The following is a 54,275-nucleotide window of genomic DNA, read 5'->3' on the forward strand; positions in this document are numbered from 1 at the left end:
GAAGTTGTCGACCTCCACGATGTCCACGTCGACGTCGTCCACGCTGCGCACCACCAGCACGGTGGGGATGCCCCGGCGGCGGACCTCCGCGACGATGGGCGAATCCAGGGTGGCGGTCGCGAAGATCAGGCCGTCCAGGTAACTGTCGATCAGCGGGCGCAGGGCGAGCAGCGGCTCGGGCTCGGTCATGGGGTCGATCAGCAGCACCACCTGGTAGCCCGCGCCCTGCAGGGCGTCATGCAGGTGCTGCAGCAGCAGGGTCATGAAGGTGTTCTGCAGCGCGCCCACCACCACGCCCACCAGGCGCGTGCCGCCGACCCGCCCGCGCGACTGCGTCGGGAAGCGGTAGCCCACGAGCGTGGCCGCCGCGATGACCGACTCCCGGGTGCGCACGCTGATGGCGGGGTGGCCGGACAGCGCGCGCGACACGGTGGAGACCGACAGGCCCAGCCGCCCGGCGATCTCGCGCAGCGTCCCCGGGCCGCCGCGCGACGCGTTGCCCGGCTCGCTGCGGTTCACGGCTGCGAGTCGAAGACCACCACCTGGCGGATGGCCCGGCCTTCGTTCAGCGCGTCGAAGGCCTCGTTGATGTCGTCCAGCTTCACGGTGCCGCTCAGCAAACGGTCCACCGGCAGCCGGCCCTGGCGGTACAGGCTCAGGTAGCGCGGCACATCGCGCACCGGCACGCAGGTGCCGATGTAGCTGCCCTTGAGCGTGCGCTCCTCGGCGACCAGGCTGACCGCCGGGACCGGCAGCACGGCGCTGGCCGGGGGCAGGCCCGCGGTGACCGTGGTGCCGCCGCGCGCCGTGATGCCATAGGCCAGTTCCAGCGCGCGCACCGAGCCCGCGAACTCGAAGGCGTACTCGACGCCGCCGCCGGTGAGCTCGCGAATCTGTTCCCGCGCATCGGGCTGGCTGGCCAGCACGGTGTGGGTCGCGCCGAGCGCTTGCGCATGGGCGAGCTTGTCCGGCGAGAGGTCGATGGCCACGATCTGCCGCGCGCCCGCGGCATGGGCGCCGAGCAGGGCGGCCAGGCCCACGCCGCCCAGCCCGACGATCGCCACCGAGGCGCCCGCCGGCACCTGCGCCGTGTTGATCACCGCGCCCACGCCGGTCAGCACGGCGCAGCCGAAGAGGGCGGCCTCGACCAGCGGGATGTCGCGGTCGATGCGCACCAGCGAGTGGCGGGAGACCACCGCATGCTCGGCGAACACCGAGCAGCCCAGGTGGTGGTTGACCGGGTGGCCCACGTGGGAGATGCGGCGGGCGCCGGACAGCAGGGTGCCGGCGCCGTTGGCGGCTGCCCCGGGTTCGCACAGGGCCGGTCGGCCCGAGGCGCAGGGCAGGCAGTGGCCGCAACTGGGCATGAAGACCACGACCACGTGGTCGCCGGGCTGCAGGTCGGCGACGCCCGGGCCGGCCTCGACGACGACGCCCGAGGCCTCATGGCCCAGGGCCATCGGCATCGGCCGCGGCCGGTCGCCGTTGATGACGGACAGGTCCGAGTGGCACAGGCCGGCGGCGGCGATGCGAATCAGCACCTCGCCCGGTCCGGGCGGGGCCAGCTCCACCTCCTCGATGCGAAGGGGGCGGCTCGTGGCGTAGGGCGCGGCGGCGCCCATGGCGGTCAGGATGGCGGCGCGTGTCTTCATGCGTGTCATGGCTCAGCGAGCCCAGCGTTTCTCGAATTCCCAGACTTCCTCGAAGCCGATCAGCTTACAGAACTCGCCGAAGTCGAACATGTCGATGCCGGGCTTCTGGCTCAGGCCCTCGTCCTTCAGCGTGCGCAGCGCCTTCTCCATGGCGGCGGCCGCCACCAGGCTGGTCATCGAGGGATAGATCGCGAGGGCGTAGCCGATTTCCTGGAGCACCTTGGCCGGCAGGATCGGCGTCTTGCCGCCGTCCGCCATGTTGGCCAGCATGGGCTTGTCGAAGGCCTCGCAGGCGCGGCGCATTTCCTCCTCGGACTGCGGCGCCTCGAAGAACAGGATGTCGGCGCCGGCCTTGGCATAGGCCTCCATCCGGCGCATCGCCTCGTCGACGCCCAGCCCGGCGCGGGCATCGGTGCGGGCGATGATCAGGAAATTCTCCTTGTCCTCGCGCGCCTCGGCGGCGACCTTGATCTTCTCGACCATGTCCTCGGTCGGCACGCAGCGCTTGTAGGGCGTGTGGCCGCACTTCTTGGGGAACTCCTGGTCCTCGATCTGGATGGCGGTGACGCCGGCCTCCTCGTAGCCGCGAACGGTGTGGTGCACATTGAGCAGGCCGCCGTAGCCGGTGTCGGCGTCCGCGATCACGGCGCTGCCGCTGGTGCGCACCACCGTGCGCATGCGGTCCACCATTTGCGTGTAGGTGGCGATGCCGGCATCGGGCAGCCCCAGGCAGGAGGCGGTGAGCCAGTAGCCGGTGCCGTAGACGATGTCGAAGCCGACCTTGCGGGTCATGGCGCTGGCGATCATGTCCTGCACGCCGGGGATGACGAGGAATTCGCCGGCGGCGAGCTTCTCGCGGAGGATGGGATTGGCCATCTGGAGGGTCCTGTGGTTCGAATGAAAAAGCGGGGCGAGGGCGGTCAGGCCAGCGATGCCAGCCAGGGCTGGCGCTGGCGGACCTGGTCCTCGTAGGCGCGCAGGGCGGCGTCGTGGCGCAGCGTGCGATCGACCTCGTCTTCCGACGAGAGCAGCTCCTGCGCATGGCCCTCGGCGAGGCGCACGGGCAGCAGCGCGCCGTCGGGCAGGCGCAGCTGGCTGGCCGCCACGTCCAGGCACAGCTCGCCGTCGGGCGAGCGCGCCAGGGCCTGCAGCAGGGCCGCATGGTCCGCCGGGGTCACCGCGGCGGCCACCAGCCCGTTCTTCGCGCAGTTGTTGCGGAAGATGTCGCCGAACGACAGGGCCACGACGGCCTGCACGCCGTGGTCGGCGAGGGCCCAGACCGCGTGCTCGCGCGAGGAGCCGCAGCCGAAGTTGTTGGCGCCGACCAGCAGCCGCACGGGCTCGGGCCGCTGCATGAAGGCGACCTCGGGCCGGCCCTCGGCGCGCCAGTCGGCGAACAGGTGCGCGCCCATGCCGTCACGCTGCGTGAGCCGCAGGAAGCGGCCGGGGAAGATGGCGTCGGTATCGATGTCGTCGCGCTGCATCACGGCGGCGCGGCCCGACACGCTGGCGGTGACGGCCTTCATGCGAGGAACTCCCGGGGGTCGGTCAGGGCGCCGCGCACGGCGGAGGCGGCCACGGCGGCCGGGCTCATGAGGTGGGTCCGTCCTCCCTGGCCCTGGCGGTTCTCGAAGTTGCGGTTGGAGGTCGAGGCGCAGCGCTGGCCGGGCGAGAGGCTGTCGCCATTCATGCCGATGCACATGGAGCAGCCGGGCTCGCGCCATTCGAAGCCGGCCTCCACGAAGATCGCGGCCAGGCCCTCGGCCTCCGCCGCGCGCTTGACGCTGCCGGAGCCCGGCACCACCAGGGCGCGCACGCCGGGGGCGACCCGGCGGCCGCGCGCGACTTCGGCGGCGGCGCGCAGGTCCTCGAGCCGGCCATTGGTGCAGGAGCCGATGAAGGCCACGTCGATGGCCACCGAGGACAGCGCCTGCCCGTGCCGCAGGCCCATGTAATCCAGGCCCTTCTCGATGCGGCTGCGTTCCGCCGGGTCGGCCGGCGTGACGCCGTCGCCGACCTGGCCATCGAACGCCGCGCTCTCGGCCGGGGTGGTGCCCCAGGTGACGCGCGGGCTCACGCCGGCGGCGTCGAACCGGACCAGGCGGTCGAAGTCGGCCGCGTCGTCCGTGCGCAGCGAGGCCCAGGCCTGGACGGCCTGCTCGAAGTGCGCGCGCGCCGCCCCCTGCACGCGCTCGCGCAGGTAGGCCACGGTCGTGGCGTCGGGCGCCACCAGGCCGAAGCGGGAGCCGGCCTCGATGGTCATGTTGCACAGCGTCAGGCGGCCTTCCATCGACAGCGCCGAGATTGCGGGACCGAAGTACTCGATGCCGTGGCCGACGCCGCCGCGGGTGCCGATGTGGTGGATCAGGGCCAGGGCCAGGTCCTTGGCATGGACGCCCCGGCCCAGCGCCCCGCAGACCTCGAGGCCCAGGGTGCGCGGCTTGCGCATCCACAGGCTCTGGGTGCTCATCACGTGGGCCACCTCCGAGGTCCCGACCCCCCAGGCGAGCGCCCCCAGGGCGCCCAGCGTGGCCGTGTGGGAATCACCGCAGACCACGGTGCTGCCGGGCAGGACGAAGCCCAGTTCGGGCGCGATCACGTGCACGATCCCCTGCAGCGGGTCGTCCAGGTCCAGCAGGCGCATGCCGGTGGCCTGCGCGTTGCGCCTCAGGGTGGCGATCTGCTCGGCGCTCTGGGCGTCGGGGATGTTCGTCAGCCGGTCGGCGCTGGTGGGCACGTTGTGGTCCTGCACCGCGATGTGGCGGGCGGGCGAGCGCAGGCGGTGGCCGGAGGCCTTCATGCTGGCGAAGGCCTGCGGGCTCGACACCTCCTGCACCAGGTGCCGGTCGATGTAGACCAGGTCGTCGCCGGCCTCGTTGCGGGCCACCGCGTGGGCGGCCCAGATCTTGTCGAAGAGGGTGGTCATCTCGCCGCGCCGCGCCTCATTCGATCCTGATGTCGGCGGCCTTCACGATCGCCCGGTTCTTGGCCAGGTCGCGCGCGATCTCCTCGGCGAAGGCCGCCGGCGTGCCAGGCTGGGCCACGATGCCCAGCTTGGCCAGGCGCTCGCGCATCTCCGGCGTAGCGAGGACCTTGTTCAGGGCCTGGTTGAGCCTCGCCACCACGGCGGGCGGCGTGCGGGCCGGCGCGGCCAGGCCGACCCAGGAGTTGATCTCGAAATCCTTCAGGCCCGACTCGATGAAGGTGGGCACGTCCGGCAGCGAGGCCACGCGCTGGCGCGAGGCCACCGCGATCGGGGTCAGCTGCTTGCTCTGGATGAAGGGCATGGCGCCCGCAACCGCCGTGAAGTTCATCGGCAGGACCCCGCTCACCACGTCGCCCATGGCCTGGCCGCCGCCCTTGTACGGCACGTGGACGAGGGTCATGCCGGTGCGCTGCTTCAGCATCTCCCCTGCGAGATGGGTGGTGCTGCCGGTGCCGGCATTGCCGTACGACAACCCGCCGGGCGTCGCGCTGGCCACCGCCTGCAGCTCGGACAGCTTGCTGGCCGGGACCTTGGGGTTGACCACCACGATCAGCACGGCGTCGCCGATCTTGCCGATGGGGGCGAAGTCCTTGAGGGTGTCGAACGGCACCTTGGGATACACGCTGGGGTTGATGACGAGCGTGCCGTCATAGGCGAGCAGCAGCGTGTAGCCGTCCGGCTCGGCGTTGGCCACGATCTGGGTGCCGATGTTGCCGGCGGCGCCGGGCTTGTTGTCCACGATGACCTGCTGGCCCAGTTCCTGGCCGAGTTTCTCGGCCACGATGCGCGCGCTGGTGTCGGTCACGCCGGCCGTGGCGAAGGGCACGACCAGGCGGATCGGCTTAGAGGGGTAGTTGCCCTGGGCGTGGGCGGCGGGCAGGGCGGCGGCGGCCAGGGCGAGGGCGGCGGCCAGCAGACTGCGGCGGGAGGAGAGGCGTTGGAAGTTCACGGTCGGTGGTGGGTGGTTCGTGGTTGTGTCTTTGGGGCGCGCGGCTCACTCGGGCTTGATGCCGCCGCGCTGGGCGACGGCGGCCCACTTCGCGGCCTCGCTGCGCACGAAGCGATCGAGGTCCGCGGGGCTGCTCAGCACCATCTGGGCGCCCTGCTCGCGCAGGCGCGTCGCCACGGCCGGGTCGGCGCTGACGGCGCGCAGGTCACGGCCGATCTGCTCCACCAGCGCCGGCGGCATGCCGGCCGGCCCGAACATGCCGTACCAGCTCAGGGATTCGACGCCCTGCACGCCGGCTTCCGCGAAGGTCATCGCGTCCGGGAACACGGCCAGGCGCTCCTTCGCGGCCACACCGACCACCCGCAGGGTGCCCGCCTGCACATGGGGCAGGGCGGTCAGCACGCTGGTGAAGCCCATGGGCAGGTGTCCGCCGATGATCTCGACCATCATCGGCGCGCCGCCCTTGTAGAAGACCTCCACCGTCTTCAGGCCGGCGGCCTGGCGCAGCAGTTCGCCCGTGAGCCGGGTCTGGCCTTCCGAGTTGCCGATCCCCAGCTCCTGGCTGCGCGCGGCCTTCAGCAGGTCGTTGAGGTTCTTGTAGGGGCCGTTGGCGGCGACGACCAGGACCATCGGCGAGGTCGCCACGTTCGTGATCGGGGTGAAGGCCGTCACGGTGTCGTAGGGCAGCTTCTTCATCAGCACCGGGTTGACCGCGTGCGAACCCACCACCAGCAGCAGGGTGTAGCCGTCCGGCGGCGCCTTGGAGACCAGGCTGGAGCCGATCACGCCGTTGGCGCCGGTGCGGTTGTCCACCACCACGCTCTGGCCCCAGCGGTCGCTGAGCTTCTGGGCCAGCTGCCGGCCCACGATGTCGGTGCCGCCGCCGGGCGCGTAGGGCACGACCAGGGTCACCGGCTTGGCCGGAAAGCTGTTGGCCAGGCCGGGCCGCGAGAGCGTGAGGGCGGCCAGTCCGCCGAGGGCGGTGCGTCGGTTGAATGCGCCGGGCGTGGCGCGCAGGGGGCGTTGCAAGCGTGTCTCCTCGGGTTGGCGGGTCCGGTCGCCGTCGATGCGGCAATCCACCGGCCTGGTTTGCAGAAGCCGTGCCAGCCAGTCCGTTCGCGCAAGTGCTTGATTCCTATGGCGGCCGGTGTCGCATCGCGGCGGTCATGTCGCACGGCCGTGCAACAATCGCGTCTCACCATGAGACATCGCTGAAACATGACGCCGGATCTCCTCGGCCCGGGCGCCCGGTTGCCTCGCCTGTGCTTCCTCGGCTACCGGCACCTGCGGGAGTTTTCCGCGCCGGTGATCGAGCAGTACCGCGACCGCGCCGAGATCGAGCTGGTCGATTGCACGGTGAGCCAGGCCGTGGCGCTGGCCCGCCAGCGGGTCGACCAGGGCCGGGTGGATGCCTTCATCAGCGCCGGCGCCAATGGCGGCCTGCTGCGGCGGCAGGTCCGGGCGCCCGTGGCCACGATCCAGCTGGCCGGGCTCGACATCCTCCAGGCCCTGATCACCGCGCGCCGCAGCTCACGGCGGGTCGGCGTGGTGGTGTACGGCCAGACCCTGCCCGACCTCGAGGCCGTGAAGGACCTGCTGCGCATCGAGATCGCGCAGTTCGCCTACCAGACGCCCGACGACGCGCGCCGCAGCGTCGAGGCGCTGCGCTCGGCCGGGTTCTCCGTGATCGTGGGCTCCAGCATCGTGGTGGAGCTGGCGGAGGCGGCGGGGCTGTGCGGGCTGCTGGCCTACTCCCCGGCCAGCATCCGCCAGGGCTTCGAGGACGCCATCGAGCTGGCCCGCGTGGCCCGCATGGAGGCCGAGCGCCATGCGCAGCTCGGCGCCGTGCTGCACACGCTGGACGACGCGGTCCTGGCGGTGGACCGGACCCACCAGGTGATCGCGGCCAATCCGCCGATGCAGCGCATCCTCGGCGCCGACGCCGCCAGCCTGCTGGGGCGCGACCTGGCCAGCCTGCAGCCGGAGCTGTCCCTGCGCGAGACCCTGAGCAGCGGCGCGTCCGACGGGACCCAGGTCCTGCGCCTGGGGCGGCGCAACTGGGTCGCCAAGCGGGCGCCGGTGCGGGTGCGCGGCGAGGTCGTGGGCGCCGCGCTGACGCTGTACGACGCCCGCTCCATCCACGAGGCCGACACCCGCCTGCGCATCCAGCAGCGCCGCCAGCAGGCGGCCGCGCGGCACAGCTTCGAGGACCTCGAGGGCCAGAGCCCCGCCCTGCTGCGGGCCGTCGCCAGCGCGCGGCGCTTCGCCCGCACCGACCTGACCATCCTCATCGCCGGCGAGAGCGGCACCGGCAAGGAGCTGTTCGCCCAGGCGATCCACAACGAGAGCGGCCGCGCGGACAAGCCCTTCATCGCCGTCAACTGCGCGGCCTTCCCCGAGAGCCTGCTGGAGAGCGAGCTGTTCGGCTACGAGGACGGGGCCTTCACCGGCGCGCGGCGCGGCGGCAAGCGGGGCCTGTTCGAGGCGGCGCACACCGGCACCCTGTTCCTCGACGAGATCGGCGACATGCCGACCTCGCTGCAGACCCGCCTGCTGCGGGTGCTGCAGGAGCGGGAGGTGCTGCGCGTGGGCAGCGCCGTGCCGGTGCCGGTCGACGTGCGCGTCATCGCGGCCACGCACCAGCCCCTGGCCGAGATGGTGACGCAGCGCCGTTTCCGGCAGGACCTCTACTTCCGCATCAACACCCTGCTGCTGTCACTGCCGCCGCTGCGCGAGCGCGCCGGCGACATCGCCCTGATGGCGACGCGCCGCGTGCAGCGCTGCCTCGCCCGGCTCGGGTCCACCCGGCCCGTCGAGCCGGCGCTCCAGCCCCTGATGCCTCGCCTGCTGGCGCATGACTGGCCGGGCAATGTGCGTGAGCTGGAGAACCTCTGCGAGCGGCTGGCGGTGTTCCTGCTGCAGTTCGATCCCGGCGAGCCGGTGGACTGGAGCGGCCTGCCGCAGGACTGTCCCGAGCTGTTCCCGGGGATCGCGCAGGCCGGCGTGCCTGCGGCGCCGGCGGAGATGCCTGCCCGGACACGGGCCCGGATGGCAGCCGAGATGGCGGCCGGGATGACGGCCGGGATCCCGGCCGAGATGCCTGCCCCCGCGGTCGACATGCGGCCGTCCCTGGTGCGGCAGGCGCTGCAGCAGCATGGCGGCAACCGGCAGGCGGCCGCGCGCGCCCTGGGGGTCAGCCGTAGCACGCTGTGGCGCTGGCTGCGGCAGGACCCGGCGGGCTGAACGGGGCCGGCCTCAGCCGGGCGGGTCGGCCTGGCGCCGGGCCGCGAAGGCCATCAGGCGCTCGTCGCGCCAGGCGCGGCGGGCCTCGAGGTCCGCGTGGGCCAGGTGTTCCCGGCGCTGCGCCTCCACCTGCCGGATCAGCCCCTCGTCCCAGGGCGCCTCGTGGCGGCGTGAGTCGGCGATGCGCTGGTACAGCGGGCCCAGGCGTTGCGCGTAGTCGGCCACGCCGCCGGGGGCGTTCAGGTCGATGGTCTCGAACGGGCCCATGAACGACCAGCGCCAGCCCAGGCCGTCACGGAGGGTCTTGTCGATGTCCTCGCAGCTGGCCACGCCGTCCTCGACCAGCGCCCAGGCCTCCCGCAGCAGCGCCGCCTGCAGGCGGTTCAGCACGAATCCCTCGACCTCCTTGCGCACGTGCACCACGGTCTGGCCGACCGCCTGCATCAGCGCGTCGGCGAAGGCGACGGTCTCCGGCGCCGTCGCGGGCGAGGGCACCAGCTCCACCACCGGCACCAGGTAGGGCGGGTTGACCGGGTGCACGATCAGCACGCGGGGCGAGAGGTCCAGGCCGAGCGCGAAGGCCGAGCCCGGGATGCCGGAGGTGGAGCTGCCGACGATCAGGTCCGGGCCGGCCAGGGCCTCCAGCTCGAGCATCAGCTGCCGCTTCACGTCCACCCGCTCCAGGACGGATTCCTGCGCGTAGCAGGCGCCGTCGACCGCCTCGGCCAGCGTGGCCACCGGCGTGATGCGCGCCAGGATGGCCGCCGGCTCCTCGGCGACGAGGCCGTGCCGGTGCAGCCCGGCCAGCTGGCTGGCGATCAGGGGCAGGGCGGCGCGGGTGACGTCCGGGTTCCGGTCGAACAGCCTCACCGGCAGGCCGGCGCGGGCATAGACGATGGCCCAGCCTGAGCCCACCAGCCCGGCGCCGACGATGGCGACGGGACGGCGCCCCGTGAGTTCCGCGAGTGCGGTCATGCGTTTGTCTCCTTGTGTTGTACGGTCCCGCGCTCCACCAGCCGGCAGGGGACGGTCACGCAGCGCGCGGTGACCTCGCCCTGGATCTGGTCGAACAGCAGGTCGCAGGTGGCTTCCACCATCCGGTCCACGTCCTGCTGCACCGTGGTGAGGTCGTAGGACGGCCAGCCGGCCTGGGGGACGTTGTCGAAGCCGACCACCGAGACGTCCTGCGGCACGCGCAGGCCCAGGTCCGTGCGCAGCGCCTCGAGGGCGGCGATGGCCATGTGGTCGTTGGCCGCGAAGAGGGCGTCGGGCCGGCGGGCCGGGTCGCTGAACAGGTCCAGCGTCGCCTGGCGCGCGGCGGCGAAGTCGTAGTGGCCGACCGCCCGGCCCTGCAGCCTGAGGCCGGCGGCGGCCAGCGCCTCGCACAGCCCGGCCTCCCGCTCGAGGCTGGTCGATGCGTTGGCCAGGCCCGCCAGCCAGGCGATGCGCCGGTGCCCCGTGCGCACCAGCATCTCCCCGACGAGCCGGCCGCCCTCGCGGTTCTGCGAGGTGACCGAGCTGGTCGCGAAGCGCCCGAGCGCGCCGAGCTGCGCGACCCGGTTGAACAGCACCACCGGGATGCCGGCCTCGGCGCAGTCGTGCGCGAGCCCGGACGACAAGGTGGTGGACGCCATCACGATGCCATCGACCTGGTAGGGCAGGATGTCGGCCAGGATGGCGTCGGCATCGACGGTCTCGCTGATGAACAGCAGCACGTGCCAGCCCTTGCGCTGCAGCGCTTGCGACAAGCGCTCGATCACCATCGGGTAGAACTGGTTGTCCAGGTGGCTCATCACCAGGCCCACCATGCCGCTGCGCCGCGTGATGAGCGTGCGGGCGATGGCATTGGGCCGGTAGCCCAGCTCGGCGGCGGCCGCCAGGATGCGCTGGCGGGTGTCGGGGGCCACGCTGGCGCCCGGGGTGAAGGCGCGGCTCACCGCCGACTGCGAGACGCCCGCCAGCCGGGCCACGTCATGCGCGGTGGGCTTGGGCTTCATGCGGCGGTCCAGCCCCCGTCCAGCATCAGGGCGCTGCCCGTCATGAGGCTGGAGGCCTCGCTGGCCAGGAACACGATGGGGCCCATCACTTCCTCGACCCGGCCGATGCGGCCCAGCGCGATCCGGTCGACCACGAAGTCGCGGAAGGCCGGGTCGGCGAACATCGGCGCGGTGAAGGCGGTCTCGATGAAGGTCGGGCAGATCGTGTTGACGCGGATGCCCGCCGGCCCCAGCTCCCAGGACAGCGCCTGGGTCAGGCCCTCGACCGCGTGCTTGCTCGCGCAGTACACGGTGCGGCGCGGGCTGCCCACATGGCCCATCTGCGAGCTGACGTTGATGATCGAGCCCTGCTCGCCCGCCTCGACCATGCGCCGGGCGACGGCGCGGGTGACGTAGAAGGTGGCCTTCACGTTCAGGTCGAAGATGGCGTCGATGTCCTCGTCGGTCGTGTCGGCCAGCAGCTTGGGGCGGTTCATGCCGGCGTTGTTGACCAGGATGTGGAAGGCTGGCCGCTCGGCCAGGGCCGCGGCCACCGCCTCCGAGTCGGTCACGTCCAGCGCGACCCAGTCGGCGCGTCCCCCGTGGGCCCGGATCGCCTCGCAGGCTGCCTCGAGCTCCCCGGCGGAGCGGGCCGCCAGCGTGACCGCGGCGCCGGCCTGGGCCAGCGCGTGGGCCGCCGCGAGCCCGATCCCGCGGCTGGCGCCGGTGACCAGGGCCCGCTTGCCGTCCACCCGGAAGCCGGGGAAGGCGGGCAGCTGCGTGCTCACCGGGCGCCCCCGTGCGCGCGGGCGCGTCGCAGTCGCGCGGCGCTCATGCGTCCAGCGCCGGCACCGGCTGGTACCACGGCACCTCCTCGCGGGTGCCGTAGCGGCGCACGCGGATGTTGGCCTGCTCGCCGTGCCCGGCGAAGTTCTCCATGTGGCACAGGCGGGAGCAGTACTCGCCGATGAGGGCGCTGGCCTCGTCGGTCTCGACCCGCTGGAAGGTGCAGGTCTTGAGGAATTTGCCGACCCACAGGCCGCCGGTGTAGCGCGCCGCCTTGTTGGTCGGCAGGGTGTGGTTGGTGCCGATCACCTTGTCGCCGAACGCGACGTTGGTGCGGGGGCCGATGAACAGGGCGCCGTAGTTGGTCATGTGGTCCAGGAAGAACCCCGGGTCGCGGGTCATCACCTGCACGTGCTCGGAGGCCAGCTCGTCTGCCTTGCGCAGCATCTCCTCGCGCGTGTCGCAGACGATGACCTCGCCGAACTCGGCCCAGCTCTGCGCGGCGATGGCCGCGGTGGGCAGGACCTTCAGCTGGCGCTCGATCTCGGCCAGGGTGTCGCGCGCCAGGGCCTCGCTGTCCGTCAGCAGCACCGAGGGGGAGGTGGGGCCGTGCTCGGCCTGGCCCAGCAGGTCGACCGCCACCAGCTCGCCGTCGACCGAGTCGTCGGCGATGACCAGGGTTTCGGTGGGGCCGGCGAACAGGTCGATGCCGACGCGGCCGAACAGCTGCCGCTTGGCCTCGGCGACGAACATGTTGCCCGGGCCGACCAGCATGTCCACCGGCTTCAGGCTGGGCGTGCCGACGGCCATGGCGACCACGGCCTGCACGCCGCCCAGCACCAGGATCTCGTCGGCGCCGGCCAGGTGCATGGCGGTGACGATGGCCGGGTGCGGCGCGCCCTGGTACGGGGGGGCGGTGGAGACGATGCGCTTGACGCCGGCCACCTTGGCGGTGAGCACGCTCATGTGGGCCGAGGCGATCATGGGGTACTTGCCGCCGGGCACGTAGCAGCCGACCGCGTTGACCGGGATGTGGCGGTGTCCGAGGAAGACGCCGGGCCGGGTCTCCACTTCCACGTCACGCATGGAGTCGCGCTGGACCTGCGCGAAATGGCGGATTTGCGCCTGCGCGAAGCGGATGTCCTCCAGCTCGCGCGCCGACAGGCTCTTCATCGCCTGCTCGATCTGCGCCTGGGTCAGGCGGAAGTCCTGCGGGTCCCAGTTGTCGAACTTGCGGCTGTACTCGCGCACCGCTTCGTCGCCGCGCTGTTCGATGTCCTGGATGATGCCTTCGACGGTGGCGCGCACCTTGGCGTCGTCCGCGTTCCGGGCCTGGGCGTCCCGGCCGCGCTTGAGGTATCTGATCATGGGGTTCTTCCTGGTTGAGGCTTTGCATTCGTATGCAGCGCCCGCAGTCTTTGGGGCTTGCATTCGTATGCAATTAGGTGTTTTCCCTGGGGTGTGCGGCAGCGCCCGGCCGCCGGGGCGGATCCGGGCGCTCGCCGCGGGGGCGTTCAGGCCGGGACGGGTTCCTGGGCCAGGGCCCGGGACTCGGCCACCAGGCTGAAGTACTGCGCCATCGCCGCCGCGGCGCCGTCGCCGTCGCGCGCGCGCAGGCACTCGAGCACCCGCCAGCGCAGGGGGTTCAGCGCCGGCAGGTAGATGGCCTGGGCGCGCGACTGCGCGACCTGCGCGGACACCACGTACTCCAGCATGGTGCTGAGCGATTGCGCCACCACGGCCAGCATCTCGTTGTGCGCCGCGGTGGTCAGCTGCTTGAAGAAGGTGATGGCCGCCTCGGCGCGGCGGACCATGTCGCCCTCCTGCGCATGGCGGTCCAGCCGCCGCAGGTTCTGCTCGATGGCGTCGAAGTCTTCCTCCCGACCCGCCGCGCTGGCCAGGCGCACCAGGCTCACATGCACGGCCGCGCGGGCCTGGACCAGTTCCGCCTCGGAGGCCGGGCCCCGGGAGGCCAGGGCCCGCAGCGACTGCGCGAGCATCATGTAGGCCCCCTTGTAGAACACCAGCGCGTCCTCGTCGCTGCTCTGCTCGAAGGCTTCCACCTGGCCGACGAAGATCACATGGTCGCCCGCGTCGTGCTGGGCGAAGACGCTGCACTGGAAGTTGGCGATGCAGTCGCGCAGCACCGGCGCGCGGCCCCAGCCGCGGGTGTAGGCCACGCCGTCGAACTTCTCCGCCATGCTCTTGCTGCTGCTGGCGAAACGGCCGGAGAGGTCGTCCTGTCGGTGGGACAGCACGTTGATGGCGAACTGCTGCGTCTGCCGGAAGATGTCGATGGACTTGCTGTTCTTGCGCAGGCTCCAGAGCACCAGGGGCGGCTCCAGCGAGACCGAGCTGAAGGAGTTGCAGGTCAGCCCGACCGGCTGGTCCTGGGCATCCACGGTGGTGATGACGGCCACGCCCGTCGGGAAGCACCCGAGGGCCTGGCGAAAACTCTGGGAGGTGGGGGCTTGCTGCGTCTGGCTCATGGCTGGATTCCTTGGATCACTGGTTCGCTGGCGAAAAAGTGTAGGAGCCGGCCCCGAGCGAGAAATGCATAGCAGTTATCGACCCGCCGCCTCCCGTTCGCCCCGGGCGGGGGGGCGGAACTGCCAGACCTGCGCCTCCAGCAGCTTGCCGACCTCCTCGCGCACACAGCGGAACAGCTGTTTCATGGCCGGCGTGGCGGGCCGTTTGGTCGACATGGCGACCGACAGCACGCTGGGAATCGTCGGGTTGACGATGGGACGCACGCTCAGCAGGCCGCGCGACACGAGGTGGGCCACCGCGCCGTAGGGCAGGAAGGTGTAGCCGTACCCCTCTTCCGCAAAGCGGATGAGGGAGTTCATGCCGTCGATCTCCAGCGTCACGTTGGGCCGTGCGCAGATATCGGCGGCGGCCGAGTCGATCACTTCCCGCAGGCCGTGCAGCGGGCTGGGCAGCACCAGGGGCAGCTTCAGGGCCTCGGCCAGGTCGATGGGCGCGTCGGTGTCCATCACGCCATGGCCCGCCGCGCCAACGAGCATCAGCTCGTCGGAGATCAGGGTGTCCAGCGCCAGCTTGGCCCGCTTGGGCGCGTTGTAGATCACCGCCACGTCGACCTGGCCGGTCACCAGCCATTCGAGCACGTAGCCGCTGACGGCGTCCCGCACCCGCAGCGACACCGCCGGGAAGTCCTCGTTGAACCGCGTGACCAGGGGCACGAGCAGGAATTCGGCGAGCATGGGCGGGATCCCCAGCACCACGCTGCCGGCGGCGGTCTTGCGCAGCGCCTGCATCTCGTGCACGGCCGCATCGGCGCGGTCCACGATGTCGGTCGCCAGGCTCAGGAAGCGCTCACCGGCCTCGGTCAGCGCCACCCCGTGGCCCGTGCGACGCAGCACGGGCGAGCCGAGCTCCTCTTCGAGCAGCTGCAGCTGGCGGGTCAGGGCGGACTGGGTGACGCCGACGAGGGTCGAGGCGCGCGACAGGCTCTCGGAGGAGGCGATGGCGATGAAATAGCGAAGCTGGCGCAGGTCCATGGAACGAGAGGCGGGAGACACCGGCCGTCATGGCCGGGAAAGGGGGGGGCCTTGGGCGGCGGCAGCATAGCACTGATACCTGTTATTCATTGTCCGGGCCGGGCGCCCGCGGGATAGTTACCGCACTCTTATTTCGCCCACAGCCTGATGCAATGAATCCCACAAGAGACAAGACGACGGACAAGGAAGTCCGCCTGCTGGCGGTCACCTCGATCCTGGGGTACGGCTTTCCTGAAATCGCGCTGCAGCGAGGCATGGAGGCCAACCCGCACCTGATCGGTGCGGACGCCGGCAGCACCGACCCCGGCCCTTACTACCTCGGCGCGGGCAAGCCCTTCTGCTCGCGCCTGGCCATCAAGCGCGACACCCGCCTGATGCTGCTGGCGGCCGTGCCGCGCGGCATCCCGGTGGTGATCAGCACCTGCGGCGGCGCCGGCGGCGAGCCGCACCTGCAGTTCATGGCCGAACTCGTGCGCGAGATCGCCCGCGAGGAAAAGCTCGACTTCAAGCTGGCCCTGATCCACTCCGAGCAGGACAAGGGCTTCATCAAGCGCCAGCTGGCCGCGGGCAAGGTCAAGCCGGCGTCGCAGCGACCGCCCCTCACCGCGCAGCAGGTCGATGACGCCGAGCGCATCGTCGGCCTGATGGGCCCCGAGCCCATCATGAGCGCCCTGGAAGGCGGCGCGCAGGTGGTCCTGGCGGGCCGCGCGACCGACCCGTCGATCTGGGCCGCGGGCGTCCAGCGCGCCGGCCTGCCGCCCGAGATGGGCTGGTACGCCGGGAAGATGCTGGAGTGCGGCGCCGAGCCCGCCGCGCCCAAGCGCGACGGCTGCCTGCTGGCCCGCGTCCACCGGGACTACATCGACCTCGAGCCGACCAACCCGGAGCAGGCCTGCACCCGCCTCTCGGTGGCCAACTTCGCGCTGCACGAGAACCCCAGCGCCATCCACCACTACGAGCCGGGCGGCATGCTCGACACCTCGGAGTGCCGGTTCGAGCAGCTGACCGATCGCATCGTGCGCGTCAGCGGCATGAAGTGGCACCCCGCCGACGTCTACACCGTGAAGATGGAAGGCGTGCAGCGCGTGGGCTTCCGGGCCATCGCCATGTGCGCCACCCGCGACCCGGTGCTGATTCGCGGCATCGACGACTACCTGGTGCGGGTCCGCGCCATCGTCGACGAGAAGACCCGCAACTTCGGCGTCCCCGCGGGCGGCTACCAGCTGGCGATCCGCTGCTACGGGCTGAATGGCGTGATGGGCGAGCGCGAGCCGCTGAAGGCCACCGCGGCCCATGAGCTGAGCTTCATCATCGAGGCGATGGCGCCGACGCAGGAGGTCGCCAACGCCGTCGTCGCCATCTCCCGCACCACCATGCTGCACGCCGACTTCCCCGGCCGCCTGTGCAAGGAGGGGAACATGGCCATCCCGTTCTCGCCGGCCGACGTGGAGCTGGGGCCCAGCTACGAGTTCAGCGTCTATCACATCGTCGACGCCGAAGACCCGTACCACCTGTTCCCCATCGAATACGCCGACGTGAAAGGCCAGCCATGACCTGCATCCGTGAACTCGCCAGCGTCTGCAAGAGCAAGAACGCCGGCCCCTTCGAGCTGACCATCGACGTGATCTTCGGCTCGGACGAACTCTTCGAGCGCGTCGCCGCCACCGGCATCCTGAGCGCCGCCCTGTTCGCCCGCCTCTACCACGTGGAGGAGTCGCAGGTGCTGTTCATGCCGTACCCGCCGGCGCGGGCCTTCAAGGCCACCCTGCCGCGGCTCATCCCCGCCGGCGCCTTCGGCGACAGCGACGTGTACGGCGCGCAGCAGCATGCGCCCCTCCTCGAGGTCGACATCCCGGTCTGACCGGCGCCCTTCGAACCTCCCCTCGCCCCGAGAACACCCCCGCAAGAGACCTCCATGACCCAAGACCGCAAGATGAGCCTGATCGGCTTCCTGCAGGCGCAGAACTGCTCCACCTACCCGGGCAGCTGGCGCCATGTGGGCAGCGACCCCGGCTATCTCACGCCCGAGTACTACCAGTCCATCGCCCGCACGCTGGAAGCCGGCATGTTCGACATGGCCTTCTTCGACGACCGCCTCGCCATGCCGGACATCTACTCCGGCGACCATTCGCAGACGGTCGCGGCCGGCGTGCGCGCCATCAAGCTCGACCCGCTGGTGGTGCTGTCCGCCATGGCCGCGGTGACGACCCGCCTCGGCCTGGGCGCCACCTACTCCACCACCTACTACGAGCCCTACCACGTGGCCCGCACCTTCGCCACGTTCGACCTCATGAGCAAGGGCCGCGCCGCCTGGAACGTGGTGACCTCGCTGAACGACTCCGAGGCCGCCAACTTCGGCAAGGACGAACACCTGGAGCACGACCTGCGCTACGACCGCGCCGACGAGTTCCTGGAGACCACCCTGGGCCACTGGGACACCTGGGAGGAGGGCGCGCTGGTCCAGGACAAGGAGACCGGCGAATTCGCCCGTCCCGAGAAGGTCAAGCGGCTGGACCACCAGGGTGAGTTCTTCAAGTCGCGCGGTCCCTTCACCGTGCCGCGCTCGCCGCAGGGCCAGCCGGTGCTGATCCAGGCCGGCCAGAGCGGCCGCGGCCGGGCCTTCGCGGCGCGCTGGGGCGAGCTGCTGTTCGTGGTCTACCCCAACCTGAACCTGGCCAAGAAGCAATATGCCGAGATGAAGGCCGCCGTCGCCGCCGCCGGCCGCGACCCGGCCAAGGTGCGGATCGCGACCGCCTGCCACGTGGTGGTGGGCGAGACCGACGAGATCGCCCGCCAGAAGTTCGAGTACATGGACGCCCTGGCCAAGCCGATCGATGGCCTGACGCTGATCTGCGAGGTCCTGAACACCGACTTCTCCACCCGCGACCTGGACGCGCCCTTCTCGGACGAGGAGATGGCCGGCATCTCCGGCTGGCAGACCTTCCGTGACCGGGTGGTCGCCCTGTCGGGCAAGAAGAATCCCTCGGTCCGCGACTTCGTCGAGTACTCCAAGCGCGCCCGACTGCGCGAGTTCAACGTCTTCATCGGCTCGCCCAAGACGATCGCCGACGAGATGGAGCAGTGGTTCAAGGAAGGCGGCTGCGACGGCTTCGTGCTCTCGCCCACCCACATGCCCGGCAGCTACGAGGACTTCGTGCGCATGGTCGTGCCCGAGCTGCAGAAGCGCGGCCTGGTGCGCACCGCGTACGAGAGCGACACCCTGCGCGGCAACCTGGGCCTGGACATTCCCCTGGCCGGCGACTGGAAGGCGGAGAGCGGCCCCGACTCGCGCGCCGCCGCCATCAAGGGCGTCTGACCGGGCCATGGACCAGCCTCGCCCGCCTCTCACGATCGAACGCCCGGTGCGTCTCGCCATCCTCTGCTCGTCGTGGCACGCCGACATCGTCCACCGGGCCCGCGACAGCGCGCTGGCGGAATTCGAGCGCCACGGGGTGCCGCGGGAGCAGGTCGACCTGTTCCAGGTTCCCGGCGCGTTCGAGATCCCGCTCCTCGCCCAGAAGCTGGCCACCCGCCAGCGGTACGACGCGATCATCGCGATCGGGCTGGTCGTCAATGGCGGCATCTACCGGCACGAGTTCGTCAGCACCGCGGTCATCGATGCGCTGATGCGCATCCAGCTCGACACGGAGGTGCCGGTGATGTCGGCCGTCCTGACGCCGCGGGACTTCCATGACCACGACGACCACCTGCGCTTCTTCTCGGAGCACTTCGTCAAGAAGGGCATCGAGGTGGCGAGGGCCTGCCTGGGAACCCTCGCGCTCCACCACGCGCTGGAGGACACCGCCGCCGTGTGACGGCGCCGGTGCCGCCGCTTCCCGTCGTCCCCGACGTCACGGGGGGCGCGCGCTCCCTCAGAGCCGATAGAAGTGCCTGGCGGTGCCGAGGAACAGGGCCTGGCGCTCGTCCTGCGAGCAGGCTGCGGCCACCCGCTTGAACGCATTCCAGAGCGTGCCGTAGCTGCACACGCCCTTGTCCACCGGGAAGTTGCTCTCGAACATGCAGCGCCCGGGGCCGAAGGCCTCGATGCAGGTCTCGAGGTAGGGCCGCCAGGCCGCAGCCAGTTCCTCCGACGACACCGGAACGTCGGTGGAGGCGAAGGGGAAGCCCGCGCGGGGCATGCCCAGGCCACCGAGCTTGACGCAGACATGGCCGTGCCTCGCGAGAGCCGCGATGGCCTCGCGCCAGGCCGCGAAGACCTCGGCGCGATGACCTTCGAAGGGGCCGATGCCCAGGGGGCCGCCGACATGGTTCAGCACGATCGGCGTGTCCGGGCAGTGCCGGGCCAGCTGGATCGCGTCGTCCAGCTGCGTGTGGTAGACCCACAGGTCCAGGCTCAGGCCCAGGCGGCCCACCGTCCTCACCCCCGCCTGTACCACCGGGTCCAGGAGCATCCCGCGCGGCGGGCCGTCGGCCGGGCCCGCCAGCGCCGGGTGGTCGCTCCAGGCTGCGCGGCACCGGATCCCGCGGAAGCGGCCCTTCCCGGCTTCGGCATGGGCCTGCAGCACCTCCTCGACCCGGGCCCCCAGCTGCAGGTCGGCCCAGCCCACGATGCCCTGGCACAGGGCCACGCCCCGTCGGGCGGCGAGTTCCGCCTGGGCCACCGCGAACTCGGTCTCGCCGACCGGGCGCAGGTGCTCCGGGCCCTGCGCCCGGTAACGCGCCTTGCACTCGACCAGGACGGTCGCCTCGACGGCATGGCCCGCCTGGAGGTCGTCCAGCAGGTCGCCGGCGTGGTAGGGCGAGGACTCCTCATCCCAGAAATGGTGGTGGGAATCCACGATGCGCTGCCCGGGGTCCAGCACCGCCTCGCGGCGCAGCGCGAGCCAGTCGGGGCGGACATGCGGGAAATTCGCTTTCTTGTATGAGGGGTTGAAGGCGTGCATGGGGCTGGAAGGGGTTGCGGCTCGCCGGGGACGGGCCACGCCGCGTCATTCTTGCCCGCGCACCGCAGTCTCGACTTCGGCGCGAGACGCATATCTGGTATCCGAACTTTCGCAAGGGTGCTTCTTCATACTTGCCCGGCCGCGTGTGCAGCACGGCCCTACAAAACAAGAGACGGAGACAAGCCACCATGAAGAAACTCAAGATCGCCGTCGCCTCGGCGCTCCTCCTGCTGGGATCACTGGCGCAGGCCAACGGGTACCCCAACAAGCCCATCAAGATCATCGTGCCCTATGCGCCGGGGGGCTCGTCGGACCTGTCGGCGCGGCTGCTGGCCGAAGGACTCACCGCACGCCTGAAGACCCAGGTCCTCGTCGAGAACATGCCGGGCGCGACGGGCAACATCGGCACCCGGGCGGTCGCCAAGGCCAAGCCGGATGGCTACACGCTGCTCCTGGGCTACGACGGCACCCTGACCATCAACCCCTGGGTCTTTCCCAGCGCCAACTTCGACACCCTGAAGGACTTCGTGCCGGTCAGCAAGATCGCCGATTCCACGCTGATCCTGGTGGCCAACAACGACCTGCCGGTGAAGAACGTGAAGGAGATGATCGACCTGGCCAAGGCCCGGCCCAATTTCCTGGACTACGCCACGACGGGCGTCGGCAGCACGCCGCACGCGGCCGGCGAGATGATGAACCAGCAGTTCGGCATCAACCTGCGCCACATTCCCTACTCGGGTGGCGCGCCCGCCATGACGGCCGTCATGGGCGACCACGTGAAGATGGTCTACACGGCGGTCGGCACGGCCGTCACCTTCATTCAGTCGGGCAAGATGAAGGCCCTGGGCGTCTCCGCTCCCAAGCGCGCGGCCGCCCTGCCCGACGTGCCCACCTTCACCGAGCAGGGCGTGCCCGGCTTCGACCTGAACTCGTGGTTCGGCATCCTGGCGCCCGCCGGCACGCCCAAGGCCATCGTCGACCAGCTCCAGCGCAACATCAAGGCCGTGGTCGAGAGCCCGCAGTACCGTGAGCGCTACATCGCCGCCGGCCTGGAGCCGGTGGGCAACACGTCGGAGGAGTTCGGCGCCCAGATCAAGGCCGACCTGGCCCGCTGGGGCGCCATCGTCAAGAAGGCGAAGATGGTGGCGGAGTGACGGGACCGGGGCGCCGGCGGTCCATGCCGGCGCGAAACCCTCCACCGCAATGAAAAAGGGGCGCCTCGCGCCCCTTTTTTTCGTCAGGTCCGACTCGCTCAGCGCCAGGCGCCCTTGTTGCCGCCGAAGCCGCCACCGCCGCCACCGCTGCGGCCGCCACGGCCACCGCCACCGCCGCCGCCGCCACCCCGGCGGCCGCGGCCGCCCATGCTGTCGACGCTGGTGCGCAGCGGGTCGGGCTGGCCGTCGTTGCCGCGCTTCACATGCTCGGCGTCGCGCAGCACGAAGGGGCTGTTCTTCTGGTGGGCGCCGGCGCGGGGCTGGGCGTCGTCGTCGAAGCGGCGGGGCTGCTGCGAGCGGTTGCCCTGGCCACCCTGGCCACCGTGACCGCCGCCGCCATGGCCGCGACGGCCCTGGCCGCCGTTGCCGCCGTTGCCGCCCTGGCGCGGGCCCTGCTGGGGCTTGGCCTGCTGCGGGCGGGGCTGGCCGTCACCGCCGCCCTGGCCGTCGCCGCGGGCCTTCTGGCCGCCACGGCCGCCGCCGTTGCCGGCCTTGTTGGTGCGGATGCGCTCCATCATCTCCTGGCGCGCGGCCTTGGCGGCCGCGGCCATGACCTCGCGGCTCGGCGGCTTGCCGGCGCCGCCCCAGATGGTCTGGCGGCCCATGGCGATGGGCTCGGCGCGCTCGCCTTCCTCGGGGCCGAAGCCCTCCACCGGCTGCACCGGGATCTGCTGCTTGGTGAAGCGCTCGATCTCCTGCATGAAGCCTTCTTCATCGAGGCACACCAGGCTCACGGCCTGGCCTTCCTTGCCGGCGCGGCCGGTGCGGCCGATGCGGTGGACGTAGTCCTCGGGCACGTTGGGGATCTCGTAGTTCACCACGTGCGGCAGGTCGTCGATGTCGATGCCGCGGGCGGCGATGTCGGTGGCCACCAGGGCGCGGATCTCGCCGCTCTTGAAGCCGGCCAGCGCCTGGGTGCGCGCGCCCTGGCTCTTGTTGCCATGCAGGGCCATCGCGGTGATGCCGTTCTTCTCGAGGAATTCGGCCACGTGGTTGGCGCCGAACTTGGTGCGGGTGAACACGAGCACCTGGCTCCAGTCGTTGGTCTGGATGATGTGCGCCAGCAGCGCCTTCTTCTTCGTGCGGCCCACCGGGTGGACCACCTGGGTGATGCGCTGCACCGTGGTGTTGCGCGGCGTGACCTGGATGCTTTGCGGGTTCTTCAGCAGGCCATTGGCCAGGTCGCGGATCTCGTCGCTGAAGGTGGCGGAGAACAGCAGGCTCTGCTTGTCCTTCGGCACCAGGGCCAGCACCTTCTTCACGTCGTGGATGAAGCCCATGTCCAGCATGCGGTCGGCTTCGTCCAGCACCAGGATCTCGACCGTGGTCAGGTCCAGGTGGCCTTGCTGTGCCAGGTCCAGCAGGCGGCCGGGGGTGGCCACCAGGATGTCCACGCCCTTGCGGATGCGGTCGATCTGCGGGTTCATGCCCACGCCGCCGAAGATGACGGTGGAGGTCAGCGGCAGGTACTTGCCGTACAGGCGGATCGACTCCTCCACCTGGGCGGCCAGCTCGCGCGTGGGCGTGAGCACCAGGGCGGCGATGCCGTCCTTGCCGAACTTGTTGGTCTTGCTGTGGCCCTTGGAGAGCTTGTGCAGCAGCGGCAGGGTGAAGGCCGCGGTCTTGCCGGTGCCGGTCTGGGCGCCGGCCAGCAGGTCATGGCCCTCGAGCACGGCCGGGATGGCCTGGGCCTGGATGGGGGTGGGCGTCTCGTAGCCCTGTTCGCGCACGGCCTGGAGGATGGCGGGTGCCAGTTGGAGTTCTTCGAAATTCATGAATGGGTGCGCCTGTATCCATGGCGCAAGGGATCGGCCCGAACGGTGCCAAGGAAGGCGACCGAGCCAGTCAGGGGGCAGATCGTTTCAGGGTTGGGAGCTGGCGGCAGGTTCGCTGGGTGGAAGGCCGCACCGTCCCCGGCAGGAATGCCGGCGCCACGCCAACTGGATGCGTGGACAGCGCGGATTGTCGCACGGATCGCCGGCGTGCGGGGCGTTCCCGGCCCGGCGGCCTGATAATCAGGGGTTTTCCGCGGGCCGCCACGCCGGCCCGGCGCATCGCCGGTGGCCCCTTGCAGGGGCCTGCACGGTCCCCAGTTTCGAACATCACAGGCTACGAGAAGCACATGGCGCAATACGTCTATTCCATGAACCGGGTCAGCAAGACTGTCCCGCCCAAGCGGCAGATCCTCAAGGACATCTCGCTGTCGTTCTTCCCCGGCGCCAAGATCGGCGTGCTGGGCCTGAACGGCTCGGGCAAGTCCACGCTGCTGAAGATCATGGCCGGCATCGACAAGGAGATCGAGGGCGAGGCCATCCCCATGGCCGGCCTGAAGATCGGGTACCTGCCGCAGGAGCCGCAGGTGAACGCGGAGAACACCGTCCGCCAGGAGGTCGAGGAGGCCCTGGGCGAGGTGAACACCGCCAAGGCCAAGCTCGAGGAGGTCTACGCCGCCTACGCCGAGCCCGACGCCGACTTCGACGCCCTGGCCGCCGAGCAGGCCCGCCTGGAGGCCATCATCGCCACCTCCGGCACCGACTCCGAGCACCAGCTGGAGATCGCCGCCGACGCCCTGCGCCTGCCGCCCTGGGACGCCAAGATCGGCCTGCTGTCCGGCGGTGAGAAGCGCCGCGTCGCCCTGTGCAAGCTGCTGCTGTCCAAGCCCGACATGCTGCTGCTCGACGAACCCACCAACCACCTGGACGCCGAATCGGTCGACTGGCTGGAGCAGTTCCTGCAGCGCTACCCCGGCACCGTGGTCGCCATCACCCACGACCGCTACTTCCTGGACAACGCCGCCGAGTGGATCCTGGAACTGGACCGCGGCCACGGCATTCCCTACAAGGGCAACTACAGCACCTGGCTGGAGCAGAAGGAAGCCCGCCTGGAGCAGGAGCAGCGCACCGAGGACGCCCGCACCAAGGCCATGAAGAAGGAACTGGAGTGGGCGCGCCAGAACCCCAAGGGCCGCCAGGCCAAGAGCAAGGCCCGCCTGGCCCGCTTCGAGGAGCTGAGCGACTACGAATACCAGAAGCGCAACGAGACGCAGGAAATCTTCATCCCCGTCGCCGAGCGCCTGGGCACCCAGGTCATCGAGTTCAAGAACGTCACCAAGTCCTTCGGTGACCGCGTCCTGATCGACAACCTGAGCTTCAACATCCCGGCTGGCGCCATCGTCGGCATCATCGGCCCCAACGGCGCGGGCAAGTCCACGCTGTTCAAGCTGATCGCGGGCAAGGAGAAGCCGGACTCGGGCGAGGTCGTGATCGGCCAGACCGTGAAGATGGCCTACGTCGACCAGTCGCGCGATGCCCTGTCCGACGACAAGACCGTGTGGGAAGACGTCTCCGGCGGCCTGGACATCCTCAACGTGGGCAAGTTCCAGATGGCCAGCCGCGCCTACTGCGGCCGCTTCAACTTCAACGGCGGGGACCAGCAGAAGAAGGTGGGCATGCTCTCCGGTGGTGAGCGCGGCCGCCTGCACCTGGCCAAGACCCTGATCGCCGGCGGCAACGTGCTGCTGCTGGACGAACCGTCGAACGACCTCGACGTGGAAACCCTGCGCGCCCTGGAAGACGCGCTGCTGGAGTACGCCGGCAGCGTGCTGGTCATCTCCCACGACCGCTGGTTCCTGGACCGCATCGCCACCCACATCCTGGCCGCCGAAGGCGACAGCCAGTGGGTGTTCTTCGACGGCAACTACCAGGAGTACGAGGCCGACAAGAAGCGCCGCCTGGGTGAAGAAGGCGCCGCGCCCAAGCGCGTTCGCTACAAGGCGCTGAAGTAAGCCGCTTCAGGCTTCCAGCGCTGTCAGAGATCGAGGGCTGCGGGCAACCGCAGCCCTTTTTCATTGAGGCCCTTGGCGGCCAGCACGGCGCGCAGCGTGGCCCGGGCCACCGCCTCGGCGGCCATCACCGACAGCACCAGCATGCCGGGGTGGCTTGCGGCCTTTCCGGTGGCCAGGGCGAACAGGGTGTCGCCGTCGGCCACGGTGTGCACCGGGTTGATGGTGCGCGCCAGCCCGTCGTGGCCGGCCTGGGCCAGGCGGGTGGCCTGGGCCTTGTCCAGGGCGGCGTCGGTGGCGACGATGCCGATCGTGGTGTTGGTGCCGGCGAGCATCGCCATCGGGGCCTCGCCCGCGAGCAGCGCGCGGCGGGTGTCGCGCAGCGCGGCGCCGTCGGCCGTGCGCGCGCCGGCGACCAGGCGGCCGGTGGCCGGGTCGACCACGTCGCCCATGGCGTTGCAGGCCACCAGGGCGCCCACCGTCACGCCGCCCAGGCGGACCGAGGCGGTGCCGATGCCGCCCTTCATGGCGAACTGCGGCCCGAAGACCTTGCCCACCGTCGCGCCCGCGCCGGCGCCCACGCAGCCCTCGGCCAGCGGCCCCGGGCCGGCCGCTTCGCAGGCCGCGAAGCCGGCCGCGGCGTCGGGCCGCACCGCGGGGTCGCCCACGCCGAGGTCGAACAGCACCGCCGCCGGCACGAGGGGCACGCGCACCGGGCCCACCGGCAGGCCGATGCCGCGGCCCTCCAGCCAGCGCACCACGCCCGAGGCGGCGTCGAGCCCGAAGGCGCTGCCGCCCGTGAGCAGCACCGCATGCACCTGCTGCACGGTGTTCAGGGGCGAGAGCAGGTCGGTCTCGCGGGTGCCCGGCGCCGCGCCGCGCACGTCGACGCCGGCCACCGCGCCCCCGCGGGCGATCACCACGCTGCAGCCGGTGGGCCCGCGCGCGTCGGTGAAGTGGCCGGCCTCCAGGCCGGGGACGTCGGTGAGGGCGCCGGCCGGGGCGGCGAGGAGGGCGGACAGGTCGTTCGTCATCTCAGTCGCTGCGCCACTGCGGCAAGGTGAAGCCGGAGGCCAGCGCCAGGGCGCGCAGGCCGGTGGCGGTGGCGGCGCCAGCGAGCAGGGCCACGCCGGCCGGGGCGCCGAAGGCCTGCGCGCCCACCAGAACCCAGCCGCCCAGGAAGCCGCAGACCGCGTAGGGCTGGTGGTCGCTGAAGGCCCTGGGGATCTCGTTGCACACGATGTCGCGCAGCACCCCGCCGAAGACCGCGGTGATCATTCCCATGAGGACCGCCACGATCGCGGGCATGCCCTGGGCCAGCGCGATCTGCGTGCCGTGCGCCGTGAACAGGCCCAGGCCGATGGCGTCGGGCCACTGCGCCGCGCGCAGGGTGGGGGAGAGGTGGCGGGCGCGCATGAAGGCCATCGCGCCCACCGTCAGCCCCAGCAGGATCCAGAGCCAGCCGGCATGCTCCACCCAGAAGAAGGGACGCCGGTCGAGCAGCACGTCCCGCATGGTGCCGCCGCCGAAGGCGGTGAGGCCCGAGACCACGCACACGCCCACCGCGTCCATGCGCTTGCGCACGGCCTCGACCAGGCCCGACAGCGCGAAGGCGAGGGTGGCCGCCGCCTCGAAGGCGGTCTGGACCAAGGTGAGGGTGAACCAGCTGGACGTTTGCATGCGGCGATGAAGGCCGCAGTATCGCCGAGCCGGCCGGGGCTCATTTCTTCAGCTCGGTCTTGTGGCTGATGATGCGGCCCACCAGGCCGTAGGCGATGGCCTCGTCGGCCGAGAGCCAGCGGTCACGCTCGATGTCCGCGATCACCGCCTCCAGCGGCTTGCCGGTCTCGCGCGCGATGGTGCGGGCGATGCGCTCGCGCGCCTTGATGATTTCCTGCGCGTGGATCGCGATGTCGCTGGCCTGGCCGCCCGCGCCGCCCGAGGGCTGGTGGATCAGGAAGCGGGTGTTGGGCAGGCAGAAGCGCCGCTCGCGCGGCACCGCCAGGTACAGGTGGGTGGCGGCGCTGCCCACCCAGCCCGTGCCGATCATGCGCACCGGCGCGGTGATGAAGCGGATGATGTCGTGGATCGCGTCGCCCGACTCGAGGTGGCCGCCGGGCGAACTCACGAACATGTCGATGGGGGCGGGCGAGTCCGCGTCCAGCGCGATCAGGCGGCGCGCGACATCGCTGGCGGCCACGTCGCTGATCTCGCCGAACACCAGCACCGTGCGCGACTTGAACGCCTTCTCCTCGAGGAAGGCGTTGCGCGGCTCGGCGGTGGAGGGCGCATGGGATTCGGTTTCCAGGCTGTGCGGGCGGTGCATGCGGGACATGGGGCCTCCGTGGCGATGCGCGCATGATGCACCCGGCCGCGGCCCGGCGCACCCCCGGGCGCCGCGGCAGACGCCCGTCAGCGGCCGTGTCCTACAGGGGGGCGCGCCCGCCGGAGGACAGGCCGGCATCGCTGGGCTTTCTAGAGTGGGCCGGGCGCCGGCGCGGTGCCGGCGGGCCAGACCCACCACCCAGGAGGCTCCATGATCGATGACCCCATCAGCGAATCCCCCTTCCCCGCCAGTGGCGCGTCCGCGGGGGCGGGCACGGCCACCACCGGCCTGGGCGGCATGGGCCTGGCGGGCGGCGCGGCCGAGGTCGACGCGCAGGGGCGCGTGCAGCGCGTGGCCCAGAAGGCCCACGAGGCCGTCGACCGGATGGAGCAGGCCATCGGCGTCGGCAGCGAGCGCATGATGGACTGGCAGCAGGAGTGGAGCGAGTCCGCCCGCGAGCAGGTGCGGGCCAGCCCGCTGGCGGCGGTGGGCGTCGCCTTCGTCGCCGGCATCCTGTTCAACAAGCTGTTCATGCGCTGAGGCGAGGGCCCGGCGCCACGCGCACCCGCGACGGACGCGGCGCGCCGCCGCTCAGTCGTGCAGCGAGGAGAGGAACTGCTTCAGCTCCGGCGTGCGCGGCTGCGAGAACAGCTCCTCGGGCGGGCCCATCTCGTGCACCCGGCCCTGGTGCATGAAGATCACGCGGTCGCTGACCTTGCGCGCGAAGTTCATCTCGTGCGTGACCATCAGCAGGGTCATGCCCTCGTCGGCCAGGCCCTCGACCACGCGCAGCACCTCGCCCACCAGCTCGGGGTCGAGCGCGCTGGTGATCTCGTCGCACAGGAGCACCCCCGGCTCCATGGCCAGCGCGCGGGCGATCGCCACGCGCTGCTGCTGGCCGCCCGAGAGCTGGTCGGGCATGGCGTCGAACTTCTCGGCCAGGCCCACGCGGGCGAGCAGCTTGCGCGCCTGGGCCCGGGCTTCGGCGCCGTCCTTCTTCTTCACCAGCGTGGGCGCCAGCATCACGTTGCGGCCCACGCTCAGGTGCGGGAACAGGTTGAACGACTGGAAGATCATGCCCACGCGCTGTCGCAGCGCGCGCATGGCGGCGGGGTTGTCGTGCAGCAGGGGCTGGCCGTCGACGGTGAGGGCGCCGTCGTCGAAGGTCTCCAGGCCGTTGATGCAGCGAAGCAGGGTGCTCTTGCCCGAGCCGCTCTTGCCGATGATGGCGATCACCTCGCCGGGGGCGACCTTCAGGTCGATGCCCTTGAGGACCTCGTTCGGTCCGAACGACTTGCGCAGGGCGGCGATGTCAACGATGGGCCGCATGAAGCTTCTTCTCCAGGGTATGGGCGTACAGGCTGATGGGGTAGCACAGCGCGAAATAGAGCAGCGCCACGCAGGTGTAGACGACGAAGGGCTTGAAGGTGGCGTTGGTGATCATGGTCCCGGCCTTGGTCAGCTCCACGAAGCCGATCACCGAGGCCAGGGCCGTGCCCTTGACCACCTGCACCAGGAAGCCCACGGTGGGCGGCACCGCGATGCGCAGCGCCTGCGGCCCGATCACCCAGCGAAGCTGCTCGGTGAAATCGAGCGCCAGGCTGCGCGCCGCCTCCCACTGGCCGCGCGGGATCGCGGCCACGCAGCCGCGCCAGATCTCGGTGAGGAAGGCGCTGGTGTACAGCGTCAGGGCCACAGCCGCCGCCACCCAGGGCGAGGTGTTGATCCCGAACAGGGCGATACCGAAGTAGGCGAGGAACAGCTGCATCAGCAGGGGCGTGCCCTGGAACAGCTGCACGTAGCCGGCGACGGCGCGCTGCAGGCCGCGTCCGCCGCGCAGGCGCGCCACCAGCAGCAGCGCGCCGACCAGGCCGCCGCCGACGAAGGCGATGAGGGAGAGGGCGACGGTCCAGCGCGCGGCCAGCAGCAGGTTGCGCAGGATGTCCCAGAGGGAAAACTCGATCATGCGTTCACCGCCCGAAGATGAAGCGCGGGCCGGCCCAGTTCAGGAGGCGGCGCACGGCGACGGCCAGCGCCAGGTACAGGGCGGTGGCGATGATGAAGGACTCGAAGGCCCGGAAGTTGCGGCTCTGGATCAGGTTGGCCGCGTAGCTCAGTTCCTCGGTGGAGATCTGGCCGCACACGGCCGACCCCAGCATGACGATGATGATCTGGCTGACCAGCGAGGGCCACACCTTGCGCAGCGCCGGCGGCAGCACCACCCGCAGGAACACCTGCGTGCGGGTGAGGGCCAGGCTCACCGCCGCCTCGACCTGGCCGCGCGGCGTGGCCGCGAGGCCGGCGCGCACGATCTCGGTGGCGTAGGCGCCGAGGTTGATCATCATCGCGATCACCGAGGCGGCCTCCGGCGACAGGCGAACGCCCGCCGCCGGCAGCCCGAAGAACACGAAGAACAGCTGCACGATGAAGGGCGTGTTGCGGACCACCTCGACGTAGCCGCCGACGACCCACCGCAGCCAGGCCGGGCCGTGCTGGCGGGCCCAGGCGCCGGCCACGCCGACGGCCAGGCCGACGAGGCTGGCGATCGCGGTGAGGGCCAGCGTCCAGGCCACGCCCCTGGCGAGCAGGGGCCACTGTTCGAGGACGGCCAGGAAGTCGAGCGTGATGCGCATGCGTGCGGTGTCCGTGGCGCGTTACTGGGGCAGGTCGCCGGCCGGGCGGCCCAGCCACTTCAGGGCCATCTTGTCGAGGTCGCCCGACTTCTTGCCCTCGGCGATGATCTCGTTGACCTTGGCGCGCAGCTTGTCCTCGCCCTTGCCCACGCCGATGTAGTTGGGCGAGTCCTTCAGCACGAACTTGAACTCGGTGCCCAGTTGCGGGTTCTTGGCCATCATCGCGCCGGCCACCTGCGCGCCGGCGGCGAGCAGCTGCACCTGGCCGGCCACGTAGGCGGAGATGGTGGCGTTGTTGTCCTCGAAGCGGCGGATCTCGGCGCCCGAGGGGGCCAGCTTGGTCAGCTCCATGTCCTCCACCGAGCCGCGGGTGACCGAGAGCGACTTGCCGGCCAGGTCCGCGGGCGCCTTGACTGCGGCGGCCTTGGGGCCGAACACGGCGAGGAAGAAGGGCGAGTAGGCGGCGGTGAAGTCGATCACGCGCTCGCGCTCCGGGTTCTTGCCCAGGGTGGAGATCACCAGGTCGGCCTTCTTCGTCTGCAGGTAGGGGATGCGGTTGGCGCTGGTCACCGGGACCAGTTCCACCTTCACGCCCAGCTTGGCGCCGATGTAGTGGGCCATGTCGATGTCCAGGCCCTGGGGCTTGAGGTCGGTGCCGACGAAGCCGTAGGGCGGGAAGTCGGTGGGGATGGCGACCTTGATCTCCCTGGCCTTGACGATGTCGTCCAGGGCGGACTGCGCGTGGGCGGTGCCGGCGGCGGCCAGGGTCAGGGCCGCCAGGCCCAGGGCGAATTGGCGTTTGTTCAGGGTCATAGCACTTCTCCGAGGTAGGTCGATCCGGCGGACCGGGGTTTGCGGGGGGAAACTCGTTCGGCCTTGCTTGTATGCAAGTCTTGTGCCCCAGGGCTCACGGGGGCGAGGGCGGCGCGCAGCCGGCCCAGCGGGTCGGCCGCCTCGGGCGGGCGCAGCTTGGCCGACCAGGTGCGCAGGTGGTCCACCATCAGCGCCTCGGCGCGGGCCCGGTCGCCGGCGGCCAGCGCCTCGACGATCTGCACGTGCTCGGCGCACGACTGGGCCGCGTCCTCCGGCGTCTGCCAGCGCATCGCGATGAGGGTGGTGCGCGCGGTGAAATCGCGCAGGGTCTCGGCCAGCAGGCCGTTGCCCAGGCACTCGGCCAGGCAGACATGGAAGTCACCGAGCAGGAAGCTGCGCAGGCCCACGTCGGCGCCGGCCACGGCGGCCTGCTCGCGGGCGATGTGGTCACGCAGCGTGCGCAGGGCCTGCGCGTCGGGCAGGGGCAGGGTGCGGATCAGGCCGGTCTCGATGACGCGGCGCGCCTCGAAGGCCTCACGCGCCTCCTCGGGCGAGTGCTCCACCACGTACCAGCCGCGGCGGGCGCTGACGGTGACGATGCCGCGCGCGGCCAGCCCGGTGAGGGCCTCGCGCACGATGGTGCGGCTGCAGTCGAACAGCAGCGCCAGCTGCTGCTCGCCCAGGCGGGAGCCGGGCGGCAGCTTCTGCGCCATGACGGCTTCGAGGATGCGGTCGCTGATGTCGCTGGCCTGGGGCATGGCCAGCGTGTATGCATCAGGCGTGCCAGCTTGTATGCAAGGCTGGTGCACCTCGGGCGGGCGCGCCGCGGTCCTTCAGCGGCGCCCCTGCACCAAGCGGGAGCCGGTGCGCGTCGCGCCGCGCACCGGCACGGCGCATTGGGGAACTTGCGTGTTCGCCGGTCAGGCCGTGAGGGCGACCCGGCCCAGGCCGGCCACCTCGCCTTCCACGCGGGCGCCGGCCGGCGCCAGGATCAGGCCGGTGCAGGTGCCGGTGGTGATCACCTGGCCGGCGCGCAGCGGCAGGCCGCGCGCCTGCGCGTGGCGGGCCAGCCAGGCGATCAGGCGCATCACGTCGGGGGCCACGTGGCCGCCGGTGGTGTCGGCCACGCACTGGCCGTCGAACCACAGCTGCGTGCGCAGGGTGCGCAGGTCGATCGCGCGCAGGTCCGCCTTCACCGGGGCGCCGAGCACCAGCGCGCCGTGGCTTTGCAGGTCGGCCAGCTTGGCGGGCACGGGGGCGTTGCGGCCCTCGGCCAGGCGGGTGTCGACGATCTCCAGGGCCGGCATCACCGCGTCGATGGCCGCGGCGATCGCCTCCGGCGGCAGCAGCGCGTCGCCGGGCAGCAGGTCGGCGCCCAGGCGCACCGCCACTTCCAGCTCCATGCCGCGCAGCGAGCGCGCCGGCACGGCCACCGGCGTTCCCTGGCTCACGACCACCGAGGCCGGCAGGGGCGCGCAGTTCGGCTCGGCCTGGTCGTTGGCGGCGCCGACCTTCCAGCCGGCCACCGGGCCGAGCCGGGCGATCAGCTGGTCCTGCACGGCGTAGGCCTGGGCCGCGTCGGCCACGGGCACCTCGGCGTTGGCGAGGCGGTCGGCGCCTTGCCAGGCGCGGGCCAGGGCATCGGCGATGGGGAGGGGGGCGAAGGCAGTGTTCATGGCCGCGCGATCATAGAGGGCGGCCGGGCGATTGCCCCTGGCGACCGGCCCCGTGCGCGACACCGCCTACACTCGCCGCGCAAACCAATCCCCGGGAGACAGGCTGTGCGAATCCTCATGACCGGCGCCACCGGCTTCATCGGCGGCGCCCTGGCGCGGGCCCTGCTGGCGCAGGGCCACGAGCTGGTGTGCGCGGTGCGCAACCCGGCCCGGCTGGACCTGGGCCCTGGCGCCTGGCGCGCCCTCCAGGCCGACCTGGAGTCCGTGCCTGCCGCCGCCTGGTGGCAGCCCCACCTGCAGGGCGTGGATGCCGTGGTCAACGCGGTGGGCATCCTGCGCGAGGGCAACGGCCAGTCCTTCGAGGCGCTGCATGCCCGCGCGCCCATCGAGCTGTTCATGGCGGCGGCCGCGGCCGGCGTGAAGGCGGTGGTCCAGGTCTCGGCCCTGGGCGCCGACGACGAGGCGCAAAGCCGCTACCACCTCTCCAAGAAGGCCGCCGACGACATCCTGCGCGCGCTGCCCGTGGCGGGTGCCGTGGTCCAGCCCTCGGCGGTCTACGGCCCCGGCGGCTCCAGCGCCATGATGTTCAACACGATGGCCCTGCTGCCGGTGCTGGCCCTGCCCGGCGCGGGCGGCATGGCCATGCGCCCGGTGCACGTGGACGACGTGGTGGCCGGCATCCTCGCCGTGCTGGCGGCGCCGCCCCGGCCGGTGGCCACCATCGCCTTCGTCGGCCCGAAGAACCTCACCCTGGCCGAGTACCTCCACGAGCTGCGCGGCGCGCTGGGCGGACGCACCTGGCTGCCCGTGGTGCTGTCGATGCCGCGCGCCGTCTTCCTCTACGCCGCGCGCCTGGCCGCCTTCGTGCCGGGCAGCGCGCTCGACGCCGATACCGCCGGCATGCTGCTGCGGGGCAACACCGCCCCGGTGGAGGCCTTCCAGCGCCTGCTGCACCGCCTGCCGCGGCCGGTCTCCCAGTTCATCCCGCCGGGGCAGGCCGCCGCCGTGCGCGGGCAGACGCTGCGCGGGCTCGCCCGGCTGGCGCTGCGCGTCGCGCTCGGCGTCCTCGCCGTCGCCGCCATCTTCGCCGCCGCCTGGTTCATCTGATCGCGTTGCCATGCCGTCCCTCAAGCTGTCCGTCCTCGACCAGTCCGTGGCCCGCGTGGGCCAGCCCCAGGACCAGTCCATCCGCGATACCCTGGCCCTGGCCGAGCGCTGCGAGGCGCTGGGCTACGAGCGCTTCTGGGTCAGCGAGCACCACAGCATCCCCGCCCTGGTGGGCACCGCGCCCGAGGTGCTCATGGCCGCCATCGCCGCGCGCACCCGCCGCATCCGCATCGGCAGCGCCGGGGTGATGCTGCCGCACTACGCGCCGTTCAAGGTGGCCGAGCAGTTCCGCGTGCTGGACGCGCTCGCCCCGGGCCGCATCGACCTCGGCGTGGGCCGCGCGCCCGGCGGCGACATGCGCACCGCGCGCCTGCTCAATCCGCGCAGCGCCGCCAGCACCGGCGACGACTTCCCGCGCCAGGTGATGGAGCTGCAGGCCTGGGTCGACGGCGAGGCCATGCCGCCGGGCCACCCCGGCCACGGCGTCAACATGCTGCCCATGTCCGACACCGCGCCCGAGGTCTGGATGCTCGGGAGCTCGGGCTACGGCGCGCAGCTCGCGGCGCACCTGGGCCTGCCCTACGCCTTCGCCTGGTTCATCACCGACGGCGACGGCGCGCGCGAGGCGCTGGACCTGTACCGCGCCACCTTCCGGCCCGGCGTCATCGACCGCCCCCGCGCCACGTTGTGCCTGTGGGCGCTGGCGGCCGAGACCGAGGAGGAGGCCTGGTTCCAGTTCCGCAGCCGCGAGCGCGCCCGCATCGACCGGCTCACCGGCCGCTTCGGCCCGCTGCTGCCGCCGCAGCAGGCCCAGCGCGAGTACGCGCCGGCCGAGCGCGCGCAGGCCGAGGACCTGCGCCGGCGCTCCTTCGTCGGCAGCGCCACGCAGGTGCGGGACCGGCTGCTGGCCCTGGCCGAGGAGCTGTCGCTCGACGAGCTGGTCATCGTGACCTGGACCTGGGACCCGGCGGTGCAGCGCCGCTCCTACGAGCTCCTGGCCGAGGCCTTCGCGCTCGCGCCGGGCTGATCGGGGGCCGCCTGCGGGCATGCCGCTTGCCGGCGGGAAGGTTTCGACCTTTACCGCCAAGGAGCGCCATGACCATCAACCTCTTGCAAGACCGGGGAACCGCGCTGGACGACCAGCGCTTCACCTGGAAGGAACTGGTGCGCAAGCCCCTGTCCAAGCTGGACGACGACGCCTTCTCCCGGGTGCGCGTGATCCTCATGAACGGCGTCGAGCTCGACGCGCTGCGCCTGCAGCAGGTGCTGCTGCGGATGCTGCGCGAGGGCCGCGAGGACATCGCCCGCCTCATGCGGGTGGAGCACCTGCAGGCCACCGCGATCAACTGGATGCTCTCGGCCGACCACTCGCCGCTGGAGACCACCATCGCCTACGAGCAGGTAGCCATCGAGGTCACGGCCTCGGTGGCTCAGCTCGAGCCGGACCCGCGCATGGCGCAGGGCTACCGCTTCGGGCTGCTGGAGGACTTCGACCACCTGTATCGCTACGCCGCGCTGCTCGATCGCCTCGAGGGGCGGGACGCCAACAACATCCTCCAGGGCTACACCGACATCGTCCCCGGCCGGCCGACGATGGTCCACCACCGCTCGCCCGAGAACGACCTGATGGCGCCCTATGGCAGCGACGCGCCCCTGGCCACCCGCCTGCACGCCATCACCCTGGTCGGCGGCGAGTACCAGACGCACGACTACTACATGGTCGCGGGGCCGCAGTTCACCGACCCGGTGGCGCGGCTGCTCTATGCCGAGATCGCCTCGGTCGAGGCGCAGCACATCACCCACTACGGCAGCATGCTCGACCCGGACGAGACGCCCCTGCAGAAGCTGCTGCTGCACGAGGCGGCCGAGGTCTGGAACTACCAGGCGTGCGCACAGCAGGAGAGCGACAGCGCCCTGCGCGCGCTGTGGGAGCGGTTCCTGGACTACGAGCTGGGCCACCTCCAGGCGGCCATCGCGCTGTTCAAGGACGTCGAGCGCCGCGACCCGGCCGAGGTGCTGGGCGACGGGCGACTGCCGCCCGGCATCGCCTATCGCAGCCAGCGCGAGTTCGTGCGCCAGGTCCTGGCCGCGGAGGTGCCGCTTCGCAAGGACGGCGTGCGCTTCGTCGACGAGGACCAGGAGGCGGTGGCGTCCATCCGCTGGCGCAACCACCTGAATGCGCAGGGCTCGCCCTCGCAGCGGGTCTCGGCCGGCTACCAGTGGGCGCCCGGCACCGAGCTCAATCGCGACCTGGCCGGCGCCGGCCAGGCCGCCGTCGTCTGAAGGAGCGGATCATGGAGAACACCGTCGAGACCGGCCTGAACCGCACGGGCCTGGACATGGCGCCCGGGAGCAAGGACGAGATGGTCCGCTTCGCCCGCGACGCCGCCACGCAGGAGCCGGCCGCCGCGGCCGGCGCGCAGGCCCTGGCCGGCCTGCGCCGCGACTACGCGATGGAGGCCGACCGCATCGGCTCGGTGCCGGTGCCGATGCGCCTGCGCGGGCTGGCCACCGCCGCCGCCGACACCCTCCAGGGCCACCACGGCGCGGTGCTGGTCGACAAGCTGGGCGAGCGCCTGGCCTACGAGCGCACCGGCGTGCGGCTGTACGAGGCGATGGAGGTCAAGGTGCGCGCCGCGCGCGGCGGCGCCCTGGTGGAGGTCGAGGCCCTCGCGCGCATGCGCGACGACGAGGAATCCCACTTCCACCTGGCCTCCCGCTGCCTGGTGAGCCTCGGCGCGGACCCGACGGCGATGACGCCCTGCGCCGACACCGCCGGTGTGGCCGGCTCCGGCCTGCTGCAGGTGGTCTGCGACCCGCGCACCACGGTGGCCCAGGCGCTGAACGCGCTGCTGCTGGTCGAGCTGGGCGACGGCGCCGGCTGGGAGCTGCTGGTCGAACTGGCGCAGGAGGGCGGCCACCCCGACATGGCCCAGGCCTTCACCGTGGCCCTGGACACCGAGCAGCGCCACCTCGCCCAGGTGCGGGGCTGGCTGCGGCAGTCCGTGCTCGAGGAGGCGCGCTGACCCGCGTGCTGACGGACTTGTCCTACAAGCGGCGACCGCCGGCCGCCCTACAACAAGGGGATGCAACCTGGACGCTGGCGTACGGTGAGGTCCCACAGCCTGGCCCTGGCGGCGCCGCTGTCGGCCGAGGACCAGTGCATCCAGTCCATGCCCGACGCCAGCCCGGTGAAGTGGCACCTGGCCCACACCACCTGGTTCTTCGAGGCGATGGTGCTGCAGCCGCACTGCCCGGGCTACAGGGTGTTCGACGATCGCTTCGCCTTCCTGTTCAACTCCTACTACGAGTCGCTCGGGCCGCGCCACCCGCGGCCGCAGCGCGGTCTGCTCACGCGGCCCGCGCTGGAGCGGGTGCTCGAATGGCGTTCGCACGTGGACCACGTGATGCTGGACTACCTGCCCGAGGCCGGCGAGGTCTCCGCGCTGATCGAGCTGGGCCTGCAGCACGAGCAGCAGCACCAGGAGCTGATGCTCACCGACGTCCTGCACGCCTTCGCCTGCAACCCGCTGCTGCCCGCCTACCGCGAGCGCACGCCCGCGCCCGGCGCGGCGCCGGCCCTGGAGTGGCTGTCGCACCCCGGCGGGGAGGTGGCCATCGGCCACGCCGGGACCGGCTTCGCCTTCGACAACGAGGGGCCCTCGCATGGCGTGCTGCTGCGGCCCTTCGCCATCGCCAGCCGGCTGGTGACCTGCGGCGAGTGGCTGGCGTTCATGGCCGATGACGGCTACCGCCGCCCCGAGCTGTGGCTGTCCGATGGCTGGGCGCTGGCCCGGTCCGAGGGCTGGAGCGCCCCGGCCTACTGGATCCCGCCGGGCGACCCGCGCGCGCCGGCCGAGGCCTGGCAGGTGTTCAGCCTCGACGGCGTCCACCCGCTGGATGCCGAGGCGCCGGTGCGGCACGTGAGCTTCCACGAGGCGGCGGCCTATGCCGAATGGGCCGCCGCCCGCCTGCCCACCGAGGCCGAGTGGGAGGCGGCCTGCGGCCTGCCCGGCTTCGCGCAGCGGGACGATCAGGCCTGGCAGTGGACCCGCTCGGCCTACGAGCCCTATCCCGGCTTCCGGCCGCTGGCCGGCCCGGCCGGCGAGTACAACGGCAAGTTCATGGTGGGCCAGCAGGTGCTGCGCGGCGGCAGCCTGGCCACGCCGCTGGGGCACGCGCGCCCGACCTACCGCAACTTCTTCCCGCCGGCGGCGCGCTGGCAGTTCACCGGCCTGCGGCTGGCGCGGGACGCGGCATGACGGCCGCGGCCGCGCGCCCGGCACCCTGGGCCGCAGCCCCGCCCGCCCCCATGCAGGCGCCGGAACCTGCCCCGGGCCACGCTCCCGCCGCGGGCTGGGAGCAGGGCTTCGGCCGGGACCTGCGCCGGGCCTTCGCCGCCCGCCCGCGCGCCATCTCGCCCAAGTACTTCTACGACGCCGAGGGCTCGCGCCTGTTCGACCGCATCTGCGAGTTGCCGGAGTACTACCCCACGCGGGTGGAGCTGGGGCTGCTGCGGCGCCATGCCGGCGAGATGGCCCGGCTGGCGGGGCCGGGCGCCGAGGTCGTCGAGTTCGGCGCCGGCGCCTGCGAGAAGGTGCGCCTGCTGCTCGACGCGCTGGAGGCCCCGGCCGGCTTCCGCCCGGTGGACATCTGCGCCGAGGCCCTGCACGCAGCCTGCGCGCGGCTGCGGCGCGACTACCCGGGCCTGCCCCTGGCGCCGCTGGTGGCCGACTGCAGCGAGCGCCTGCTGCTGCCGCCGCCCCTGGCGGGCGCGCACCGGCGGGTCGGCTTCTTCCCGGGCTCCACGCTGGGCAACTTCGCGCCGGCCGCGGCGCTGCGCTTCCTGCGACGGGCCTGCGGCCTGCTGCGCGGCGGCGGGCTGCTGCTCGGGGTGGACCTGGTCAAGGAGCCCGCGGTGCTGCATGCCGCCTACAACGACCGCGACGGCGTCACCGCCGCCTTCAACCTGAACCTGCTGGCCCGCGCCAACCGCGAGCTGGACGCCGGCTTCGACCTGGCCCGCTTCGCCCACTGCGCCTTCTACAACGCGCCGCTGCAGCGGGTGGAGATGCACCTGGTGAGCCGCTGCCGCCAGCGGCTGGACCTGGGCGGGCAGGCGCACCTGATCGGCGAGGGCGAGAGCCTGCACACCGAGAACTCGCACAAGTTCACCGTCGAGGGGCTGCGGGCGCTGGCGGCGCGGGCCGGCTTCGTGCCCGGCGCGGTGTGGGTCGACCCGCAGCGCCTGTTCAGCCTGCACTGGCTGGCGGCGCCCGCCCGGCGGGGGGCGGCTGGCGAGGAGCGACAATAGCCGGATGAAAGCAACCTGGAACGGCAAGGTCATCGCCGAGAGCGACGACATCGTGATGGTCGAGGGCAACCACTACTTCCCCGAAGCATCGCTGGACCGCCGCTACGTCACCTTCAGCAACCACCGCACCACCTGCGCCTGGAAGGGCCAGGCCAGCTACTACTCCCTGCTGGTCGACGGCGAGCTCAATCCCGAGGCCGCGTGGTACTACGCCGACCCCAAGCCCGAGGCCGAGGAGGTGCGCGGCCGCGTCGCCTTCTGGAAGGGCGTGAAGGTGGAGGCCTGATGCTGGCGCCGCCGCTGACCGCGCCCGCGCAGCTCGACGCGCAGCTGCGCGAGCAGGGCTTCGCGGTGCTGTCCGCGCAGGCCGTCTGCGAGCTCGCCGGCTGCACGCTGGCGGACCTGCAGGCCTGGGCCCCCGGCTGGAACGGCCTGCCGCCGGACAACTACCTGCGTGACGGCGGCCGCTACCGCCGCCGCCGCCACGCCAGCTTCGTCATCGACGGCGAGCGCGTCGTCCCCGTGCCGCACCGCGCGCACTGGCAGCCGGTCTCGTACAACGCGCTGCATGGCGGCATGGAACGCTGGTTCGAGCCGATGCTGCCGGAGGTCACCGGCGCGCCGGCGTGGCAGCGCCTGATGGCCGCCCTGGGCCGCCTGTGCAGCGGCCTGCGCGGGGCGCAGCCCTGGTACAGCGAGGCCCACCAGTTCCGCATCGACACCGCCGGCGGCATCGGCCGGCCCACGCCCGAGGGCGCCCACCGTGACGGCGTGGACCTGGTGGCCGTGTTCCTGGTGGCCCGCGAGGGCGTCAAGGGCGGCGAGACCCGCGTCTTCCAGGCCGACGGCCCGGCGGGCATGCGCTTCACGCTGACCGAGCCCTGGAGCCTGATGCTGCTGGACGACGAGCGCGTGATCCACGAGACCACGCCGATCCAGCCGGCCGGCGCCGGCGGCTACCGTGACACGCTGGTGGTGACGCTGCGCCGCGGCAGCTTCCAGGACCCCTGAGGTCCTGGCCGGTCCGCGGCGGGCCTCGCGGCCTGCGGCGGCCGGCCCGCGCCGCCTACTTGTCCCGGACGTCGCCGACCGGGTTCGCGCCGAAGTCCGGCCGCGCCAGGTAGGCCAGCACCCGCTGCGCCGCGTCCTGCGGCGACATCAGCATCCCCTGCGCCTTGAGCTCGGCGAAGTTGCCCTGGTCGGGGAACCGCCCCGGGTCGGCGCCGCGCAGCTGCCGCTGCATGTCGGTGTCGATCACGCCCGGCGCGAGGGAGCACACGCGCGCGCCATTGGGCCGCAGCGCCTCCTCCAGCGCCACGCAGCGGGTGAAGTGGTCGAGGCCCGCCTTGGCGGCGCAATACGGCGCCTGTGAGGCCATCGCGCGCCGGCCCAGGCCGGAGGAGATGTTCAGGAGCTTGCGCACGCAGGGCCAGCCGGAGGTGGCCTCGAGGAAGGCGCCAGCCAGCAGCATCGGCGCTTCCAGCCCCACCCGCAGGGCCCGGGCGGCGTCGCTGGCGGGAATGCCCCCCAGCGGCGCGATCGCGGGGATCACGCCGGCGTTGTTGATCAGGGTCACGCTCGCCAGGCCGTCGGGGCCCCGGGCGGCGAGCCAGGCGGCCAGGCGTGCCGCCACCGGCGCCGGGTCGGCCAGGTCCACCGGCCATTGCTCGCAGCGGCGGCCCAGGTCGCCGGCCCGGGCGGTGAGCTCCGCGCTGGCATGGCGCGAGAGGCCCAGCAGTTCGTGGCCTTCGCGCAGGAGCTGGTCGGCCATCGCCAGGCCCATGCCGCGCGAGGCGCCGGTGAGGATCGTGAGGTGGGCTGCGGTCATGGGGGGATCGTAGCCCGCGCGGGCTGCCGCCGCTCAGAACGGCGGCGGGCAGTCGAGCGCCAGGGGTTCGCCCGTGGCCGGGTGCGCCAGGCGCAGCGCGCAGGCGTGCAGCAGCAGCCGCGGCGCCCGGTCGCGGACCGCGGGCGGGGCATACAGCGTGTCGCCCAGGATCGGGTGGCCCAGCGCCAGCAGGTGGACCCGCAGCTGGTGGGAGCGCCCCGTCAGCGGCTCGAGCTCGACCCGGGTGGTGTCGCCCTCGTGGCCCAGCACGCGCCAGCGGGTGCGGCTGGGGCGGCCGTGGACCGGGTCCACCTTCTGCAGCGGGCGATTGGGCCAGTCGGCGGCCAGGGGCAGGTCGACCAGGCCCCAGCCATCCGCCGTGTCCGGCGGCGCCAGCCGGCCGGACACCACCGCGACATAACGCTTGTCCACCCGGCGCGCCTCGAAGGCCATGGACAGCGCCCGCTGCATCGCCGGGCCCCGCGCCATGAGCCACAGGCCGGAGGTGGCCATGTCCAGGCGGTGCACCACCAGGGCGTCGGGCCAGCCGGCCTGCACCCGGGCGGCCAGGCAGTCCTGCTTGCCGGGGCCGCGCCCGGGCACGCACAGCAGGCCGGACGGCTTGTCCAGGGCCAGCAGGGCGGGGTCGGCATGTAACACAACGGGCGCGCGGCCGCCAGGGCCCGCGGACGGTACACTGCCGTCCGTCATGAAACCGTCACAGGGCCGGCGTACGCCTGCCCGGGAAAGAGAGAACGCATGCTGTTTGGCAAGCTGCTGCCGCGCGAAGGCAATTTTTTTGAAATGTTCAACCAGCACGCGGAGCGCATCGTGGAGGCCGCACGCGCCTTCTCGCAGCTGGTGGCCAACTATAGCGACCCGCACCTGCGCGAGCAGTACAACCGCGACGTCGACAACGCCGAGCGCGCCGCCGACCGCGTCACCCAGGAGGTGAACCGGCTGATCCACCGCACCTTCATCACGCCGATCGACCGCGACCAGATCCACCAGTTGATCAACACGATGGACGACGTGGCCGACCTGCTGCAGGACTGCGCCGAGACCATGGCGCTGTACGACCTGCGCACGGTGAACGAGGAGATCACCCGCCTGACCGACCTGTGCGTCAAGTGCTGCGAGCGACTGAAGGACGCCGTGGCCCTGATCGGCAAGCTGGCCGACCCGGCCACCGCCGAGGCCGCCCTCAAGACCTGCGAGGAGATCGACCGCCTCGAGTCCGACGCCGACCGCGTCATGCGCAGCGCCATGAGCAAGCTGTTCCGCGAGGAGCCGGACGTGCGCGAGGTCCTCAAGCTCAAGGCCGTCTACGAGCTGCTGGAAACCGTCACCGACAAGTGCGAGGACGTCGCCAACGTGATCGAGGGCATCGTCCTCGAGCAGTCCTGATCCGCCGGAGCTCGCGACGATGGATACCGCAACGACCGTCCAGGCCGCGCTCTGGGTGGTGATCCTGCTGGTGGCGCTGGCCCTGGCGTTCGACTTCATGAACGGCTTCCACGACGCGGCGAACTCGATCGCCACCGTGGTGTCGACCGGCGTGCTGCGGCCCACCCAGGCCGTGCTGTTCGCCGCCTTCTTCAACTTTGTCGCCATCTTCATCTTCCACCTGAGCGTGGCGGCCACCGTGGGCAAGGGCATCGTCCAGCCCGGGGTGGTGGACACGCACGTGGTGTTCGGCGCCCTGGTGGGCGCCATCACCTGGAACGTGATCACCTGGTACTACGGCATCCCCTCCAGCTCGTCGCACGCCCTGATCGGCGGCATCGTGGGCGCGGTGATCGCCAAGGGCGGCACCAGCGCGCTGCTGGCCGCGGGCATCGGCAAGACGGTGCTGTTCATCTTCGTCTCGCCGACCCTGGGCTTCATCCTGGGCTCGCTGATGATGGTGATCGTCTCGCGCCTGTTCCGCCGCGCCACGCCGCGCAAGGTGGACGGCTGGTTCCGCCGCCTGCAGCTGCTCTCGGCCGGCGCCTACAGCCTGGGCCACGGCGGCAACGACGCGCAGAAGACCATCGGCATCATCTGGATGCTGCTGATCGCCACCGGCTACACCGCCGCTTCCGACAAGTCGCCCCCGAGCTGGGTGATCGTGAGCTGCTACGTGGCCATCGCCGCCGGCACCATGTTCGGCGGCTGGCGCATCGTCAAGACCATGGGCCAGAAGATCACCAAGCTCAAGCCCGTGGGCGGCTTCTGCGCCGAGACCGGGGGCGCGCTGACGCTGTTCCTGGCGACGGCCCTGGGCATCCCGGTGTCCACCACCCACACCATCACCGGCGCCATCGTCGGCGTGGGCTCCACGCAGCGCGCCAGCGCCGTGCGCTGGGGCGTGGCGGGCAACATCGTCTGGGCCTGGATCCTGACGATCCCGGCCAGCGCCTTCGTGGCGGCCATCGCCTACTGGGTCAGCCTGCAGATGTACTGACCCGGGCGCGCCTGACGGCCCGCTCCAGCAAGAAGGCCACCGCGAGGTGGCCTTTTTTCATGCGCCGGGGGGTTCGCTCAGTCCAGCGTCGCGCCCGAGCGCTTGACCAGCTTCGCGTGCTTGTCCAGTTCGCTGCGGAAGAACGCGGGGGCCTGGGCCGGGGCGATGTCGACCAGCGAGATGCCCTGGGCCGCCATGGCCTCCTGCACCACGGGCTCGGCCATCGCCTTGCGCAGGTTGGCATAGGTGTCCTGCACCACGCGGGCCGGCAGGCCGGCCGGGCCGACCATGGCGATCCAGGGCTCGAAGGCGTAGCCCGGCAACCCGGTCTCGGCCAGCGTGGGCACCTCGGGCAGCACCGCCGAGCGCTGCTTCGTCGACACTGCGATCGCCCGCAGTTTGCCCGCGCGCACCTGCGGCGCCGCCGCCGTCACCGAGACGAAGGCCATCTGCACCTGGCCGCCTACCAGGTCGGTGGTCAGCGGCCCGGTGCCCTTGTAGGGAATGTGGCGGATGTCGGTGCCGGTCTCGCTGGCGAGCATCTCCGCGGCCAGGTGCAGGGTGCTGCCGTTGCCGGCGGAGCCGTAATTGAGCTTGCCGGGCTGGGCTTTCATCAGGGCGACGAGTTCCGCGGTGTTCTTCGCCGGCACCGAGGGGTGGACCACCAGCACCAGCGGCACCGCGCCGACCACCGCGATCGGGGTGATGTCGTTCATGTGGTCGAACAGCACGGTCTTGTAGATCGCCGGATTGATCACGTGGTTCGAGGAGACCAGGGCCAGCGTCATGCCGTCCCGGGCCGCCTTGACCACCTGCAGGGTGCCGGTCATGCCGCCGGCGCCAGGAAGGTTCTCCACCACCACCGGGTGCCCGGTGGCCTTGGCCAGGGGCGCACTGATGGTGCGTGCGATGGCGTCCACGGTGGATCCGGTGGTCAGCGGCACGACCAGACGCAGCGGCCGGTCGGCCTGGGGCTGGGCCAGCGCCAGCGGCGCGGCCAGGGCGAGGAGGGCGGCGGCCAGCAGGTGGCGGCGGTGGGGAAGGGCGGGGCGAAGCATGGTGTGTCTCCTGGTTGTCGTGTCTCGGGGGTGCCTCCGGCGGCAGCGGGTCAGGCGTGCTGCGCCTGCAGCTCCGCGAAGGACACGAGCCGGCCGGCGATCGCGCTCGCGGCCACGGTGGCGGGGCTGGCCAGCCAGACCTGGCCCGGTCCCGATCGGCCGGGGAAGTTGCGGTTGATGGCGCTCACGGTCACCTGCGAGGCCTCGGTCGACGAGCCGGGGCCGCAGTTGGCGCAGGCGCCGCACGAGGGCTGCAGGATCTGCGCGCCCACCTGCGCGAAGGCCCGCAGGTAGCCGCGCTCCGTGCAGTAGTCGCGCACCGCGGTGGTCCCGAACTGCAGGTACAGCCGCAGGCCCTCGGGCACGCGCAGGCCGCGCGCGGCAGCCCAGGCCAGCACAGCGTGGTACTGGTCGAAGTCCTCGCGTTTGCCGGCGGTGCAGGAGCCGCCGTAGGCAATGTCCAGGCACGGGCGCTCGGCGGCAGGCAGGTCGGCCAGGGCGACGCCGTTGCCCGGGTCACCGGGTCGGGCCACCCGGGGCGTGAGGGCGCTGCAGTCCACGCGGATCACGCCGGCGTAATCGGCGCCCGGGTCGGAGCGCATCCAGGGCTCGAGACGGAAGTCGAGGCCGCGGCGCTCGCGCAGGAAGCGCAGCGTCTCGGCGTCGGGCTCGACGATGCCGGTGAAGCCGCCGAGTTCGGCGGTCATGTTGGTCAGGGTGGCGCGTTCGTCGGTGGCGAGCGAGCGCACCACCTGGCCGGCGAATTCGAAGACCTTGCCCACGCCTTCGCCGGCGCGGATCGCGGGCAGGGCCAGCAGGTATAGCACCACGTCCTTGGTGCTCACGCCCGGGGCCAGCGCGCCCTCCAGCTCGATGCGCAGGCTGCGCGGCACCGTCACCCGCACCGCGCCGGTGACGAAGGCGTTGGCCATGTCGGTGGTGCCCACGCCGAAAGCCACGCAGCCCAGGGCGCCGCTGTGCGGGGTGTGCGAGTCGGTGCCCACCACCACCTGCCCGGGCAGTGCGTAGTGCTCGGCCACCATCGCGTGCGAGATTCCGGCGACGTGGCGGCCGTCGTCGCGCGCAGCCTCGTCCTCGGTGAGCGTGCGGTGCAGGCGCAGGCCGTAGTCCTGGGCGAACTCACGCTGGGCGCGGCACATCGCGGCGACGTTGGGGACCAGGCCGCCCTTCACGTGCGCGGGGCTGTCCGCCACGTAGGAGGTGTGGTCCTCGAACACCACGACCGAGGCCGGGTCCACCAGCGCCAGCGGCCGGCCGAACGCGGCGTGCAGCATGTGCGCGCACATGCCGGTGTAGTACTCGTGGATGAAGCGCAGGTCGGCGCGCACGAAGCCGCCCTCGCCGGGACGCAGGCCGGCGCCGGTGACCTCGGTGCGCATCGCGTGGCGTGCGAGGATCTTCTCGAACAGGGTGCGGGGGCGCTCGTCGCTCGCGGCCGGGGAGGGCGCCACGCCCTGCAGGAAGCGCCGGCCGAACTTCAGCAGGCCGCCGGCGCGCAGGATGGCCGCGGCCAGGGCGTCGCGGCCCTCGAGCAGCTCGTCGACGGTGATCGCCTCGCCGCGCCCGAGGCGCTCCACCAGCCCCAGGTCGGTGGAGGTGAACAGGCCGATGTTGTCGGCGTTCTGCCGGTAGATGCGCTCGAAGCTGCGCGCCACCACCAGGCGGATGCCGGCCAGCTTCTCGGCGGCGGGGCTGTGCTCGCGCGATGAGCCCTTGCCGTAGCGGTTGCCGGCCACCAGCACGCTGAAGCCGCCCTCGCGCAGGGCGCGCGGTGCGAAGGGGCGCCGGCCCCCGGCACTGAAGCCGGTGTGTGCGTAGTCGCCCAGCCTGTCGTCGTAGTGGGTGAGGATGGGGACCGGGGTGATCTCGTCAGTCGAGACGTCATCGGCCAGGTCGTCGAGGCGGGCCGGGCGCACGGTCTCGCCGCGCAGCTGGCGCGCCAGGTCGTCGGCCGCGCGTGTGAGGAACAGGAGGCGGCCCGGGAGGTGGAGGGTGTCCATGGCCGCGACTCTAGGCCGCGACCTGCGCGCAGGGTCATGCTGTCTGGGCGGCGGGGCCATCGCGCGGCGCGATGGCCGGGGTGCCTCAGGCGCCCGGCTGCAGCAGCTCGATCAGCGCCTCGACCGCCCGCGACCGCGGCTGCTTGCGCAGGGCGTACAGGCGCAGCTCGCGCGGCGCCCAGGCCTCGTCCAGCGGGCGCCGCTCGAAGCGGGCGCTGCCAGCGAAGGCCGCCGCCGCGCTGGTGGGGACGATCGCGACGCCCAGCCCGGCCTCGACCATGCGGCAGGCCGCGTCGAAGCTCTCGACGCTGACCCGGGGCTGCAGCGCGGCGCGGGCGGACTGGGCCTGCTCCCGCAGCAGCTGGTCCAGCGAGCCGCCGGACTGGATGGTGACCAGCCCGTGGCCCAGCACGTCGCGGAACTTCAGCCTCGCGGCCTTCGCCAGCGCGTGCCCGGCGGGCATCAGCACGATCAGCGGGTCGTCGGCGAAGTGCCAGGAGTCCAGGCCGGCGACGGCGTCCTGGGCCACGGCCACGCCCACGTCGGCGCGGTCGTCCAGGCAGGCGCGCAGCACCTCGCGGCTGCGGTGCTCGCCCAGTTCCACCGCCACCTCGGGGTAGCGGTCGCAGAAGGCCCTCAGGCGCTCGGGCAGGAAACCGACCACCGCCGAGGGGTTTGCGAACAGCCGAACGCTGCCCGTCACCGCGCCGCTGACGGCCCACATGTCCTGCACCAGCGAGGCCAGCTCCTGCTCGATGCGGTGGCCGCGGTCGAACAGGTACTGGCCCGCCTCGGTCAGCCCGACCCCGCGCGCCGAGCGCACCAGCAGCGGCACCTTCAGCGCGCGCTCCAGGTCGGCGAGGCGGCGGCTCAGGGCCGAGGCGGCGAGGTGCTCGCGTTGCGCCGCGCGCGCGATCGAGCCCTCCCGGGCGACCGCGATGAACAGCCGCAGGGTGTAGGTGTCGAGGCGGGGCAGGCCGGGCGTGTTCACTGCGAGATCTTGCGGCCCTCTTCGATCTGGTACTCGAAGTAGTGCTGGAAGCTGAAGGCGATGCTCGCCATCAGCACGCCGGTGCCGATCATGAGCGAGGCTGCCAGGCCGAACACCGTGAGCCAGTTGGTCGCGCCGGCCGGGGCCTCGGGGTCGGCGCCGGGGTTGAAACGGGCGTTCCACTTGGCCGGCGGCATCAGGCCGTAGACGATGGCATTGAGGGCGCAGCCCGCGAAGGTGAACCCCAGCAGCGGGATCAGGACCCAGCTGGTCTTGTCGTCGAGCCCGAACTGGCCGACGCGCTGGATGCCGTAGACGCCCAGCGCGGTGGGAATGGGCAGCAGCCAGCCGACCAGGTCGCCCAGCCCGTGCAGGTAGAAGCGGTGCAGGCCCAGCGGGCCGCCGAAGAAGGTGAGCCAGGTGGCGAGGGTCTTGTTTTTCATGTGGCAGGGGACTCCGTCGTGTCGGGGGCGCTGCGGTCGCCGTCGCCCAGGGTCTTTTCCATCAGCACGATGTCCAGCCAGCGGCCGAACTTCCAGCCGCAGGAAGCGATCACGCCGACCCGGGTGAAGCCCAGGGCGGTGTGCACGCCGATCGAGCCGGCGTTGCCCGAGTCGCCGATGACCGCGATCAGCTTGCGCAGGCCGGCCCGCTCGGCCTCGTCGGCCAGGGCGGCGAGCAGCAGTCGGCCCAGGCCGCGGCCGGTGGCCTCGGGGTGCAGGTAGATCGAGTCCTCCGCCGAGTAGCGGTAGGCCGGGCGGGGCTTGAACCAGTTGCAGTAGGCGAAGCCCAGCACTCGGCCCTCGTCCTCGGCCACCAGGTAGGGCAGGCCCTTGGCCAGCACGTCGGCCCGGCGCGCGGCCATCTCGGCCTCGGTGGGCGGCGTGGTCTCGAAGGTGCCGGTTCCGTGCAGCACGTGGTGGGCGTAGATGGCGGTGAGGGCAGGCAGGTCTGCCTCGCCGGCGGGGCGGATCAGGGGCATCGGGCTCGGGGGGCTATAATGGCCGGCTTTTCAGCGTGTCGCTGGCCGGGTGGCCAGTCGCGTGTCTCAAACGCCGAAAGAAAACTCCAGGGGTTGCCCGCAAGCAAAAAGTCGCAGGCACCCTCCACCCGAAGGATAAATCATGGTCGTGATCCGACTCTCCCGCGGCGGCTCCAAGCATCGTCCGTTCTACAACATCGTCGTCGCTGACAAGCGCGTGCGCCGTGACGGCCGCTTCATCGAGCGCATCGGCTTCTACAACCCCACCGCCAAGGGCGGCGAGGAAGGCCTGCGCATCGCCCAGGACCGCCTGACCTACTGGCAGGGCGTCGGCGCCCAGGCGTCCCCCACCGTGGACCGCCTGATCAAGCAAGCCGCCAAGGCCGCTCCCGCAGCCTAAGGCCGCCGCACCAGGATGAACCTGCCGCTGGATCCCGCGGAACTGCCCGCGGACGCCGTCGAAGTCGGGCGCATCCTGGATGCCTGGGGCATCAAGGGCTGGTTCAAGGTCCTGCCCCATAGCGCTTCCCCGGAAGCGCTTTTTTCTTCCAAGCGCTGGTTCCTCCAGCCCGCCGAGAAGGGCGCCAAGACCTTCTCCGGCACCGTGCTCCTGAAGGTGCGCGAGGCCAAGGACCACTCGGACAGCGTCGTCGCCTGCGCGCAGGACATCGACGACCGCAACGCCGCCGAGGCCCTCAAGGGCGCACGCATCTTCATCCCCCGTTCCAGCTTCCCCACCGCCGGGGACGACGAGTACTACTGGGTCGACCTGATCGGCCTGGCTGTCGTCAACCGCGAGGGCGCGGCCCTGGGCCAGGTGACCGACCTGCTGTCCACCGGCCCCCAGACCGTGCTGGTGGTGGGCTACGAGGAAGAGGGCAAGGCGCGTGAGCGCATGATCCCCTTCGTGGCCGCCTACGTCGACGGCGTCGACCTGCCGGGCAAGCGCATCACCGTCGACTGGCAGGCCGACTACTGACCGGGTGAGGAGGCCATGCGCTTCGACGTCATCACCCTGTTCCCCGAACTCTTCGCGCCCTTCCTCGAGAGCGGCGTGACCCGCCGTGCCTACGAGTCGCGGCAGGTCGACGTGCGCCTGTGGAACCCGCGCGACCACGCCGAGGGCAACTACCGCCGGGTGGACGACCGCCCCTTCGGCGGCGGCCCCGGCATGGTCATGATGGCCGAGCCGCTCGAGAAGTGCCTGGCCGCCATCCGCGCCGACCGCGGCGAGGACGGCTGCCCGGTGGTGCTGTTTTCCCCCATCGGCCGGCGCATCGACCATGCCCTGGTCGAGGCCGAGGCGGCGGGCCCGGGCGCCATCCTCCTGTGCGGGCGCTACGAGGGCATCGACCAGCGCTTCATCGACCGCCATGTCACCGCCCAGATGAGCCTGGGCGACTTCGTCCTGTCGGGCGGCGAGCTGGCCGCCATGGCCCTGCTCGACGCGGTGGCCCGGCTGCAACCCGGCGTGCTCAATGACGCCGGCAGCCACCAGGAGGACAGCTTCAATCCCGCGCTCGACGGCCTGCTGGACTGCCCCCACTACACCCGCCCCGAGGAATGGAACGGCCAGCGCGTGCCCGAGGCCCTGCTCTCGGGCCACCATGCCAACATCGAGCGCTGGCGCCGCGAGCGCCGGCTCGAGGCCACCGCCCGCCTGCGCCCGGAGCTGGTCGAGGCGGCCCGCCAGGCTGGCCGCCTGAGCAAGGCCGACGAGGCCTTTTTGAGGAAATTGCCGGCCGGGCTATAATGGTGGGCTTTCCGATCCTCTGTCCGGCCGCCCCACAGGTAGAAACCACCGGGGCCCCTAGTGCAGCGCGGGCAAGATCCCAGAGGTAAACATGAACCTGATCCAGACTCTCGAGCAAGAAGAAATCGCTCGCCTTGGCAAGAACATCCCCGAGTTCGCCCCCGGCGACACGGTGATCGTCAACGTGAACGTGGTTGAAGGCAACCGCAAGCGCGTGCAGGCCTACGAAGGCGTCGTGATCGCCAAGCGCAATCGCGGCCTGAACAGCGGCTTCACCGTCCGCAAGATCTCCAGCGGCGAAGGCGTCGAGCGTACCTTCCAGACCTACAGCCCGCTGATCGCCAGCATCGAAGTCAAGCGCCGCGGCGACGTGCGCCGCGCCAAGCTGTACTACCTGCGTGACCGCAGCGGCAAGTCGGCCCGTATCAAGGAAAAGCTGTCCTTCAAGGCGGCCGCTCCCGCCGCCCAGTAAGGCCTTGCAGCCTTCACATCAAACCGCCGCCGGGCTCGCGCCCTCGGCGGTTTTTTGTTGCCTGTGCCCGTGGCGCCTCCTCGTCCAACCCTGAACCGGATCCCCACGTGACGTCCCAGCCCCCACCGCAGCCGGAATTCATCCCGCTGTCCAAGCTGCCGAATTTCAATCCCCACGCCGTGCCGGTGTCGGGCATCGATTCGCACCTGCCGGCCGTGCCCCTGGACGCCCTGGCGCCCCAGGCCCTGCGTGCGCGATTCGCCGCGCCGCCGGCCTGGGTGCCCGAGGTGCGCGAGGAGCCGCGCTTCCACGACCGCAAGACGGCCCACGCCTCGGTGCTGGTGCCGCTGGTGATGCGCGAGCAGCCCACCCTGTTGCTCACGCTGCGCACCGCCCACCTGTCCACCCATTCGGGCCAGATCGCCCTGCCCGGGGGCAAGCGCGACGAGACCGACCGCGACGCCGCCGACACCGCGCTGCGCGAGGCCGAGGAGGAGATCGGGCTGGCGCGGGTGCATGTGGAGGTGATCGGCGAGCTGCCCACCTACACCACCGGCACGCGCTACATCGTCACCCCGGTGGTGGCCCTGGTCGACCCCGCCCACCAGCTCGCCCTGAATGCCGACGAGGTGGCCGACGCCTTCGAGGTGCCGCTGGCCTTCCTGATGGACCCGGCCCACCACCGGCGCCACACGGTCGACGTCATGGGCCGGCCGCGCGAGTTCTTCTCCATGCCTTGGCAGGACGGGCCGACCGAGCGCTTCATCTGGGGCGCCACGGCCGGCATGCTGCGCAACCTGTACCGCTTCCTCGCGGCCTGAGGCGGCCCGAGGCGGCCCGAGGCGGCCTCCTGGCCCCGCAGGGCCTGCCACGCGCGGGCCGGCTCCGGCCGGCCGCGGCCTGAGGTTCTCCCGGGGCGGCGGCCCGGCCCCCCGGGCTATCATGCCGGGATGAGTTTCTTCGCCATCCTGTTCGCGTTGCTCATCGAGCAGGTGCGGCCCCTGGCCCGCCACAACCCGGTGCACGGGGGGCTGCGGCAGTGGGCGCGCTGGGTGAGCCGCAACTTCGACGCCGGCAAGCCGCACCATGGCTGGGTCTGCTGGTCGATGGCGGTGCTGCTCCCCACCCTCGCGGCGGCGGGCGTGCACTGGCTGCTGCTGGCGTTCCTCGGCTGGCCGCTGGCCCTGGTGTGGAGCGTGGTGGTGGGCTACTACACCCTGGGCTTCCGCCAGTTCAGCCACCACTTCACCGCCATCCGCGATGCGCTGGACGCCGGCGACGAGGCCCAGGCCCGCGAGCTGCTGGCGCAGTGGCAGCAGGTCGAGGTGGCGGACCTGCCCCGCAGCGAGCTGCTGCGGCATGTCATCGAATACTCCGTGCTGGCCGCCCACCGCCATGTCTTCGGCGTGCTGGCCTGGTTCTCGGTGCTTGCGGCCATCGGCTTCGGGCCCGCGGGCGCCATCCTCTATCGCATGGCCGAATTCGCCGGCCGCTACTGGCCCAGCCCGCGCCGCAGCCAGCCGGTGAGCCCCTGGCTGCAGGAGGCCTCGGTGCGCGCCTGGCACGCGATCGACTGGCTGCCGGCGCGCATGACCGCCATGGCCTTCGCGGTGGTCGGCAGCTTCGAGGAGGCCATCGACTGCTGGCGCAACCACGCGCAGCGCTTCCCCAACGACAACGACGGCGTGATCCTGGCTGCCACCTCGGGCGCGGTCAACGTGCGCCTGGGCGGCGAGGCCCTGCGCTCCGCCTTCGCCTCGCCCAGCGCGCCGGGCTACATGGCCGCCGACGTGCTGCCCGCGGACAGCGAGAGCACCCCGGGCCGCGAGGCCGAGCCCGGCCACCTGCGCAGCATCGTGGGCCTGGTGTGGCGCTCGGTGGTGCTGTGGATGGTGCTGCTGGCGCTGCTCACGTTCGCCCGCCTGATCGGGTGAACGGCCGGCGCCGCAGGCCTCACCAGCGGGGCTGCGACAGCTCCGAGAACAGCTCGCCGTAGAGGCGGTGCCGGTTGGGGCTGATGGCCCCTTCGCCCTCGGCGCCGACATGCGCCATCACCCCGCAGCCCGGCTCGTGCAGGTGGGTGCAGTTGTAGAAGCGGCACTCGCCCAGGTGCCGGCGCAGGTCGGGCATCAGGCCGGCGAGCTGCGTCGGCTCGATGTGGTGCAGGCCGAATTCCTGGAAGCCGGGCGAGTCGATCAGCGCGGTCGTGCGGCCTTGGTCGACCCAGTACCAGGTGGTGCTGGTCGTGGTGTGCTTGCCCGAGTTCAGCGCCTTCGAGATCTCGCCGGTCTCGGCGAGCGCGCCGGGCACCAGCAGGTTGATCAGCGTGCTCTTGCCCGATCCGGAGGGGCCCAGCACCAGGGTGGTCTTGCCTTGCAGGTGGCGCATCAGGTGCTCGCGGTCCACCTCGCCGGACAGCCGCAGCGACAGCGGCATCACCCCGTAGTGCATGCGCTGGTACGGCAGCAGCCGGCCCCAGGCCCGCTCGAAGGGCTCGACCAGGTCGCTCTTGTTCAGGGCGATCAGGGGCGTGATGCCGGCGGCCTCGGCGGCGATCAGGGCGCGCGTGAGCTGCGCCTCGGAGAACTCGGGCTCGGCGGCGATCAGCACCAGCACCTGGTCGAGGTTGGCCGCGAAGGACTTGGTGCGGATCTCGTCCTGCCGGTAGAACAGGTTGCGCCGCTCCTCGATCTTCTCGATCGTGCCCTCGTCGTGGCTGCCTTGCCAGAGCACGCGGTCGCCGACCACGGCCTGGTTCTTCTTGCCGCGGGGGTGGCAGATCAGGCGCTCGCCCTCGGGCGTCTCCACCAGCACGTGGCGGCCGTGGCTGGCGACCACCAGGCCGCGGTCCAGGGTGGCGCGCTCAGGCAAGGGGGACCGCCTTCATCGGGGCCTGCATGCCGGCCTTCATGCGACCAGCGCGTCGACCATCGCCGCGCAATCGAAATCGGACTCGGAGATGCCGCCCACGTCGTGCGTGTTGAACCGCACGACGCAGCGGCTGTAGTGGACGGACAGGTCGGGGTGGTGGTCCTGCGTGTGGGCGATGAAGGCGACCGCGTTCACGAAGGCCAGGGTCTCGTGGTAGTTGGCGAAGGTGAAGGTCTTCTCGATCGCCACCTGGTCGCCGTCGCCGGCGAGCTTCCAGCCCGGCGCGGTGATCAGGCGGGTGACCAGCTCGGTGGGCGTGAACGCGCGGCGCTTCACCTTCGACCAGTCCTTCTTGCGCAGCATCGATGTCGTCATGCGGCCTCCTCCAGCCTCAGCCCCAGCCGGGCCAGCCGCTGCGCGGCGGGCGGGTGGGAGTAGTAGAACCCGACGAAGACCGGGTCCGGCGTGAGCGTCGAGGCGTTGTCCTCGTACAGCTTCAGCAGGGCCGCAGCCAGGTCATGGCCGTTGGTGTGGGCGACGGCGTAGGCGTCGGCCTCGAACTCGTGGCGGCGCGACATCATCGCCAGCAGCGGCGAGATGAAGAACGAGAACACCGGCACCGCCAGCAGGAAAAGCAGCAGCGCCAGCGCGTCGTTCGCGCCGGTGAGGCTGGGGCGCACCCCCAGCCCGGTGTAGAACCACACCTGGCTGGACAGCCACCCGAGCAGCGCGAAGCCCGCCAGGCTCATCGCGAACAGGGCGACGATGCGCTTGATGATGTGCCGGTGCTTGAAATGCCCCAGCTCGTGGGCCAGCACCGCGTCCACCTCGCCGGGCGACAGGCGCGCCAGCAGGGTGTCGTAGAACACCACGCGCTTGGCCGCGCCGAAGCCGGTGAAGTAGGCGTTGGCATGGGCGCTGCGGCGGCTGCCGTCCATGACGAACAGGCCCTTGGCGGAAAAGCCGCAGCGC

58 protein-coding genes (2 of these 58 only partly in view) are annotated in these 54,275 nt (G+C 71.7%); 24 read left to right on the top strand and 34 right to left on the bottom strand.

The genetic code is table 11. From position 1 onward, the window contains the following. The 7 genes in view from ACT80S_RS05550 to ACT80S_RS05580 are tightly spaced (at most 45 nt apart) and all read right to left on the bottom strand, a layout consistent with a single transcriptional unit that may run on beyond the window. Positions 1–519 carry the start of a LacI family DNA-binding transcriptional regulator gene (locus ACT80S_RS05550; protein WP_377413633.1) on the bottom strand. It extends 528 nt beyond the left edge of the window, so the window shows 519 of its 1,047 coding nt (coding positions 1–519); it begins with the start codon at positions 517–519; its stop codon lies beyond the left edge, outside the window. Continuing rightward, positions 516–1,652, bottom strand: a complete 1,137-nt coding sequence (locus ACT80S_RS05555; protein WP_377413636.1) for a zinc-dependent alcohol dehydrogenase family protein — start codon at positions 1,650–1,652, stop codon at positions 516–518. Before ACT80S_RS05555 ends, ACT80S_RS05550 begins: the two co-directional genes overlap by 4 nt. 12 nt (positions 1,653–1,664) lie before the next feature. Next, positions 1,665–2,528, bottom strand: a complete 864-nt coding sequence (locus tag ACT80S_RS05560) for an isocitrate lyase/PEP mutase family protein (protein ID WP_377413639.1) — start codon at positions 2,526–2,528, stop codon at positions 1,665–1,667. Between the two features lie 44 nt (positions 2,529–2,572). Then, positions 2,573–3,178, bottom strand: a complete 606-nt coding sequence (gene leuD / locus ACT80S_RS05565; protein ID WP_377413641.1) for a 3-isopropylmalate dehydratase small subunit — start codon at positions 3,176–3,178, stop codon at positions 2,573–2,575. Then, positions 3,175–4,578 (bottom strand): 3-isopropylmalate dehydratase large subunit, encoded by a 1,404-nt coding sequence (leuC, locus tag ACT80S_RS05570; protein ID WP_377413644.1) that lies wholly within the window; start codon positions 4,576–4,578, stop codon positions 3,175–3,177. Before leuC ends, leuD begins: the two co-directional genes overlap by 4 nt. 16 nt (positions 4,579–4,594) lie before the next feature. Then, the gene (locus tag ACT80S_RS05575; protein WP_377413647.1) at positions 4,595–5,587 is read right to left on the bottom strand and encodes a Bug family tripartite tricarboxylate transporter substrate binding protein; all 993 of its coding nucleotides are present in this window, start codon (positions 5,585–5,587) and stop codon (positions 4,595–4,597) included. 45 nt (positions 5,588–5,632) lie between these two features. Beyond that, positions 5,633–6,616, bottom strand: coding sequence for a tripartite tricarboxylate transporter substrate binding protein (locus ACT80S_RS05580; protein WP_377413650.1), 984 nt, complete (start codon positions 6,614–6,616; stop codon positions 5,633–5,635). Between the two features lie 189 nt (positions 6,617–6,805). On the opposite strand from ACT80S_RS05580, the gene prpR reads away from it, so the two are divergent. Continuing rightward, on the top strand, positions 6,806–8,830 hold the full coding sequence (gene prpR / locus ACT80S_RS05585; protein WP_377413653.1) for a propionate catabolism operon regulatory protein PrpR: 2,025 nt from the start codon (positions 6,806–6,808) through the stop codon (positions 8,828–8,830). Between the two features lie 12 nt (positions 8,831–8,842). Here prpR and ACT80S_RS05590 read toward each other — a convergent pair whose 3' ends face one another. From ACT80S_RS05590 to ACT80S_RS05615, 6 genes are all read right to left on the bottom strand, one after another. Beyond that, the gene (locus ACT80S_RS05590) at positions 8,843–9,805 is read right to left on the bottom strand and encodes a 3-hydroxyacyl-CoA dehydrogenase (protein ID WP_377413656.1); all 963 of its coding nucleotides are present in this window, start codon (positions 9,803–9,805) and stop codon (positions 8,843–8,845) included. Then, on the bottom strand, positions 9,802–10,827 hold the full coding sequence (locus ACT80S_RS05595; RefSeq protein WP_377413661.1) for a LacI family DNA-binding transcriptional regulator: 1,026 nt from the start codon (positions 10,825–10,827) through the stop codon (positions 9,802–9,804). Before ACT80S_RS05595 ends, ACT80S_RS05590 begins: the two co-directional genes overlap by 4 nt. Then, positions 10,824–11,594: an SDR family NAD(P)-dependent oxidoreductase gene (locus ACT80S_RS05600; protein ID WP_377413664.1), complete on the bottom strand. Its 771-nt coding sequence runs from the start codon at positions 11,592–11,594 to the stop codon at positions 10,824–10,826. Before ACT80S_RS05600 ends, ACT80S_RS05595 begins: the two co-directional genes overlap by 4 nt. 43 nt (positions 11,595–11,637) lie before the next feature. Then, on the bottom strand, positions 11,638–12,960 hold the full coding sequence (gene hisD, locus ACT80S_RS05605; RefSeq protein ID WP_377413667.1) for a histidinol dehydrogenase: 1,323 nt from the start codon (positions 12,958–12,960) through the stop codon (positions 11,638–11,640). A 146-nt stretch (positions 12,961–13,106) separates the two neighbouring features. Beyond that, positions 13,107–14,081, bottom strand: a complete 975-nt coding sequence (locus ACT80S_RS05610; RefSeq protein ID WP_377413669.1) for a flavin reductase — start codon at positions 14,079–14,081, stop codon at positions 13,107–13,109. Positions 14,082–14,156: 75 nt separating this feature from the next. Next, the gene (locus ACT80S_RS05615; protein WP_377413672.1) at positions 14,157–15,113 is read right to left on the bottom strand and encodes a LysR family transcriptional regulator; all 957 of its coding nucleotides are present in this window, start codon (positions 15,111–15,113) and stop codon (positions 14,157–14,159) included. A gap of 152 nt (positions 15,114–15,265) precedes the next feature. On the opposite strand from ACT80S_RS05615, the gene ACT80S_RS05620 reads away from it, so the two are divergent. From ACT80S_RS05620 to ACT80S_RS05635, 4 genes are read left to right on the top strand one after another with little or no spacing between them, the layout of a single operon-like run. Continuing rightward, positions 15,266–16,666, top strand: coding sequence for an acyclic terpene utilization AtuA family protein (locus ACT80S_RS05620; protein ID WP_377413675.1), 1,401 nt, complete (start codon positions 15,266–15,268; stop codon positions 16,664–16,666). Then, positions 16,663–16,974: a DUF4387 domain-containing protein gene (locus tag ACT80S_RS05625; RefSeq protein WP_377413678.1), complete on the top strand. Its 312-nt coding sequence runs from the start codon at positions 16,663–16,665 to the stop codon at positions 16,972–16,974. The genes ACT80S_RS05620 and ACT80S_RS05625 overlap by 4 nt, the downstream gene beginning before the upstream one ends. Before the next feature lie 54 nt (positions 16,975–17,028). Then, on the top strand, positions 17,029–18,429 hold the full coding sequence (locus tag ACT80S_RS05630) for an LLM class flavin-dependent oxidoreductase (protein ID WP_377413681.1): 1,401 nt from the start codon (positions 17,029–17,031) through the stop codon (positions 18,427–18,429). Between the two features lie 7 nt (positions 18,430–18,436). Beyond that, complete coding sequence (locus ACT80S_RS05635) at positions 18,437–18,928, top strand: 6,7-dimethyl-8-ribityllumazine synthase (RefSeq protein WP_377413684.1); 492 nt, start codon at positions 18,437–18,439, stop codon at positions 18,926–18,928. A gap of 57 nt (positions 18,929–18,985) precedes the next feature. Here ACT80S_RS05635 and ACT80S_RS05640 read toward each other — a convergent pair whose 3' ends face one another. Then, entirely contained in the window at positions 18,986–20,017 is a 1,032-nt protein-coding gene (locus ACT80S_RS05640; RefSeq protein WP_377413687.1) for an amidohydrolase family protein, read from the bottom strand. Positions 20,018–20,205: 188 nt separating this feature from the next. On the opposite strand from ACT80S_RS05640, the gene ACT80S_RS05645 reads away from it, so the two are divergent. Continuing rightward, positions 20,206–21,171: a Bug family tripartite tricarboxylate transporter substrate binding protein gene (locus ACT80S_RS05645; protein ID WP_377413690.1), complete on the top strand. Its 966-nt coding sequence runs from the start codon at positions 20,206–20,208 to the stop codon at positions 21,169–21,171. 98 nt (positions 21,172–21,269) lie between these two features. On the opposite strand, the gene ACT80S_RS05650 is transcribed toward ACT80S_RS05645, so the two are convergent. Continuing rightward, entirely contained in the window at positions 21,270–23,006 is a 1,737-nt protein-coding gene (locus tag ACT80S_RS05650; protein WP_377413692.1) for a DEAD/DEAH box helicase, read from the bottom strand. A gap of 347 nt (positions 23,007–23,353) precedes the next feature. Here ACT80S_RS05650 and ettA point away from each other — a divergent pair, with 347 nt between their 5' ends. Beyond that, the gene (ettA, locus tag ACT80S_RS05655; protein WP_377413695.1) at positions 23,354–25,015 is read left to right on the top strand and encodes an energy-dependent translational throttle protein EttA; all 1,662 of its coding nucleotides are present in this window, start codon (positions 23,354–23,356) and stop codon (positions 25,013–25,015) included. A 23-nt stretch (positions 25,016–25,038) separates the two neighbouring features. Here ettA and ACT80S_RS05660 read toward each other — a convergent pair whose 3' ends face one another. The 3 genes from ACT80S_RS05660 to ACT80S_RS05670 are packed head-to-tail and all read right to left on the bottom strand — an operon-like array spanning position 25,039 to position 27,347. After that, positions 25,039–26,046, bottom strand: coding sequence for a P1 family peptidase (locus tag ACT80S_RS05660; protein ID WP_377413698.1), 1,008 nt, complete (start codon positions 26,044–26,046; stop codon positions 25,039–25,041). A gap of 1 nt (position 26,047) precedes the next feature. Beyond that, positions 26,048–26,692, bottom strand: a complete 645-nt coding sequence (locus tag ACT80S_RS05665) for a trimeric intracellular cation channel family protein (RefSeq protein ID WP_377413701.1) — start codon at positions 26,690–26,692, stop codon at positions 26,048–26,050. A 40-nt stretch (positions 26,693–26,732) separates the two neighbouring features. Beyond that, positions 26,733–27,347 (bottom strand): ATP-dependent Clp protease proteolytic subunit, encoded by a 615-nt coding sequence (locus ACT80S_RS05670; RefSeq protein ID WP_377413703.1) that lies wholly within the window; start codon positions 27,345–27,347, stop codon positions 26,733–26,735. A 201-nt stretch (positions 27,348–27,548) separates the two neighbouring features. Between ACT80S_RS05670 and ACT80S_RS05675 the strand changes: the two genes are divergently transcribed. After that, positions 27,549–27,878, top strand: coding sequence for a hypothetical protein (locus ACT80S_RS05675; RefSeq protein WP_377413705.1), 330 nt, complete (start codon positions 27,549–27,551; stop codon positions 27,876–27,878). A gap of 51 nt (positions 27,879–27,929) precedes the next feature. Here ACT80S_RS05675 and ACT80S_RS05680 read toward each other — a convergent pair whose 3' ends face one another. From ACT80S_RS05680 to ACT80S_RS05705, 6 genes are all read right to left on the bottom strand, one after another. Beyond that, positions 27,930–28,667: an amino acid ABC transporter ATP-binding protein gene (locus ACT80S_RS05680; RefSeq protein ID WP_377413707.1), complete on the bottom strand. Its 738-nt coding sequence runs from the start codon at positions 28,665–28,667 to the stop codon at positions 27,930–27,932. Further along, entirely contained in the window at positions 28,651–29,304 is a 654-nt protein-coding gene (locus ACT80S_RS05685) for an amino acid ABC transporter permease (protein WP_377413710.1), read from the bottom strand. The genes ACT80S_RS05680 and ACT80S_RS05685 overlap by 17 nt, the downstream gene beginning before the upstream one ends. 4 nt (positions 29,305–29,308) lie before the next feature. Beyond that, a complete protein-coding gene (locus ACT80S_RS05690; protein ID WP_377413712.1) occupies positions 29,309–29,971 on the bottom strand; it encodes an amino acid ABC transporter permease in 663 nt (220 codons plus the stop codon). A 21-nt stretch (positions 29,972–29,992) separates the two neighbouring features. Then, positions 29,993–30,784, bottom strand: coding sequence for a transporter substrate-binding domain-containing protein (locus ACT80S_RS05695; RefSeq protein WP_377413715.1), 792 nt, complete (start codon positions 30,782–30,784; stop codon positions 29,993–29,995). Further along, positions 30,781–31,542, bottom strand: a complete 762-nt coding sequence (locus ACT80S_RS05700; RefSeq protein ID WP_377413717.1) for a GntR family transcriptional regulator — start codon at positions 31,540–31,542, stop codon at positions 30,781–30,783. Before ACT80S_RS05700 ends, ACT80S_RS05695 begins: the two co-directional genes overlap by 4 nt. 162 nt (positions 31,543–31,704) lie before the next feature. Beyond that, positions 31,705–32,460: a 2-keto-4-pentenoate hydratase gene (locus ACT80S_RS05705; protein WP_377413718.1), complete on the bottom strand. Its 756-nt coding sequence runs from the start codon at positions 32,458–32,460 to the stop codon at positions 31,705–31,707. A gap of 105 nt (positions 32,461–32,565) precedes the next feature. On the opposite strand from ACT80S_RS05705, the gene ACT80S_RS05710 reads away from it, so the two are divergent. The 8 genes from ACT80S_RS05710 (at position 32,566) to ACT80S_RS05745 (ending at position 39,892) form a co-directional block, all read left to right on the top strand. Next, complete coding sequence (locus ACT80S_RS05710) at positions 32,566–33,567, top strand: NAD(P)H-binding protein (protein WP_377413720.1); 1,002 nt, start codon at positions 32,566–32,568, stop codon at positions 33,565–33,567. Positions 33,568–33,577: 10 nt separating this feature from the next. Beyond that, positions 33,578–34,594 carry an LLM class flavin-dependent oxidoreductase gene (locus tag ACT80S_RS05715; protein ID WP_377413723.1) on the top strand — a complete coding sequence of 339 codons (1,017 nt, stop codon included), beginning with the start codon at positions 33,578–33,580 and terminating at the stop codon, positions 34,592–34,594. A 68-nt stretch (positions 34,595–34,662) separates the two neighbouring features. Beyond that, entirely contained in the window at positions 34,663–35,850 is a 1,188-nt protein-coding gene (locus ACT80S_RS05720) for a hypothetical protein (protein ID WP_377413726.1), read from the top strand. 11 nt (positions 35,851–35,861) lie between these two features. Beyond that, the gene (locus ACT80S_RS05725) at positions 35,862–36,593 is read left to right on the top strand and encodes a ferritin Dps family protein (protein ID WP_377413729.1); all 732 of its coding nucleotides are present in this window, start codon (positions 35,862–35,864) and stop codon (positions 36,591–36,593) included. Between the two features lie 60 nt (positions 36,594–36,653). Further along, positions 36,654–37,829, top strand: a complete 1,176-nt coding sequence (gene egtB / locus ACT80S_RS05730) for an ergothioneine biosynthesis protein EgtB (protein ID WP_377413732.1) — start codon at positions 36,654–36,656, stop codon at positions 37,827–37,829. Between the two features lie 50 nt (positions 37,830–37,879). Continuing rightward, a complete protein-coding gene (gene egtD / locus ACT80S_RS05735; protein ID WP_377413736.1) occupies positions 37,880–38,881 on the top strand; it encodes an L-histidine N(alpha)-methyltransferase in 1,002 nt (333 codons plus the stop codon). Positions 38,882–38,885: 4 nt separating this feature from the next. After that, a complete protein-coding gene (locus ACT80S_RS05740; RefSeq protein ID WP_377413739.1) occupies positions 38,886–39,167 on the top strand; it encodes a DUF427 domain-containing protein in 282 nt (93 codons plus the stop codon). After that, positions 39,167–39,892, top strand: coding sequence for a 2OG-Fe dioxygenase family protein (locus ACT80S_RS05745; RefSeq protein ID WP_377413742.1), 726 nt, complete (start codon positions 39,167–39,169; stop codon positions 39,890–39,892). The genes ACT80S_RS05740 and ACT80S_RS05745 overlap by 1 nt, the downstream gene beginning before the upstream one ends. Positions 39,893–39,947: 55 nt before the next feature. On the opposite strand, the gene ACT80S_RS05750 is transcribed toward ACT80S_RS05745, so the two are convergent. Then, positions 39,948–40,709, bottom strand: a complete 762-nt coding sequence (locus tag ACT80S_RS05750; protein WP_377413744.1) for an SDR family NAD(P)-dependent oxidoreductase — start codon at positions 40,707–40,709, stop codon at positions 39,948–39,950. A gap of 33 nt (positions 40,710–40,742) precedes the next feature. Then, positions 40,743–41,420, bottom strand: coding sequence for an RluA family pseudouridine synthase (locus ACT80S_RS05755; protein ID WP_377413746.1), 678 nt, complete (start codon positions 41,418–41,420; stop codon positions 40,743–40,745). Between the two features lie 48 nt (positions 41,421–41,468). Here ACT80S_RS05755 and ACT80S_RS05760 point away from each other — a divergent pair, with 48 nt between their 5' ends. Next, entirely contained in the window at positions 41,469–42,116 is a 648-nt protein-coding gene (locus ACT80S_RS05760) for a DUF47 domain-containing protein (protein ID WP_377413748.1), read from the top strand. 19 nt (positions 42,117–42,135) lie between these two features. Continuing rightward, the gene (locus ACT80S_RS05765) at positions 42,136–43,155 is read left to right on the top strand and encodes an inorganic phosphate transporter (protein ID WP_377413751.1); all 1,020 of its coding nucleotides are present in this window, start codon (positions 42,136–42,138) and stop codon (positions 43,153–43,155) included. Positions 43,156–43,232: 77 nt separating this feature from the next. Here ACT80S_RS05765 and ACT80S_RS05770 read toward each other — a convergent pair whose 3' ends face one another. From ACT80S_RS05770 to ACT80S_RS05790, 5 genes are all read right to left on the bottom strand, one after another. Next, complete coding sequence (locus ACT80S_RS05770; RefSeq protein WP_377413753.1) at positions 43,233–44,213, bottom strand: tripartite tricarboxylate transporter substrate binding protein; 981 nt, start codon at positions 44,211–44,213, stop codon at positions 43,233–43,235. A 50-nt stretch (positions 44,214–44,263) separates the two neighbouring features. After that, on the bottom strand, positions 44,264–46,234 hold the full coding sequence (locus tag ACT80S_RS05775) for an aconitase family protein (RefSeq protein WP_377413755.1): 1,971 nt from the start codon (positions 46,232–46,234) through the stop codon (positions 44,264–44,266). 85 nt (positions 46,235–46,319) lie between these two features. Then, positions 46,320–47,225 (bottom strand): LysR family transcriptional regulator, encoded by a 906-nt coding sequence (locus ACT80S_RS05780; RefSeq protein ID WP_377413757.1) that lies wholly within the window; start codon positions 47,223–47,225, stop codon positions 46,320–46,322. After that, a complete protein-coding gene (locus ACT80S_RS05785) occupies positions 47,222–47,668 on the bottom strand; it encodes a hypothetical protein (RefSeq protein ID WP_377413759.1) in 447 nt (148 codons plus the stop codon). The genes ACT80S_RS05780 and ACT80S_RS05785 overlap by 4 nt, the downstream gene beginning before the upstream one ends. Next, positions 47,665–48,207 carry a GNAT family N-acetyltransferase gene (locus ACT80S_RS05790; RefSeq protein WP_377413762.1) on the bottom strand — a complete coding sequence of 181 codons (543 nt, stop codon included), beginning with the start codon at positions 48,205–48,207 and terminating at the stop codon, positions 47,665–47,667. Before ACT80S_RS05790 ends, ACT80S_RS05785 begins: the two co-directional genes overlap by 4 nt. 142 nt (positions 48,208–48,349) lie before the next feature. On the opposite strand from ACT80S_RS05790, the gene rpsP reads away from it, so the two are divergent. The 6 genes from rpsP (at position 48,350) to ACT80S_RS05820 (ending at position 52,366) form a co-directional block, all read left to right on the top strand. After that, on the top strand, positions 48,350–48,607 hold the full coding sequence (rpsP, locus tag ACT80S_RS05795; RefSeq protein WP_377413765.1) for a 30S ribosomal protein S16: 258 nt from the start codon (positions 48,350–48,352) through the stop codon (positions 48,605–48,607). Positions 48,608–48,622: 15 nt separating this feature from the next. Then, complete coding sequence (gene rimM / locus ACT80S_RS05800; RefSeq protein ID WP_377413767.1) at positions 48,623–49,186, top strand: ribosome maturation factor RimM; 564 nt, start codon at positions 48,623–48,625, stop codon at positions 49,184–49,186. 15 nt (positions 49,187–49,201) lie between these two features. Then, positions 49,202–49,960, top strand: a complete 759-nt coding sequence (gene trmD, locus ACT80S_RS05805) for a tRNA (guanosine(37)-N1)-methyltransferase TrmD (RefSeq protein ID WP_377413770.1) — start codon at positions 49,202–49,204, stop codon at positions 49,958–49,960. A gap of 91 nt (positions 49,961–50,051) precedes the next feature. Then, complete coding sequence (gene rplS, locus ACT80S_RS05810; RefSeq protein WP_377413773.1) at positions 50,052–50,432, top strand: 50S ribosomal protein L19; 381 nt, start codon at positions 50,052–50,054, stop codon at positions 50,430–50,432. A gap of 107 nt (positions 50,433–50,539) precedes the next feature. Beyond that, positions 50,540–51,253 (top strand): CoA pyrophosphatase, encoded by a 714-nt coding sequence (locus tag ACT80S_RS05815; RefSeq protein WP_377413776.1) that lies wholly within the window; start codon positions 50,540–50,542, stop codon positions 51,251–51,253. Positions 51,254–51,382: 129 nt separating this feature from the next. Next, positions 51,383–52,366 (top strand): CobD/CbiB family protein, encoded by a 984-nt coding sequence (locus ACT80S_RS05820; protein WP_377413779.1) that lies wholly within the window; start codon positions 51,383–51,385, stop codon positions 52,364–52,366. A gap of 19 nt (positions 52,367–52,385) precedes the next feature. On the opposite strand, the gene rsgA is transcribed toward ACT80S_RS05820, so the two are convergent. The 3 genes in view from rsgA to ACT80S_RS05835 are tightly spaced (at most 36 nt apart) and all read right to left on the bottom strand, a layout consistent with a single transcriptional unit that may run on beyond the window. Further along, entirely contained in the window at positions 52,386–53,303 is a 918-nt protein-coding gene (rsgA, locus tag ACT80S_RS05825) for a ribosome small subunit-dependent GTPase A (protein ID WP_377413782.1), read from the bottom strand. Positions 53,304–53,339: 36 nt separating this feature from the next. Further along, on the bottom strand, positions 53,340–53,678 hold the full coding sequence (locus ACT80S_RS05830) for a 4a-hydroxytetrahydrobiopterin dehydratase (RefSeq protein ID WP_377413784.1): 339 nt from the start codon (positions 53,676–53,678) through the stop codon (positions 53,340–53,342). After that, positions 53,675–54,275 carry the 3' end of a M48 family metallopeptidase gene (locus ACT80S_RS05835; protein WP_377413786.1) on the bottom strand. 674 nt of this gene lie beyond the right edge of the window, so the window shows 601 of its 1,275 coding nt (coding positions 675–1,275); its start codon lies off the right edge, out of view; its stop codon occupies positions 53,675–53,677. Before ACT80S_RS05835 ends, ACT80S_RS05830 begins: the two co-directional genes overlap by 4 nt.

This window comes from Ramlibacter sp. MAHUQ-53 (assembly GCF_052600055.1).

Coding starts and splice junctions, on each gene's coding strand:
- ACT80S_RS05595 (WP_377413661.1), bottom strand. CDS start 10,827: ATGAAGCCCAAGCCCACCGCGCATGACGTGGCCCGGCTGGCGGGCGTC.
- ACT80S_RS05760 (WP_377413748.1), top strand. CDS start 41,469: ATGCTGTTTGGCAAGCTGCTGCCGCGCGAAGGCAATTTTTTTGAAATG.
- ACT80S_RS05615 (WP_377413672.1), bottom strand. CDS start 15,113: ATGGACCTGCGCCAGCTTCGCTATTTCATCGCCATCGCCTCCTCCGAG.
- ACT80S_RS05820 (WP_377413779.1), top strand. CDS start 51,383: ATGAGTTTCTTCGCCATCCTGTTCGCGTTGCTCATCGAGCAGGTGCGG.
- ACT80S_RS05750 (WP_377413744.1), bottom strand. CDS start 40,709: ATGACCGCAGCCCACCTCACGATCCTCACCGGCGCCTCGCGCGGCATG.
- rplS (WP_377413773.1), top strand. CDS start 50,052: ATGAACCTGATCCAGACTCTCGAGCAAGAAGAAATCGCTCGCCTTGGC.
- ACT80S_RS05680 (WP_377413707.1), bottom strand. CDS start 28,667: ATGCGGCCCATCGTTGACATCGCCGCCCTGCGCAAGTCGTTCGGACCG.
- ACT80S_RS05790 (WP_377413762.1), bottom strand. CDS start 48,207: ATGCCCCTGATCCGCCCCGCCGGCGAGGCAGACCTGCCTGCCCTCACC.
- ACT80S_RS05560 (WP_377413639.1), bottom strand. CDS start 2,528: ATGGCCAATCCCATCCTCCGCGAGAAGCTCGCCGCCGGCGAATTCCTC.
- ACT80S_RS05695 (WP_377413715.1), bottom strand. CDS start 30,784: ATGACCCTGAACAAACGCCAATTCGCCCTGGGCCTGGCGGCCCTGACC.
- rimM (WP_377413767.1), top strand. CDS start 48,623: ATGAACCTGCCGCTGGATCCCGCGGAACTGCCCGCGGACGCCGTCGAA.
- ACT80S_RS05670 (WP_377413703.1), bottom strand. CDS start 27,347: ATGTCCCGCATGCACCGCCCGCACAGCCTGGAAACCGAATCCCATGCG.
- ACT80S_RS05765 (WP_377413751.1), top strand. CDS start 42,136: ATGGATACCGCAACGACCGTCCAGGCCGCGCTCTGGGTGGTGATCCTG.
- ACT80S_RS05660 (WP_377413698.1), bottom strand. CDS start 26,046: ATGACGAACGACCTGTCCGCCCTCCTCGCCGCCCCGGCCGGCGCCCTC.
- ACT80S_RS05610 (WP_377413669.1), bottom strand. CDS start 14,081: ATGAGCCAGACGCAGCAAGCCCCCACCTCCCAGAGTTTTCGCCAGGCC.
- ACT80S_RS05700 (WP_377413717.1), bottom strand. CDS start 31,542: ATGCCCCAGGCCAGCGACATCAGCGACCGCATCCTCGAAGCCGTCATG.
- ACT80S_RS05640 (WP_377413687.1), bottom strand. CDS start 20,017: ATGCACGCCTTCAACCCCTCATACAAGAAAGCGAATTTCCCGCATGTC.
- ACT80S_RS05630 (WP_377413681.1), top strand. CDS start 17,029: ATGACCCAAGACCGCAAGATGAGCCTGATCGGCTTCCTGCAGGCGCAG.
- ACT80S_RS05620 (WP_377413675.1), top strand. CDS start 15,266: ATGAATCCCACAAGAGACAAGACGACGGACAAGGAAGTCCGCCTGCTG.
- rpsP (WP_377413765.1), top strand. CDS start 48,350: ATGGTCGTGATCCGACTCTCCCGCGGCGGCTCCAAGCATCGTCCGTTC.
- ACT80S_RS05725 (WP_377413729.1), top strand. CDS start 35,862: ATGGAGAACACCGTCGAGACCGGCCTGAACCGCACGGGCCTGGACATG.
- ACT80S_RS05685 (WP_377413710.1), bottom strand. CDS start 29,304: ATGATCGAGTTTTCCCTCTGGGACATCCTGCGCAACCTGCTGCTGGCC.
- ACT80S_RS05715 (WP_377413723.1), top strand. CDS start 33,578: ATGCCGTCCCTCAAGCTGTCCGTCCTCGACCAGTCCGTGGCCCGCGTG.
- ACT80S_RS05675 (WP_377413705.1), top strand. CDS start 27,549: ATGATCGATGACCCCATCAGCGAATCCCCCTTCCCCGCCAGTGGCGCG.
- ettA (WP_377413695.1), top strand. CDS start 23,354: ATGGCGCAATACGTCTATTCCATGAACCGGGTCAGCAAGACTGTCCCG.
- leuC (WP_377413644.1), bottom strand. CDS start 4,578: ATGACCACCCTCTTCGACAAGATCTGGGCCGCCCACGCGGTGGCCCGC.
- ACT80S_RS05745 (WP_377413742.1), top strand. CDS start 39,167: ATGCTGGCGCCGCCGCTGACCGCGCCCGCGCAGCTCGACGCGCAGCTG.
- ACT80S_RS05830 (WP_377413784.1), bottom strand. CDS start 53,678: ATGACGACATCGATGCTGCGCAAGAAGGACTGGTCGAAGGTGAAGCGC.
- ACT80S_RS05635 (WP_377413684.1), top strand. CDS start 18,437: ATGGACCAGCCTCGCCCGCCTCTCACGATCGAACGCCCGGTGCGTCTC.
- ACT80S_RS05770 (WP_377413753.1), bottom strand. CDS start 44,213: ATGCTTCGCCCCGCCCTTCCCCACCGCCGCCACCTGCTGGCCGCCGCC.
- egtD (WP_377413736.1), top strand. CDS start 37,880: ATGCAGGCGCCGGAACCTGCCCCGGGCCACGCTCCCGCCGCGGGCTGG.
- prpR (WP_377413653.1), top strand. CDS start 6,806: ATGACGCCGGATCTCCTCGGCCCGGGCGCCCGGTTGCCTCGCCTGTGC.
- ACT80S_RS05705 (WP_377413718.1), bottom strand. CDS start 32,460: ATGAACACTGCCTTCGCCCCCCTCCCCATCGCCGATGCCCTGGCCCGC.
- leuD (WP_377413641.1), bottom strand. CDS start 3,178: ATGAAGGCCGTCACCGCCAGCGTGTCGGGCCGCGCCGCCGTGATGCAG.
- ACT80S_RS05645 (WP_377413690.1), top strand. CDS start 20,206: ATGAAGAAACTCAAGATCGCCGTCGCCTCGGCGCTCCTCCTGCTGGGA.
- ACT80S_RS05755 (WP_377413746.1), bottom strand. CDS start 41,420: ATGACGGACGGCAGTGTACCGTCCGCGGGCCCTGGCGGCCGCGCGCCC.
- ACT80S_RS05625 (WP_377413678.1), top strand. CDS start 16,663: ATGACCTGCATCCGTGAACTCGCCAGCGTCTGCAAGAGCAAGAACGCC.
- ACT80S_RS05720 (WP_377413726.1), top strand. CDS start 34,663: ATGACCATCAACCTCTTGCAAGACCGGGGAACCGCGCTGGACGACCAG.
- ACT80S_RS05740 (WP_377413739.1), top strand. CDS start 38,886: ATGAAAGCAACCTGGAACGGCAAGGTCATCGCCGAGAGCGACGACATC.
- ACT80S_RS05590 (WP_377413656.1), bottom strand. CDS start 9,805: ATGACCGCACTCGCGGAACTCACGGGGCGCCGTCCCGTCGCCATCGTC.
- ACT80S_RS05555 (WP_377413636.1), bottom strand. CDS start 1,652: ATGAAGACACGCGCCGCCATCCTGACCGCCATGGGCGCCGCCGCGCCC.
- ACT80S_RS05690 (WP_377413712.1), bottom strand. CDS start 29,971: ATGCGCATCACGCTCGACTTCCTGGCCGTCCTCGAACAGTGGCCCCTG.
- egtB (WP_377413732.1), top strand. CDS start 36,654: ATGCAACCTGGACGCTGGCGTACGGTGAGGTCCCACAGCCTGGCCCTG.
- trmD (WP_377413770.1), top strand. CDS start 49,202: ATGCGCTTCGACGTCATCACCCTGTTCCCCGAACTCTTCGCGCCCTTC.
- ACT80S_RS05785 (WP_377413759.1), bottom strand. CDS start 47,668: ATGAAAAACAAGACCCTCGCCACCTGGCTCACCTTCTTCGGCGGCCCG.
- hisD (WP_377413667.1), bottom strand. CDS start 12,960: ATGATCAGATACCTCAAGCGCGGCCGGGACGCCCAGGCCCGGAACGCG.
- ACT80S_RS05665 (WP_377413701.1), bottom strand. CDS start 26,692: ATGCAAACGTCCAGCTGGTTCACCCTCACCTTGGTCCAGACCGCCTTC.
- ACT80S_RS05775 (WP_377413755.1), bottom strand. CDS start 46,234: ATGGACACCCTCCACCTCCCGGGCCGCCTCCTGTTCCTCACACGCGCG.
- ACT80S_RS05650 (WP_377413692.1), bottom strand. CDS start 23,006: ATGAATTTCGAAGAACTCCAACTGGCACCCGCCATCCTCCAGGCCGTG.